A 54,873-nucleotide genomic window follows, 5' to 3' on the forward strand; every position below is an offset into this window, starting at 1 on the left:
AGGTCACCATCCGCATGGCCTACGGCTTCCACCACGTCACCAACCTCATCAGCCTCGTCATGCTCCGATGCGGCGGACTCAACATCCAACTACCAACACCAACAAACTAACCCACGAAAACAGCAGAAGCCTCACTAATGTTGGTTTTCGTATTCCTTGCACAAATCGGCGGCAAGCCGGCGTAGATTATCCGGGCTGATCCCGTAGTTGCGTCCGGCCTCTCCGGCCTCGTCGTAGTACGGCAGTATCTCAAGCAGCGCCTCATACATGCGCGACGTATCCGCCTTATTCATGGAATCGTTTCGCCCGGCGTCAGCCTTCTTTTGCCGTTCGGCTTCCCACTTCTCCACGTCCTCCAGTCGCCATCGGACACTGGAGCCGATCTTGATGGCGGGCGGTAGTCGGTCGGGGCGATAGCAGCGCAACCGGAACACGCTCGATTCGCTCATGTCATAACGGTTGGCGATGTCCCGCACCTTCAACATCTGTGGCTCACTCATCTGATTACCTCCTGATTCCATTCCAGATCGTCCACCACGTCCAGTTCGCCGTCCCTGACCTGCACGTACAGCCATCGGTCGAACGCGGCGACCTGACTCAAATCCGTCTTGTCTCGAACGGCCTGTTCCAAGTCGGTCAGCCACATGTCACGCGCTTGGAAATACGAAACACGCTCATACAATTGACGATTACGTTCCGCGTCGAACCTCACGTACCGACACAATCGGTCGACATTGATACCGGCGATCATCATTGCTATTGCTCCTTTGGCACATTGGCGGCGCGGAAACGCGGCGTTTCATCGCGCCTATTGGTTGGTTAATCGATTCATCAACCATTAGCGACGCCAGACGGCACCGCTTAATGATGATTCGTATAAGAATGGGCGCTGTAGGAACCTCCTACAGCGCCCATAATGATGGTTTGTATAAGAATCAGGCCGTCCGACGATGCGGCGGGACGTCCGGCGTGACCGCCAGCCCGTCGTTGACGTGCTCGGCGTCCCTCATAGAGAGACGGCCGAACCGTTTCAGCAGCTCGTCACGACTGAAGTAGAACCGTTGAGAGCACCTGACCAGCGACGGTTTCGCCAACCCCTCAGTCTCCCAGTCGAGCAGCGGCACGTCGCCGGCCTCATCCCACGACACATTGCCAGTGACCTTGGCAACGATGCCGGACATCAACTCGCCGTCGATCTCGGTGATGACCACCGGACGCGGCTTGCCCACACCGGGATGATCGGGGTATTCCACCCACATCAGCCACACGTCGTACAGTCGCGGCTCACTCGTCTGCATAACGGTCATAGATCGCATCCTCCGGATCATCCCAGTCGGCGGGCAGGATCACATGCCCCGTGGTCTTGGACCTGTCGAACATGTACGCGGAACGGACGGCCGGTATCGGATAGCCGTCCGCAGTGCGCCGCGTCGGCTTGAACGGCATGCCGTTCTCGGCCAACGACTGGCGTAGGAACATGTTTACGGCGGTGCTTAGGCTCATGCCCATCGACTCGTATAGTTCGGCGGCACGCGCCTTCACATCGTCATCGACGTTGGCGACCAGCTTACCCATCACAACCCCCTTATCATTGGTGAATAGATGGTACATATCATATACCAAAACGGTTAACAAAAGTAATATGCCGTCCGACGAAGCGAGGAAGGAAAAACCGGACGGCAAGACTCAGTCAGGCGGCATACGCCGGCTTGATATCACGATCGGCAAGACACACCACGACGTTAGCCAGCGTGCAATCAGCATCCACCGTCAGCGCTTCCAATGCGGTCAGCACGGCCTTGTCGTCGCACGCCATCCATTCCATGTACGCGCGCGCCGCCAGCAGGTTGGCCCCACCGTCCACGTTGATGGCGTCCAGCAGGTCGCACGCATGCCCCACGACGTCCTTATCGACCGGACGCGGCTTGCCGTGGAACAGCATGTTCGTGAGCCGGCAACCCCAGTCGGTGCCGGCCGAATCATGCGCGGCGACGCTCAGCATCAGCTCCACGCTCACGGCCGCGCCCATCATCAGCGCTTCAGTGGCGTAGATCAGCGCGTCGCGCACCGGCAGCACGCCATGATCGCACAATGCGCGCAGCACGCTCATATCATCCTCCGACATGGCCGTATCGGATCGCAGCGCGTCCAGCCATGCCATGAACGGGTACTCGCAGTGAGCACGAAGTGCTGCCGCGTTACCCAACGCCACGCGATCCTCACGGAACGCGGCATACAAATCAGCGGAACAATCAGTGACGGTAGACATATCAAAAACTCCCTTGTCGAATCGCTTCAAAGAATGGGGGTGCCGTCCGGCGAAGCGAGGAAAAGCCGGACGGCAAGACTTGTCAGAACATCGGCACCATGATCGCCGCGTCAGGCATCTTCGTGATGTCGACCACGGCAAGCACCATGTCGGTCAGATGATCGGGTATCGCGGCCTTCACGGCCTTGATGTTTGCGTCCGTGTACTGCACGCCGCGCGCCTCCAGCACGGCGCGTATCAGCTCCATCGATATCTTCACGGTCATGTCACGCCGCCGTTCCATAGCCGAGAGACGCCACATAGTCGCGCACCTCGCTATCAAGCGCCGCGTCATCATGCGTATACCAGTCACGCCACACAACGGCACACGACGTGTCGTCATGGCCGACATACACCAGCTTGCGGCCCGCCTTGTCACGGAAGTACCGAATATTCTTCCACTTGTAGGCGCTGAGCGCGGGTATGTCCTTCACCGGCACGCCGGCCGGCATCACCGATTCCACCGCGACAATCACCGTGGCATTCGTGTTGGTTTGCGGCGGGACCTCGGGGATCTCCTGCGTGACCGCCGCCGGCTCAGACTGCCAGCTGAACGGCCTACCCTGCCACGCATCAGCCGGCCCGATAGCGGCCGGCTCCGTCGCGGGTTCGGCAGACTCGGACACGGCCGGCTCAACCGTCGGCGCCGTATTCTCGGGAACCGGCTCAGCCTCAGCAGACGGCACGCTTGCCGACTCAACCTCGGCAACCGGATCAACGGCCGACTCCTCAGCCGGAACGCTCTCCTGCGGGGCAGCCGCCTTAGTGTGCTCGACCACGGCAGACGACGGCGGAACTTCCGGTTCATCAACGTTCCCGCCACCATCTGCATAAAACAGCGGCACGACGATCGAACGGTAATCGTCGTCACGCGCACCATCGACGCTATGCGCGAACTCGACCGGCTTAATGGGACCGTTCACGCTCACGAACACGTGCCCGTCGTCAGACGTCTCACCGACCTTCAGCCCGTCCAATAGGAACACCGGGTTAAACGAGACGCGCACGTCCTCGCCGTCATACTTCGCCGGCACTGACGCCATAGCCCCATTCATGTTCGCCACGACGATACGATCACTACGGAAGTACAGCAGCACCCTGCGTTCCGTGGTTTTGCCGTGAGGATCGCACTGCTTAACGGCCGCACTCAACGCCTTCGCGTCAACGTCCGCGATACCCGCATATTCCACGTCGAGGAATTTTCCGATCAACGGGAACTCACCATCGAACCCGTTCACCCAGACGGTAAGCACGTCGTCACGCAACGCCAGCACGCCGCCGTCTTCCACGCCGCTCACCGTCACGTCGCCCGGAAACGCCGCGACCGCATACGACAGCGGCCGGACCTCCAGCAGCATGTCAAGCTGCCGAGAGTCCACCGTGAGCCGAGTGGACACGGGACGCACCACGGCGCGCGATATGCGGAACCTATCCGTCGTCTCACCCATCAGCCTGGCGTTATCCAGAAGAACATGCACCTTGGTCAATACCGGACGATTCTTCTCACGCGACGCCGACATGCCGGCGACCTTCACGAACGCGGCCAGTTCGCCCGCCTTGAAAACGCTGCCGTCCACCGGCTTACGCCGGCTCACCTCGCTGAACATCTTACGCAGCGCGTCACCGTCCGCGGCTTCCACGGGCATGGATGTCATGCCGATCTTCACCATACCGTCGGCAAACTCGAGCGTCACATCATCCTTGCGGTCCGGGACGATCAACCCCGCCAGCTTCACCGCGTCGATCAAAACCGCCGGAAACAAATTGCCTTCCGCAGCAAGCCCGGCGTCTATCACCGCCACCGGCCGATACCATGTAGCCATCTTGGACCGGTCGACCAAATGAACACGCGCCTTGCCGTTCACGGCCGTCACCACGGCCCACACCGCATTTTTCGGATACCCGGTTGCGATCTTCCGGATAGACTTGGACACGCGACGCGCAACAGCGTTAGAGATATGAACGAACATGATAATAAACCTCGCTTACGTTGAAAAACCTTGATTGGAAGCCGGCGCGACCACGTCGCCGCGCCGGAATGAATGAACGACTAGCCGACCTGCACGCCGTCCCGATACGGATACCCGCCATACACGCATACGCCGGGATCATCCACACCGTACACGCTCTTACAGTCCGGGATAGGCCGCGCGATCGCGGCCACGGGAACCATGACCGCCACCACGAGCAGCCACGGCAACAGACGGGACATTAGGCGACGCATACGCGCCACCCTCTCCCCCAACGCATGACTACCGCGTGGAACCCTCGAGCCTCGAGCATGGCGCGCATGGCGACCGCCGCCGGAAAACAGTTGAACCGCCATGACATCATGCACCCACCTTCACGATCAGCACGCCGGCATCGTACACGTACACGCCAGCACCCTCACGATTGCCCATCGTGGCTGCATCCCACTTGCACAAGTCAGCCGTACCGGAACCGTCTTCAAACTCGCACGGCACGATATCAGCCAACGGCACGCCCTCGATCAGCATGTCGGAACCGCCCCACGCTTCCGCGGGAAACTCGACACCCTCGATACCAGACGACGCCGTGGAACCACACGCCGACACACTCGCCAGCAACCCGAGCGACATCAGAACAGACACGAATTTACGCATAATTACACACTCCCTAGTGCGATTGAATGAATGTTGGTTTGAATTTGCCCGAATGGGCTAGAAGCGCGGTACAAAGCGCCGCGCGACGCTACTCTGACAGAAGCCAGTCGAACAGCAGATGGTTTGCAAGCGTGTAGGAATAGACACGTTCGACGCGCACCTTATCCAAATGCCACACGTGCCGCATCCACCCACGCGCCACCCTCAACGAGGGAAACGCCTTGGAACCCAGCGTGACATCCCGTATTTGCGGCGTTTCCACGCCGGGAAAGATCACGCACGTACCGACCTGCCGCGTCTCGCTCACCTTGCATAGGTACGTGTCGGCCGGCAACTCGCAGTCAGCGGCCAACATCTCGTAAATGACGCCGGTCCTCATGCCAGCACCCCCGCAATGTAGGCGTTGACTTCGGCGGCGTCCCGGCAATATTTGCCGTTACCCGCGTAATAGAACGAATCGCCGACCTTGTGCAGCACCTGCACGTCGAAACGGTATTCACCGCCGTTCCACTCGCCTGAGAACACGTTGCACCTTGTGTCACCCTTGGTGACGCGCTGAACCAGATTCATCACGCCACCGCCTCTTGCATCTCGGAAGCGGTATTCACCTCGCGATAGTACATGCGGCACCGCTTCTCGATATCCCGGAACTCGCGGAGAGTGACACGAACCCGCGCGATGGTCGCCGGCGTATAGGAAGCGTCCAGGTTGAACCCGTAGCCGGTAACGAACACGCCTCGCACCGGCTCGAGCACGAGCATACGACGGTTAGTGTCGCCGCCCGAAGGCTGCGTATAGTAGATAAACATGATAATTCCTCACTTCCTTGTGAGGCGTGCTAGAATATAGCACGCCTCGATTGATTGATTACTTGCAAATGTTTGAAAACGATTAAGGCACGTCCCCTTAGTGCGCCAACACTTTGGGGACATTCTTTTAATCCGGGTACCCGTCCGTAAGGTCGGACGGATGACACCCCAGAGCGCGGGACAGCCTCAGAGCATTGTCAAGAGTCATGTTGTGCACGTCGTACTCCCCCCGCTCATAACGGCTGATTATCGTCTGAGCGATGCCGGTACGTTTTGCCAACTGCACTTGAGTCAGCCCCGCGGCCTTCCGCAGTTCCCTTAATCCCATAGCTCACCCACTTTCAAACGGTTGCGGGTGAGTCCGAATCTAGCACGAAATTGTGCTAATTGCATGTAGGGAAACACTCTGAAATTTTCAAACTTGCGATTGTCTTGCTCGATTGAGCTGATATCTAGAACTATATCGTGCTATTCTGCGGTAAGCAAATCGGCGTGTCGCAAACGAGCACGCCGATTCACTCAGTGTTTAATCCAATAGCAATAGCGCAGGCTCTTACGAATCTCCCGCATGTACATATCAAGATTCAGGTCAGCCCTTCCGAGCATGCGCAGACGACAGCTTCTGATTTTTGCGGCACGCCGCCGCTTCTTCAGCCGTCCCATTAGTGGCGCTTCTTCTTGTAGACTTCACTGCGATGCTCGACCTTGAACACCTCGACGGTAACCACGCCGTCATCGATGTTCGCAAGCACTCGCCAATCGCCCACACGATACCGCCACTTGCCTGACAGATTGGCAGTCAGCCCCTTACCATGCACGCGCGGATCATCGCAACCGTCGATATGCTTACGCATCCAGTCACGGACACGCTTGCTATCAGCCGGCCCCATCTTACGCAGCTGGCGCACAGCCTCTTTCGTATACTCAAGCCGCCACGCCATCAAGCATCCTATCCACTTCGTCCGCACTATACCGGGTACCGTCATCATGTGCCATAGCATCATTCAACGCGGCCAAATCGTCCGCGTCTTCACGAGCCTCAGCCCAACCGGCGATAACCATCTGCAACCGCTCAACAAGAGTCATACCCTCGTCGCGCGAATCACGCTCGGCATCATACAGCACGTCCATATCAACCGGAACGTTGATAATCGCACTACTCATAACACACCACCTTTCACTAGTAGCTCTTAGTGTATCCCGTCCACCTTGGGATATACTTATCGCGCCTACACCATGCCGTAAAGACACGGCCCAGGCTCACGCATATTTATAAACCGCCTACGATAAGGCGGGTAGTCTTAGGGTACAACGGCGATTACTCGCCGTTATCTTTTGGCCGACTCGCCGCCGAGTCGTCTAGCAACTTACGCAAGTCTCGCACCTTAAGCGCGTCACCGACTCGCACCGCGACATCTAGTGAAGCGCCGCCGATCGATCGACCGCCGTCACTCTCCCATTCCGCAATGCGCGGACGCGGCACGCTAGCCTTATCGGCTAACTGTTGCTGCGTTAACCCGCGTTTTAGCCTCAGTTCCTTAAGACTCATGACCCACCTCACAATCTCGCTATGGTGGGTCCAATTGTACGTTACGCAGTATGGAGTTTCGTAGCCGACTATGGACTACATGCCTAGCATTTTCACTCTACCGTCACCGCGACGCGTGAGCTTCCGCACTCTCCACCCCTACGTCTCGCGACGTGAGGGCTTATCGATATGACCACGGGACAACGCCCGGGCCTCGGCTCCATACCACTAGCGGGGACAATTCCATGCCGGATACCCGCTATCAACCCCGCTAGGCGCGTGCCACCTCTCCATTGCTGGACAGTCGCTGTAGGCTACACAGTCGCGGTCAATGCCGCCGTGTTGGGAAAAACCTAACGGGAAACGCTTTTCTGTTATCAAGATGAATCATGTACACGCACTTTGGGCGTTCGGATATCCCTACTAGCTACCAAGGTGGGCACTGTGTGCCGGTATTACTGTCACCTACCGGTTCATCGTGCGCCGCTGGGGATCGAACCCAGTTCCCGCCTATCGGCGGCGCTGTTCTCATGCCTTGCGGAGCATGTCCCATACATCATCGATATCGTCGCATGTCACGGTTTTGTCGATTCGTGTGACCGTGGCGAGTGCGTAACCGCAGATGAATAGTTTTGCTTCGGTGACGCCGTCGGCTCCCTCGGCTATGGCTATTGCCATTGCGTCGCGCATTGCGTTTTTGATCGTCTCGATTGTGTAGTGACTCATTTTGTTTACCTCGCTGTCTGTCTGTTCTCTGTCCCCGATCGGGAACATGGCTATACCGTACCACGTCCCCGATTGGATACACAAATCGAGCATAGCCCGACCACGCCGAACACATTGCAAACACTGGCATTGTTCGGCGTGTCGCAACCCACAAAACCACACCAAAAAACAGCACCACTCACATATCTACGCGACGCCCTACGCCATGCCTGGCACACACATACACAGCACACACGCCACACATACCGCCATACGCGACGTTATGACGTCACACACTGCCGATCACTGCCGCACCTATACAGACATAGCGCCACACGTCACACGTCATAGGCGTACGCTGTCACATCCCGCACGTCCCGCACGTCCCGCCTACGTCACGTCACGTCACGCGCCGCGCGAATACCACACGACAGACCTACACGCGCCACAACGTCCAAAATACGAACATGCGAACATCTGTACCATACCCCTCGAAACGAGGGACGAACAAACGTACGCAATACCACGAAACGACATACCCCAAAACGACACATCTCGAAACGAGGGGTAGGGGAGGGTGCCCCCGGCATCAAACACAAGGCCGTTCAGGGTCTGGTTCTGGCCGTGAATGTTGTTTTCAGGGCTTTTTTGAATTAGCGTGACATGCCGTGAACCGTTGGAATCATTGGGGTTTGCGGTGTTCGCAGCAGGTCGCCTATTGCGTTCGCGAGGCTGGGATCGTTGGAATCACTGGGTTTTCTTCGAGATTCTTTCTTGTAACGTAGCTTGTAACGTGTTGTCTGAGTAAGCTATCGCTTGGATATGTTGTTGGTGACGGAGCGTAGCTCGGTCGAGAACAATTCCCGCGAGGTAGCCCAGTGGCAGAGGCGTCCGGCTCAAACCCGGTTCAGCGTGAGTTCGAATCTCACCTTCGCGACGATGCGGCAAGGGTCGCTCCCCTGTCGTGTTATGAGGTTGGCTGAATAAACCGGGATTGCTTGTATGCCCGGTTAAGGCTGCGTCCCGGCTTAGCGGCACCGCTTAGCGGCGGAAGTGGGATGAGGAACGCTACAGCGGTACACGGTAATGTGCATCACAAGCTCGGCGTTGGTGGTAAAACGCAATCCACCACCTCGATTCGGATGATTGGCAGAGTGGTAATGCGGCGGCTTGCTAGGCCGTAGACGGTAACGCGTCCGGGGGTTCGATCCCCTCATCATCCGCGGAATGGTCAGTAAGGCTGGTCAAGGCCGTGACTGTCGAACGGGGTTTGACCGCCCGCGGTTCGGCGTCGTGCAGAATCTCCGCACGACACATCGTGCTGGCTCCTCGCTTTAGGCGAGTCGACGCCGGCTAAGGAGTGCCCTATCGGGTGTGAGCGCTGAAATGCGTTCCTTGGCGGTATGCACGTGGAGTGCGCGTCGGCTGTAACCCGACTGCCTTCGGATGCTGGGAGTTCGATTCTCTCTGCCGCCACAATCGCGATGTCGTTCAAAATCTGGGTGCAGAGGACACCGGGTCGCGCCCGGAGATCGTGGTAGTCGAACCACGCGTCGCGAGATGGAGAGGCCAGCCGATGGGTGGCGGCGACTGTTTCGAAAACAGTTTGCCCGATGAGGGCGTGTGGGTTCGACTCCCACTCTCTCCGCTTACATGCCCGTAGCTCAGATGGCTAGAGCGTAGGTCTCCAAAACCTAGGGTCGTCGGTTCGAGTCCGACCGGGTATGCGAAGCCGCGTACGTGGCTTGCTTTTGGCGGTGACGCGACCGCCGCCTGTCTCCACGAGGGCTTCATGCCTGGATGGGGACGATAACTGAATAGGGTGCGGCCGATCGGCGCACCCGCTTGCGGTCATAGCTCAGGTGGCAGAGCGGCACCCTCCCAAGGTGCAGGCGCGGGTTCGAGTCCCGCTGGCGGCTCTAGATGCCGGCTGACCGTGGAATGGTTGCTCACCTCTTTTCTCTTGCTGCCACGCACCGGCCGGCATCGTTCCCGTATATAAGGAGTCATTGTGGCTCGGTGGATGAACTCGAAGCGTAAGGCCCGGTTCAACCCGGATTGGCCTCGCACGCGCAAGCTGATATTGCAGCGGGACGATTATCGGTGCCAGTGGCCGGTCACGGACGATTTCGGTGTGACCGGCCTGTGTGGCCGCATGGCGAATGAGGTCGATCACAAGGTGCGTGCCCGTGATGGCGAACCGGATGATGACTCCCCGTCGAATCTGTGGGCGTTGTGCGACTGGCATCATGCGCAGAAGACCGCGCGCGAGTCCGCGGAGCAGCGGCGTGAGAACCGGGAGCGTCGGAAGGAAGACGAATGGTATTCGCATCCGGCGTATCGGCGTACGAGTGCCTGATCGACGGATGCGACGAACCGGCCATCAGCAAAGGGTTGTGCCGGTCGCATTACAACCGGCAGTACTATTCGGGCGATCCGGTCAGGCGACGACGTTCCCGCCTTTGTTTGTTCTGCGGCCGGCCGTTCCTGTTGGAGCGGTCGTCGCGCAAGTTCTGTTCCGCGAGATGCCGTAAACGGTTCGAACGCAAACGCAGGAAGTCCTCGCATCCGGTGGACACATCACCGTTGCCGGTGGTGTCTTCCATACCGGTACCGGAGAAGCCGAAACGGCGGATGGCGTACGTGTCGTTCACCGAGGCGGACGTGTGGGACTCTTGCGGTGGCCTGTGCCACGAGTGCGGGTTGCCCGCGTCCCGTGATTACGAGTCACCCGACTTGGGCACTCCCGCGTGGATAGTGCCGTTGGCCGACGGCGGCGAGCCTTCATTACGGAACAAGACGATCTTTCACTACCGGTGTCTGGGACGCCACGTCTCACGCGCCGTCGAGCGTGATGCCCGTCATGGGCGGAAGGCCGGAGGACATGGCAGGAAACGGAAGAAAGGCGGCGAAGCCTGACATCGGCGGCGGCTACGGGAATGCCGCGCCATTGGATAAGGTGCCGGAGGATTGGACGTTCGAGGAGTTGGAGCCTATCGGCCCGGAACTGCCCGACGCGGACGAGTTGAATCTGATCGATGGCGTGTGGAGTCATTTCGTGCGCCAATACTATGAGAATTTCCGTCGCACCCCGCAGGCGCGCCAGCTGCGCACGAAATGGGAGTGGATGAACTTCATCTACAAGATGGCCGTGATGGACAAGAGCATCAAGAAACGCTCCTACGACGGATTGGCCCCGGAGATGCGCCAGTCGATGAACCAGTACGGCGACACCCCGGACGCGAAACGCAAGCTGAAGATGGAGGCCCCGGAGGCGAACGACATGGCGGCCGGGATCGTCGGCTTCCAGATCCCGGATGATCCGCATGACGATTTCGAGGCGCGCGCTCAGGCGGTGATGTGACGTGCACGACGTGATCCCGAAACTCACCGCGAAGGACCGCCAGCGCTCCCTGGGGCGTCTGGCGGTGTGGTGGATCGAGAAGTTCACGTTGATCGGACGCGGCGACGCGAAGGGCCGTCGCATACGCCACTCCCCCGAATACTTCCAGTTCATCGTGGACTGCTACGCGCTCGACAAACATGGGCGGCGCAGGTTCGGCCACGTGTTCCTCAGCCGGCCGAAAGGCTGCAACAAGAGCGGCTTCGCGGCCGAGATCGCCATGTTCGAGGCATTCGGCCCATGCCGGTTCGCCGGTTGGGCCAAGGGCGGGGAAACGTACACGTTCCTCGGCAAAACCTACAAGTACAAGCCGGGCGAGCCGATGGGCCGGCCGATCAAGGCACCGCTCGTGGTCTGCCTCGCCACCGCCGAGGAACAGACCGGCGAAGTGTACGACACGATCTACTACAACTGCACCGAAGGATATCTGAGGTTCCTCGCCGGAGAGGGCATGGACGCGGGCAAGACCCGTATCCTGTGGCCGAAGACCGGCATGGAGATCCGCTACAGCACCGCCGCCGCGCGAAGCAAGGACGGCGGCTTGCAGACGTTCGTGTGCTTCGATGAGACGCACCAGTACAACAACAAGCGTCTGCGTGACCTGTACGACATCATGACGCAGAACCTGACCAAGCGCGGCGCGGAAGCGGACCCGTGGTTTTTGGAGACGACGACCATGTACAGGCCGGGTGAGGAAAGCGTCGCCGAAGCCACGTTCAAGACCGCGCACGACATCGAGTCGGGCAAGCTGCGCGGCTGGGAGGACCTGCTGTTCGACCACCGGTATTCCACGCTGTCGCGCGAGGATTTCGCCGATGACGGCAAGCTGGAGCACGCGGTGTACGAGGCGTACGGTTCCGCCATGAAATCACCCGACGGAAGGGATTACATCTTCCTGCCGGACGGGCGCATGGTGCCGGTCGGCCCCGACGGGCGTTCCTCGGAGGGATGGTCGTTGAAGGACGAGGGCGTGGAACCGGGACCGTCGAAATACGGGTGGTGTGACCTGCGGCGCACGGTCAAGAAGATCCTCGACCCCGGTTACGACCCGGACAATGCTACACGCTTCTATCTCAACAACCTCGCGTCCGCACGCGACGCGTGGTTGGAGGAGGACATGATCCAATCGCATATCGCGTACAGGGACATCGTGGACGAGGCGATCTCCACACGAAACCGGCGCAGGCTGGACGAAGCGTGGACGAAGGTCGTGGAACGTCGCGAGGAGATCACCCTCGGGTTCGACGGCTCCGTGTCGGACGATTCCACCGCGTTGGTGGGATGCCGAGTCAGGGACGGCCTGTTGTTCCTCATCAAGATCGAACAGGCTCCCGATGGCCCGGAGAAGGCCAAGTGGCGTGTGGACCGCGACGCGTTCGACGGGAAGGTGCGGCAGATCCTCGACAAGTACAACGTGGTCGGCATGTTCGCCGACACGGACGAGTGGGAGCCGTACATCGCCCAATGGGAACTGGATTATTCGCGCAAGCTGCGCGTGTTCCCACGGTCGAACGGGCATCATATCCGCTTCCCGATGAACGGGTACAAGACGGATGTGATGGCGGAGCTGCGCACCATGCGCGCCGCGTTCTCCTATCCGATGCAATCCGTGCCCAAGGGCAGGAAGCCGATACCGGAGAACATCATGCTGTTCGCCGACCCGAGGCTGATCGACCATTTCAGGAACGCGAGGCGCCGCGACAATCCGCGGGGCTATCTCGTGTTCAAGGAGACCCAGAACAGTCCGCACAAGATCGATGCGATGATGGCCGGTCTGCTCGCCTACCGTGCGCGAAGCATCTATTTGGGAGCGGTCGAGGACGCGCATGTGATCGCACCGTACAAGCTCAGATAAGGAGGAGCCGATGGCCGAGACGACCAGCATCGTGCAGGGCGACAATGAGCCGGACGGAGACGGCATGACCCTGACCCGGCTCGCCACCGAACTGGGCGCGGGACTGCCGTTGCGTTGTTTCGAGAAGACGTTCTACGACGGGACCGAGGCGATTCCCACGATGGCGATCCCGCGCGGCGTGGACACGCGGAGCCTGCCGATCTACCAGCGGTTCGCGAAGATCGGGCACGTGAACCTCGCCCGCATCATCGTGGACGCGGCCGTGAGCCGGCAGAGGATCAACGGGTTCCGTCTGGTCAACGACAAGACGATGCGTTCGACCGCCGCCGACGACATGTACGCGAAAAGCCATATGGACACGAAGGCGCCGAAATGCTTCCGCGACGTGGGAGTGCACGGGCGCAGCTATCTGTACGTGCCCGGCCCGGACGATCTGGATTATGTGGAGCATCTGTCGCCGTGGCAATGCTATGCGACCGACGAGGCCGCGTGCATCTACATGTATGACGAGGTGCAGCAGCTCGAACGTCTCATGCTCATCCGCATGACCCGCGACGAGGAAGGCAAGGCGAAGGACATCTACACGCGCATCGCGTCCCGCACCGCCGAACAGCGCACGCTGATCAGCGAGACGGACGATCCGAGCGTGCAGGAGTGCGCGAAGTCGTGGGACACCGACCGGCCGAAGGTCTGGTCTCCGGCCACCGACTTCCAGTGGGAGGGCGCGGCGGAAAGCCTCGACTATGCGAAACAGTACGCGGACGGGGCCGGCCACATCCCATTGTTCGTCATGGAGTCCACGGACGGGCGCAGCCAGCTGTACCCGCATTTCAGCAGCCTGCAGCGCATCGATCAGCATCTGTTCGACCGCATGTGCATCATGGCGGTCCAGTCGTTCCGCCAGCGCGCGTTGAAGGGCACGCTGCCGACCACGTATTCCGCCGACGATCCGGCGGTATTGAACGGCTGGGCGGAGGAGGGCGATCCGATCGACTACTCCAACCAGTTCGAGACCGGGTTCGCGACCATGTGGATGTTGCCGAAGGACGTGGAGATCTGGGAGTCGCAGAACGCGGACCTCACCCCGTACGAGACGGTCATCGGCGGCGATGTGAAACGTTTGGCCGCGGCCAGCGCCACGCCGTTGGACATCCTCAGCCCGGACGTGGCTGGCAGCGCGGAGGGCGCGAGCCTCAAACGCGAGGGTCTGGTGTTCAAGGTCGAGGCGTTGAACCGTCTCGCCAACGACGCGCTCACCGGTGCGTTGCAGATGGCTTTGATCGCCGCCGGCGAGACGAGTGCTGCCAGCGAACGGTTCGAGACGATGTGGCTGCCGGTGGAACTGCGTTCGTGGACGGACATCACGCTCGCCATGAACCAGGGCGAAGGCAAGCTGCCGGTGAAGACCATGTGGCGCAAGATCGCCGGGTTCACCGAACAGGAGATGGCCGAGGCCGAACAGGATCTGACCGACACCGCGTTCCAGCAGGCGTTGGCCGCGGAGACCGCGGCGATGAACACGAAGACGCAATCCCAGTCGGCCGGCTCGTTGGAGGGCACGCTCGACTCCACATCGACGCTGCCCGAAGCGGGCGCATCGGCGTCGGACAGTCTGACGTTCCCGTCGACCAGTGAAAGCGGGGTCTGATGGCCGGTGATCTCGCGGCGATGACACTGTCCGTCGAACAATTGCGCTCACGGCTGGTGGACCAGTACGTGTCCACCGCCCGCACCATGTGGGATTCGCTCACCCCGTCCGACTGGTGGAACGACGCGGTCACGTCCGGCGCGGCCGCACGCCTCGCCCTGATCGAACTCCAGATGATCGGGCAGGTGCGTCGTCTCGGCATCAGCTACGCGGACGCCACGTTGAGGCTCATGGGCGCCACCCCCTCCGGGCAGATACCCCTCGACGTGTACCCGCGCGCGAACACCGACCCGTGGCTGGTCGCCATGCGCCCCGCCGACGAATACCGCACCCAATCATCGAAGACCCCGTCGTTGCGTCCAACGTCATGGCCCGGCCAGAACGACGACGCGTACGAGACGGTGTCCCGGTGGATACGCTCCGCGTACGAACGGTTGGAGCTGACCGCGGAGACGGACGCGCACACCGCGCAGACCGCGGCGACCATCGACCGCTACCGGGGCAGCAAGGTTTTGGAATACCGCAGGGTGCTGCATCCCGAACTGTCCAGAACGGGATCATGCGGCCTGTGCATCGTCGCGGCCGACCGATGGTATTCGACCCGCAACCTCATGCCGTTGCACGCCCGCTGCAAATGCGGGGTCGCTCCGGCCGGCTCCGACTACGATCCCGGATTCGCGTTGAATCAGGAGGATCTGAAGAAGCTCTACGACGAGGCCGGAGGCAACAAGGCCGCGGATCTGACCAACATCCGCGTGCAGACGATCAGCCACGGCGAACTCGGCCCCATCCTGCAGAAAGCCGACGTGAAGCCCCGCTCCCCCGCGGACACCGCCAAGGAGGAGTGGCATACGCCGGACCGGGAACTCACCCGCGAGCAGATGCGGCAGATGATCGACCGGTCGATTGAGTTCGGACGCCGCTACAAGCAGGTAGCAGAAACGCTCAAACCGGTGACGTTCCGGTACGGGGGACGCTCCTACACGTTCAAACCGTCCCCGCACAACGATCAGGCCCGCCAGTACATGAGCCGGCTCGCCAAAGACATGCAGGCCCGTCTCGGCGAGCTTGCGTAACCCATATCCCGAAAGGCTGCAAGCGTCATGACGCTGAACGAACAAGAGACCGCCACGGTCGAAGACGAAACCCAGACCATCGAACCGGACGCCGCCACGGCATCCGACACCAAGGAGACTCCGGAATCCCCGGCACCCGTCGAGGACGTGAAGGACGAGCCGAAGCAGCCGCTTCGCGACATGCCGCTCGAGGAGCAGCTGTCCGTGTGGCAGAAGACCAGCCGCAAGCACGAGGATCAGGCCAAACGCAACAAGCAGCAGCTCGACAAGGCGACGGCCGACCTGACCGCCCGCGAGACGGAACTGCTGGAGGCTCGCATCGAGAACGCGAAGCTCCATTTGAAGCTCGACCATCCCGAACTGCCGGACAAGGTGATCGCGCTGTGCAACCTGACCGACCCGGACGAGATCAAGGCGTGGGGCGACCAGATGAGCGACGCGATCGGCGCGAAACCCGCCACGGGCACGCCGTCCCCCATCCACCCGCAGACCCGGGCGTTCAATCTCGCACGGCACCGCGAATCCACGATGCCATCCGGCAACACCGGCTCCCCCAGCTTCAACGACCTGATGAGGAAACAGCTCGAGGAAGCCCGCAGTCAGTACAAGAAAACCAAGGAGTAAACCATGCCCATCGGCGTATTCACCATCAACGAGAACGCCCCCAAGGAGGACCAGCGGTGGCTTGTCGGCGACTTCGGCCAGCAGGCCCGCGCCGTCACCCTAGACCTGACCACGTTCCAGGGCGACAAGCAGAACGACTATCTCGCCAGCGTCCCGAACGACACCGACACGTTCGGCTGGATTCAGGCGGGCATCCCGCTCGCCAAGATCACCGCGTCCGGCCTGTACGGCCCGTACGACCCGGACGCGACCGACGGCCGCAACGGCAAGGTCGAAGGCTTCCTCCGCTCGCAGATCCAAGTCCAGTTCGGAGCGAACGGGTGGATCGGCGTAAACGAGAACATCGGCATGATGTACACGGGCGTCATCGACACCCAGCACCTGCCGGTCAATATCGACGCGGCCACGGTCGGCGGATTCTTCCTCAAATACAACGAGGACGGTTCCGTCGCGCCGCTGACCACGCTCTCGGACGCGCCCGCCCAGACCGGGATCGCGGACGGCGCGGTGACCACGGCGAAGATCGCCGCGAAGGCCGTGACCGCCGCGCAGATCGCGGACAAGACGATCACCGCCGCGCAGATCGCCAACGGCGTGATCCCGGCCGTCCCGGCCGCGCCCACGTGGGCGAACATCAGCGGCAAGCCAGCCGCGGCGGCCGCGATCGCGGATCTGACCGCCGCGCCGGCGGCGGCCGACGTGAACAAGATCCTCGCCGTGCTGCGCACGTTCGGCCTCATCGCCAAGTAACCCCATCCAACCGTGCTGAAAGCCCCGTCCCACAGGCGGGGCTTTTCCGTATCCGAAAGGAAACCCAATGAACCTCACCTATGATGATTCGATCATCAGCGGAGCCGAGGCGACCAGCATCGTACGCGCCGAAATGCAGGCGCTCAACGAGCAGCTGCCGCTCGCCCCCGTGTTCCCGAACAAGTCCAACGGCAAGGCGAAGACCGTCAGCTGGACGCCGAACGTGCTGCAGGACCGTCCCGACGGCGCCCAGTTCAGCGCGTGGGACGCGGAACCGCTGCGTTCCGCCTCGACCTCGTTCGGCGTGGAGAAGCACATCGAACTCATCCCGATCCGCATGATGATGGACGTGACCGAACGCAACCTCATCGACAACGTGGACTCCACGGAGTGGAAGCGCCAGAAGATCGAGGACAACCTGCGCCTGCAGGCCAAGCAGATCGAATGGCGTTTCGAGAAGCTGCGCCTCGACGCGATCTACAAGGCCGCGATCACCCTGGACGAGAACAACGTCAAGGGCACGTACGATTTCGGCCGTGACCCGAGCCTGAACAAGACGCTCGCCGCGGCGAAGAAGTGGGATCAGGCCGACACCGACCCGTACAAGGACATCAAGGGCTGGATCAAGACCCTCACCGACCGTGAGGACGGAGCCGTGCCGACCGCCGTGATCACCTCGACCAGCGTGATCGACGTGCTGGCCGAGAACCCGAAGTTCATCCAGAACTGCTACGGGGTGGCCGCGACCACGCTGCCGACCACGATCAGCCGCGAGCAGGTCATCGGCACGCTCGCCAAGCTTGGCCTGTCCGACGTGCGTCTGATCGACGAGGAGTACAACAAGCTCGGATACAAGCGTGATTCCGGCATCAACGACTTCTATCCGAAGAACACGTTCACGCTCCTGCCCGCGTTGAACTCGCCGAGCCTCGGCTTCACCGCGATCGGCCCGACCGTCGAATCCGGCATCAGCGACTACGGCATCCCGTCCGGCGACGGCGCGGGCTTCATCGGCCTCGCCTACCGTGCGGAGATGCCGGTGCGTCTCGGCTCCTACGTGAACGGCTCCGGCATGCCTGCATTGGTCATGCCGAACAGCACGCTCAACGCGACCGTCCTGTAGGAAGGAGGGCCGGCATGGCCTCGACCATGAACGACGTCGATTACGTCAAATGGTTCTCGGTGTTCATGTCGGCCCACGCCGACCTGTTCCCCGAAAGCGTGGACGAGACATGGGTGAACAGCATGGCGCAGGTCGCCGTGCAGATCGTGAAGGCCGAATGCCCGGGCGCGCAGACCCGGTGGAGGCGCGGCAAGCTCACCGAGGAATCCCTCGCCTACGTGGTGTCGTGCATGATCGCCCGCGTCGCCATGTTCACCATGACGAAGACCGAGACGAACGGCGTCTACCAGTCCACCCGCTACGAGCCGTTGGACACTCCCCCGCAGTTCACCCCGTCGCCGGACCTGTTCATGAAGAAAAGCGAGAAATCGCTGATCAACGGGATCGGCAACGGCATGGGCGCGATCGGCAGCGTCCCCATCGGTTTGGGCCGTGTCACGGAGGTTCCCGCCAATGGCACGTAGCCCTCTCTTCGACACCGACGACCTGCAAACCCCGTTGTTCTCCAAGGAGCAGCGAACCAAAGCGTCACAGGCCCTGTACACGCGGGACCGGGTGACGGTCCAACGACGCAAACGCGTGGAAGGGCCGCACGGCGACCGGCTCGTGGACATCGGGGAACCGATAGAGGTCATCTGCTCGGTGGAGGGCCGCGCCCAACAGGCCGGCATGTTCTCGATCTCCGGCGCGGAGGACAAGACCGTCGGCTCGCAGGGCGGCCTGCAGGAGGTCATGCCGATCCAGATCATGGCGCTCGAATGGCCGGGCGACATCGATTCGGAGATCTGGTATCAGGGCGACAAGTACGACGCGGACGGCGCTCCCGTATGGCGTCAGCACGGCGAGGTCCCCCATTGGGAGGTTCGCGCCCGCCGCGTCTGGGCGAAGGAGTTCGCGCCCAGCATACGACCAGTGGAGGCGGACCGTGGCTTTCGTTCCCCGTGACATCGGCTCCCGGGTCGCGATCAGGCTCGGCCCGCAGATCACCAAACCGGTCGCCATGCGGGTCGCCGCGAAAGGCAAGGCATTGACCGAGGCGGTCATCAAGGAAGGCCGACTCGACGCGGACGTGGACATGCAGGTGCGCTACATGGGAGCCGACCACGTCGCGTCGCTGAGCGTGAAGACCCGCGACCGCGAGGACCCGTCGAACAACGGGACGGAGATCGCCTCGTTCCTCGAATACGGGTTCCACAGCAGCGTGTGGGGCAAGTACCCGCAGGGCGAAGGCCCGTGGGTGGACGGCAACCACATGATGCGCAAGGCCGCGACGGGAGGCTGACATGGACACCATCTTCCGCAGCCTCGACCTATCGGCCCGCCCCCAGTCGGACGCGGAATCACTGGTCTGGGACCTGCTGAACCGCGACTACCCGGCAAGCGACCCCGTGTTCCCGGACGTGCACGTCCAATCCGCGATCAACCTGTCCTCGAACGACTACGCGATGAACGGGCTGCTGATCGTCATGTCTGTCGGCTCGCCCGCGCAGACGGAGTCACGCGCGTGGATTTGGCGGATACCGCTCACGTTGAGCGTGATCGGCTCCGATCCGACGCGCACGTTCCGTCTCGCCGCGGACCTTCACGGGAAGGTCATGGCATGGCCGTACGGGGAGCCGTCCGAATCGGGCGCGGTCGGCCGGATCATCCAGTTCGCCGGCTTCCAACGCGTGTCGAAGTTCAAGGAGAACCAAGGCAAGCAGATCACCGAATACGCGTCCGATCTCGTGCTCGAAGCGCATGACGCTTCTCCCCGTCGCTCCATGTGAGCGGCTTTTTCATACCCGAAACACAACAGTTAAGGAGTCTGTTATGGCTATCAACAATGCGGGCCTCATGCAGGCCACGCGAGGCACGGTGTTCACCGCGCCGGCGAAGACCGCGCTTCCGGCGGATCTGAGCGCGTTCCTGCTGATGGCGGACAGCGTGCCGGCCGGTACGGGCGCGAATGCGCCGGTCTGGTCGAACACCGGCCATTCCGCGAACGGCAGTAAGCCCACGTTCAACAAGGACGGCGGCGAAACCACGAACCTGAGCACATGGCTGGTCGACGGCGTCAAGACCGTGACCGCGGCGACCACGTGGAGCGTGGCGATCACCAGCGTGCAGGCCGACAAGAAGAGCCTTCAGGACACGACCGGCGGCTGGGCCGGCGCGAACGGCAAGGGCGTGGTCGTCCCGTCCACGCCGACTACCCAGCACAAGGCGATGCTGATCCTCTGCTACGACTCGGCCGACAAGCTGTCGTTCGCCGTGTACGTGCCGGAAGCGGACCAGGTGTTCGACAACCTGAACGTGTCCGGCGACGAGTTCATCGAGTTCTCCTACAACGCGACGTTCAAGTCGTCCGACGTGTTCCCGAAGGGGCCGAACGGCGAGACCGGCATGTTCCAGCTGTTCAGCCCGGAGGATTTCAAGTAGGCTCCGCAGCCATTCGTTCCACGAATGGCGGAGAGCCGCCGGCCACAGTCGAGGCCGGCAAAGATCTGAAGCTCGCCGTCCAGCCCGTCACGGCCGGAGGGTCGAAGCTGCCCGTCACCACCGCGGCCACGTGGGCGTCGTCCAACACGCAGGTCCTGACCGTCACGGACGGTACCGCGCACGGCGTCAAGGCCGGCAAGGCCGACGTGACCGCCACGCTGTCGGGCGTGATCACTCCCCCGCTGACGATCACCGTCACCGCCCCGGCCGGGGCCTGACGTTCTCCATTCCCGCTCCCCTCGCAGGTTTTCCGATGCCTTTCCCGCGAGGGGAGCGTTCTTTTGCTCTTCTTCGAAAAAGGCTCTCCGATTCTTTGAAAGGCATTCATCATGGCAGAGGAAACCACCGTCCAGACCGACATCCTCGAGGACGCGCCCCAGTTCGTGCGCGCCGAGGACTTCACCGCATTGCAGTCCGCCGACTTCGGCGTGCTGTCCGCCACGGTCGGCGAACAGGCGCAGATCATGTCGGATCAGAAGAAGACGCCGACCGACAGGATGCTCGCGATCCGCGCCATCATCGCCAGCGCCGACTGGTTCTTCTCCTCGATCGCGTTGAACGGCAAGGACTACGACGCATGGTCGCAGGGCCGCACCGTCGAGGACCTGTTCGCCGCCTACACCGCCCTGTACGCGCGATACGCGGACAGCTTGGGAAAATCGAAGCGTTCCGCAGCCGGTTCGACCAGTGCCCGGTCGAACTGACCTGTGACTTCCAACGCTTCTACCACGTGAAGATCACCGACCCCGTGCTCGCGCTGCGCATCCACGGGGTCGACTGGCTGACCCGATTGTTGGCCGGATTGTCCGGCTACGACCAGAGCCTGTACCGCGAATGGCAGCTCGCACACGAGCCGGCACCCCAAACGGATGGGGATGATCAGCCGAGGCTTTCCTACCACGCGTATTCGCAGGACACGATGCTCCTCAACCATATGCTCACCCAGCTCACGCTGCTCGTGCAGACGTTCGTCCGCGACAGGAACGGCAAGCCGATCGTCAGCCCCGTTTTCTACCAGCCGCCCGGATTGCCCGTCGAACCGGAGGAAGCGACCTACGAGTCGATGAAGGCGTGGATGGGTTCATAACAGAAAAGAGATTCGCATGACTTCGATCGAAGGCTCCCGCGTAGAGGTCCGCGTCACACCGGACACGACCGGCTTCTACTCCGAACTGCGGCATTATCTCGACCGTATCGAACGGCTCACCGAACTCGAAGTCAAAGTCAAGGCCGACACGACCGCGTTGCGCGCCACGCAGGCGCGCGTCCAAGGCCAGTCGCTCACCCAGACCGTACGGTTCGAGGGCGACGCGAACGGCTTACGCCGGATCGGCCGCGAATACGAGCAGGCGCGCAAACAGTGGGAGTCGCGTCCGATCACCACCCGTTACGAGATCGATCCGTCGCAGGCCGAAAAGACGTTCGCCTCGCTGCGTTCCGAAACCGGCCGGCTCAACGCGTTGGCGAAGCAGTCGGACACGAGCGCAACCCAGTCGATGCTCGATAACCTCGACCGGTTGCGCCGGGAACGCAACAAGTACTACGCCCAATCCGAGGAACTGGCCGCGAAGAGCCGCAAGCTCAAGGCCGATGAACAGGCGCAGTACGAGGCGTTCACCGAAGAGCTCAAACAGCAGCGCGACCGGTTCGCGGACTATTCGCAGCGCGTCGACAATCTGGTCGAGAAGATCCGCCAGTACCGTAAGGCCCGAGACGAGGCCCGCAAGGCCAAGGACACCGAAACCTACGACTGGTACCGGCTCAAGGGACTGCCCGAGGCGCAGGCCGCGTTGAAGCACGTGCGCGCGCAGCTGCGGGACCTCACCAAGGACATCAACCGCAACCAGAAGGCGTTGGACTCGCTGTTCGACAAACGCTACGAGACGGCTCAGGCGAAACTCTCGGAACAGTTGGCGGAGACGAACCGCAAATGGCAGGAGTCCGTCGAGGCGATCGACACGTACAAGGCGACCATGCCCCGCTTGGAGGCGTTGAAGGACGATTTCATCCAGTCCAACAAGCGCATGGTCGCCGGATTGTCACGCCAGTACGAACTCATGGACCAGGCCACCCGTGTCGCGAAACGACAGACGGCTGCCCTTCCCAAGCTGAGCACGGCCGAACAGCAGTTGTCGAAGGCATTGCGGGGCACGTCGATCAACGCGGCCGCATTGCACGACAATCTGGTGCTCGGCCAGTCCGCGATGGCCCGCAACCAGCGCGAGGCCAAGGAACTGACCGGCCTGTTCGACGAGCAGGAGAAGGAGGTCCGCAAGCTTTCCAAGGCGTTGGGCGACATGAAGCCGCTCGGATTGGGTTCGAGCAACGAGTTCTACCAGATCGGCAGACAGCTCAATCAGACGTTGAGGCAGATCAAGGCGCTGCGTGATTTCGCCCGACGCAACCCGATCGAAGCAAAGCTTCGTATGGACAAGGGCGACTGGGATCGTTCCTACGAGCAGGTGCTCGTCAAGGCCGACCGTCTGCGTCGCAAGCTCGAAGAACAGCATGACATCGACGTTCGCGTCAAGGTGTGGGACGATCAGGCCGACCAGCTCGAGGAACGGCTGCGTCGCCTCCGCACTCAACGCTTGGACATTCCGGTCGACTGGCAGGTCGATCAGGAGAAGATCATCGCGCGCATGCGCGAGATCGCCCGACAGATCAAAGCCAACCCCGACCGCCAATGGGAATTGGAAGCGGACCTTGATCTCTCCGTCAAGCACGCCGAGGAGAAGTTCAAGAAGTATCAGGAGTCGCACGACAAGATCGAAGCCGACCTCGATCTGAAGACGGCGGGTGCTCGGGCGCACATGCTCGCGTTCACCCGTCCGCGTTCGGTGGAGATCTTCGCCCGCCTGAACACGACGCAGGCCGGCAAGATCCTGAACGGCATGCTGTACGGTTCCACCGGTTTGAAGGGAGTGGAGAACCAGTTCGAGAAACTGGTGAACCTGTTCGACGAGCTGGACACGGTCGTGCCGAAGCTCGCCGTGTTCGAGGGCGCGTTGGGCGCGGTCAGCGCGGGCGCGGTCAACCTGTCGCGCAGCGCTCTTGGCGTGGGCGCGAGCCTTGTCAGCATGTCGAAGGCGGCGATGGCCGCTCCGGGCGCGATCGTCGGCCTTGGTGCCGCGTTCACCGTGTTGAAGCATGCGTGGGGCGACAAGGGCGCGACGTTCAGCGACCAGATCGACATCGCCACGACCAAGCTCTCGGGTTTGGGCGACGCGATGGACAACGCGTTCTACGCGAAGGCGAAGCCCGCGATCCGCAGTCTGATGGACGACGTGAGCGGCAAACTCATCCCCGGGATCACCGGCATCGCGGACGCGGAAGGACAGGTGGTCGAAAAACTCGCGGACGTGGTGCGCCAATCGTATGCGGCGGACGAACTGCCCCGCATCTTCGACAAGTCGCAGGAGGCGATCAACAAGCTCACCCCCGGCTTGCAGGATCTCGTCAGATCGTTCCTCGGCTTGGGCGACGCTACCAGCGAGTATCTTCCCCGCGCCGCATCCTACTTGAGCGACGTGGCGAAGAACACCGCCAAGTGGGTGGATCAGGCGAAGAACACGGGCCAGATCAGTCTCGCGATGGCCGAGGCGGTCGAACAGGGCGGATACTTGAAGGACTCCGTCAAAAGCCTGATGGGCATCATGTCCGGTCTCTATAACGGGCTGGCGAAGAGCGAGAACGGCATCCAAGGGTTCTCCGAAGCGTTGGCCTCGGCGGACAGGGCGGTCAACTCGTACCGGTTCCAAGAGGTCCTGAAGGCGTGGGGCGAGGGAGCGCAGGACGCGCAGCACACGATGCGCGACGCGTTCAGCGACATCGGCAACGCCGCCTACGATCTCAAGGACACGATGGCGAACGTGCTGCGTGACGCCGGTTCGATCATGGCGTCCATGTCGTCCAATCTGAGCCGTCTGCTGCGCGGGTCGAAGACCGGCATCGCCGACCTGTCGTCCGGTGTCCGCGACGGCATGAAGACCGCGTTGGATGCGATCGGCGACGCGGCCCCCGCGTTCTCGAGCCTCGCTTCGATGGTGGGCCAGTTGTCGCGCACGTTCGGCGGCACGTTCGCCGCCACCCTGAAGGCGACGGCACCGTTGATCGAAGCGGTAGCCAAGGGAGCGGAAGCCACGGCGAAGGCGTTCTCCGCATTGCCCCAGCCGGTGCAGGCGGCGATCGGCTTGTACATGACGTTCGGCAAGGCCGGCATGGAACTGTTCGACACGTTCAAGGTCGGCATGCTGGAGAACACGCTGCGTACCGCGCAGTGGGCGAAGCAGATGAACGAGCTGGGCGTGACCATGAGCGGCGGGGTGAAACCCAGTCTGCTGGACGTCGCCGCCACGTGGGCCGCGGTCCAAACCGGAGCTACCGGCGCTGGCGGCGAGGCAGTCAAGGCCGGAGAGAAGATCACCGGTTCGGCCGGCAAGGCCGTCACCAAGATGGACAAGCTCAAACTCGCGGGCAGCGGCGTCACCTCGATGCTGGCCGGCATCAACCCGGTCACGGTCGGATTGGCCGCCGCCGTGGGTGTTGCCGCCGTGGCATGGTCCGACTACAGCACGAAGGCGCAGGCCACCGACGCCGCGAACCAGAAGGTCGCGGACAGTCTGGCGAACCTGAAGTACGAAGTGGACGACACCGGCAAGGCCGTATCCAACTTCTCCCAGTCCGTCCAAGAAGCATTATCCGACAAGAACTATGCGGAAAAGGGATGGAACTGGTGGAAGCAGTTCTTCGGGCAGGCGAACAAGTTCGATGACACGTCCTCCGCCGCCAAACAGCTCAACAAGTCCATGTCCGAGGTGTCGAAGACCGTCGGCATGACCGATGACCAGTATCAGAAATGGGTGAACAGCCTGTTCAAGGGCACCAGGTACATGGACGACAACTGGCAGGCCGCGAGCAAGCTGCGAGACACCACGACGGAGCTGCGCGAGTCGCAGCGCGAGCAGATCAAGACCACCGCGGAGCAGAACGGCTGGACGTCAGCCTACATCAAAACGCTGATGGAGGGTGGAGGCGCGACCGAGTTCATGGCGTTGAAGGCCAAGAGCGCGACCGAACAGACCACCGACTACAACAACGCGACCCAGTTGATGATCGACACGTTGGACCGTGAGAAGAACGCGCGCATCAGCGCGGCGAACGCGGCCAGCTCGTATGGGCGAACGATGAGCACGATCGGCGAAACGATCAAACAGGTGCAGCAGCTCGCCGCGAACGGCGATCGAGTGTGGGACGACAACGCTCGCACACTCGATCTGACGACCGAAGCGGGACGCACCGCGTCCGACACGTTGACCTCATTGGCGTCGAGCGCGAACAACGTGATCGACACGATGATCGCCAGCGGAGCCTCCTATGACGAGGTCAGCAAACGCCAGCAGCAGCTCCAACAGGACCTGTACTCGACCGGCGACCAGCTGACCAACAACGCCGACGGCGTCCACCAGTACACGGACTCCCTGCTGCGCACCCCTTCGGAGATCAAGACCAAGATCGAACTTCAGGCGGAACAGTCCAAGGCGACGCTCCTGTCGTACATCAGCCAGATCGAGAAACTGTTCCCGGAAGGCACGAAGGGCGAAGCCGTCTACCAGACGGTGCTGCGCATGGCCGATCAGGGCGCGATCACCGGATTCGACCAGGTGACCGCGAAGAAGGACGAACTGCTCAAGGGCTTGGACGACGGGACGATGGTGATCGCCGTGGACGCGAACGGCCAGCAGGCCGTCACCACGTTCGAGACGGTGTCCCGGTTGGGCGCGGAGAAACTGACGAACGGCACCTACCGGGTGAACGTGTCCGCGGACACGCTGGCCGCGACCGAAAGCATCGATGACCTGCTGTACAAGCTCGACCGTTCCGGTTTGGACCAGAAGCAGATCACGATGTTCGTGAACGCGGAAGGCGACGCGAACCTCACGTTGGATGAGGTGCAGTCGTCTCTCGCGAATCTCGGCATGAGTCAGAAGGACATCGAGTTCATCCTTCAATCCAAGGGCAACGCGCCCGATCAGATGGAGGCCGTCAAACAGAAGCTCAAGGATCTGGGAGCTTCCGACAAGCAGATCGACTGGTTCCTCAACGCCATCGACCAGACATTGTCAGGAGTCACAGCGGCACAGAGCCATATCGATAGTGTGAAGCAGACCGCGGCTGCGGCGATCAAGGCGGCAAATGAAACCCAGCCGGCAGTGAACTCGGCACAGCTCGACATCGACGGTGTGAAGCAGGGTTTGCCGGCAGCGTTGAAGGCGCTGAACCTGACCGACGGTCAGGTCACGGCGGCGCAGTCGTTGATCGATTCGGTCAAGCAGAAGAACCCGACCATGCTGTACGCGCTCGACCACACCGGCAGTCCGGTACGACAGGCGTTGAATGCTATCGCACAGATCCCGCCCGACAAGTGGACCGAATTGGAGGCGGAAGACCTTGCATCCGGCGTAGTACAGACGCTGATCGACATGATCATCCCGGATAAACGGTTCAACATCGTCGCGAACTACGTGGAGAACGGGTTCAAGGTCGGCAATCACGGTCCGATCGGCACCATGTATGCGACCGGTGGTCGTATCAGCGGTCCGGGTTCGGGCACGTCCGATTCGATTCCGGCGTGGCTGTCGAACGGGGAGCATGTGATCCGTGCGGCGGCGGTGAGGAAACTCGACGCCACGTACGGTGCCGGCTTCCTCGACTATCTGAACAAGATGGGCCGACTGCCGAAGACCACGCCCGTACCCATGTCCACGAGCGGGTTCCAGGACCAGCGCCGCGCGTTCGCCGCGGGCGGCCGCGTCATGGCCCGCACCGCGGAACGCGTGAACGTCGAAGTGAAACCGGTGGTCAACGTGCAACTGCCCGACGGCACCGGTAAGAGCGGTGACACGTATGTGACGCAGAACTTCGACACGAAGATCGTCCGTCCGGCGGATGACATGTATGTGGCCGCGTCGATCCTGCATCGGAATGCGGCGCAGTTGGCGGGGAGGTTGAACCGGTGAGCTGGCTTTCTGGTTTCGTGGAACTGTCCGCCGGCGGGCGGACGGTCCGGTTGAACGGCGAACCGCAATCCGGTTCGTCCCTGTACGTGACCGATTCCGGTGTTGAGGGCTGGTACGGGACCCCCGATCTGAAGGTGTCGTTCACGGAGCGCGGTCAGGGCGACGGGGCGCATGACGTCATGGAATCGGATGCGATCTACGCGGCCCGCACGTTGACCATCCACTACGGGTGCGAGGCGATGGACAGGCGCGAGGCGTTGGACCTGCTGATGCAGGTGCAATGGTTCGCGCACCGTCAGGTCCGCGTGCGCGTGGTGGACGGCGGATACGACACGTGGTGCGACGGGTATGCGAGCACGACCGTATCCCCCACATGGGAGTCGGATTACTCGTGGGACGACACGTTGACGATCATATGCCCGCGACCCGAACGCCTGTCGTGGGAGCCTCACCGGTTCCAGTTGCTGCCGACGCGTGACGGCAACGGCGGCTTGTCGTATGCGAGCAAGGCGGCGGGGTTGGCGTATCCCCTGTCGTATGGGGTGGCGGCGTCGGACGCGCGCAACGTGGGTGTTCTGGTGAACGAGGGGTCGTCGCGCGCGTATCCGGTGTTCACGGTGTACGGGTCGTTCCCGGATGGCGTGGAATTGCAGTTCACGGGCGGTTCCTCGTTGCGGTGGGATCGGATGGTCGGCAATGTGCCGGTCATATTGGATTGCCGTTTGGGGACGGCCACGTTGGGCGGTCAGGACGTGTCACGGTCCTTGTCGCGGCGTGGTTTTCCCGTGGTGGGGCCGGGCGGGAGCCTGACGGTGTCGTTGCAGAGCGCGGGCACCGGTTATGTGGATTGCCTGGTCCGTGACACGTTCATGTAAAGGAGATTAGATTATGGCTACCACGGCCTTGGGCATCGCGCCGGACGAGACGGGCGCTGGCGTGACCCCGTTGACGCATAGGAAGATCATCCAGTCGCGGTTCCGTAACACGGGCGTCGTGAGCGGTCTGGCGGTGTCGGGGCGTTCCGATCTCGCGTACAACGTGGGCGCTGGCGTCGCGGTGTGTTCTCGCGGCGACGCGGACGGGTACACGGAGGCGTACTGGCCGGGCGGGACCACGCCGCAGGTCGCGGCCGGTGGCGCGAATCCTCGTATCGACGTGGTCTGGGTCAAAGCGAACGATCCCACGCAGGGCGACGCGGACAATCATGTCGTGGTCGGGGTGGCGCAGGGCACGCCGGGCGTGACCCCGGTCGCGCCGGCGACGCCGGCGGGCTGCGTGAGGATCGCGGCGCGGCTGATGCCCGCGAACGCGTCCAATACGGGCGCTTCCACGGCGAACGGTTCGCCGTCGTACGCGTTGCCGTACGGCGCGTCGATGGGGCGTATCGGGTTCGCGAAGAGCACGGCGGACTTCACGTTGAACGAGGACAAGGACAAGAACGGGAAGATGGTGTACCACGAGATGGTGCGCTGTGATTTCTCGGTGCCGACGAAACGCTTGGTGCGCATCGAGTGGAAGGCGCGCAGCGCGGTCGGCGTGCCGTCCGAGTCGGACAAGAACGCGGCGATGGGCTCGTATTTCCTCCAGCTGCGGTTGGACGGGAAGGTCATCAACGACTTCCCGTCGCCGAACACGTCGCTGATCGACGGCCCGTTGGACGAGATCGAATCGACACGGTACAGCGAGTCCAAGTACATCACGTACGACGTGGAGGTGACGGCGGGCGCGCATCAGGTGAGCGCGTGGGCGTGCGGCAACCCGGCGTGGCTGACGTACCCGGTCCAGTTCAAGAAGCAGCGGCAGATCACGGTCACGGACATCGGGGTGGCCGACTGATGTCGTGGCGCGCCTTTATCTGCGACACGATGACCGGCCAGTTGGTGGCGCCGGTGGATATTCCCGCGTTCGGCTGGTCGGTGTCGGTGTCAGACAGCACGTTGGCGACGATGAGGGACAAGGGCACGGGCGAATACGACGCTTCCGGCCTGACATTGCCGTGGGCGAGCGTGCCGGGCGCGACCGCGGCGGACAAGGCGAGCCTGTTGACGCAGGACAAGCGTTCGATATGCCTGATGTGGAAGACGAGCACGGATCCGATGGACGTGGGCATGCCGATCCTGTTCGGTTCCATCTCGCCGCGTACGGACTCGTGGCTGGACACGAGCTTCACCCTGAACTCGATGCTCGACCTGCTCGACTCCCGGTACTGCGTGAGGGAGGGCAGGTACGGTGCGGGCAAGGGCGGCACCTCGACCGACGAGATCAAATACACGAAGCTGAGTCTGCGGGGCATCGCCAGCGAGGTCGGCTACCTGTGCACGGACATGAAGCCGGGCGGCATGCTGCCGATCGACTGGACGTACCGGGGCGAGGCCGGCTCCCATGAGCGCACGTACCGGGCGTTCGACGTGCAGAACCTTTCCTGCAAGGCCATATTTCAGAAACTGTCGAACGTGATCGGCGGGCCGGACATGCAGTTCCGCCCCTACATGGCCGACGCACAGCATGTGCGGCTCGCGTTCACCGCCGCGTCCGACGGCGACGTGTACCTGGGACAGAAGCAGGTGCACCGCCTGTACTGCCGCCGTCATGGCGGCGACCTGGAGAACGTGACCGTGGACCATGTCGGCCCCGTGCAACGCGTGTACTCGTCGGGCGCGGGCATGGACAAGGCGCAGCTCACCTATCTGGCGGAGGACCTGAGCCTGTGCGAGACGGACGATCCGTGGCCGCTCAGGGAGATGACGTATTCGGACGCGGACACGGACAAGCTGGCGTTGATCCAAAGCCACGCGAAGGGCGTGCTCGCCGCGAACCGCACCCCGCTGATGCAGTTGAAGGGCGAGATCGACGCGGACGACCGAGACTCGTCCGGCGCGTTCCTGCACCCGCTCGGCGGCTTCTGGCCGGGCGAGATCGTCGAGGTCGCGCTCGACGGGTTCCCGGGCCTGCCGGACGGCGTGTACCGGACCCGGCTCATGCAGATGAGCGGGGACGAGACGTCGAAGATAAGCCTGACGTTCGACGTGATGGAGGACCCCATCACCTGATTTCTATTCTTGGAGGCGTGGATGGCTTCGCATTACGAACTCGTGCCGGACCCGGACCTGCTGCCGTTGACGGTGGCGCAGGAGGCGTTGCGTACGGCCCGCACGTTGCAGACCGCGAACGCGGGCAGCCTGTGGATACCGAACGAGGACGGCACCGGCACGCTCATCGGCCAGCAGGCCGGCACGGATGATACCGGCAAGCCGAACGGCGTCATCCAGTTCGTCGGCGACCTGACTCCCCCGTCCAAACCCACCGGAGTCTCTGCGTCGTGCAGGAACGGCGTGCTGGTGGCCGCATGGGACGGCACGCTCATGGAGGGCGTGCCGGCCGATTTCGACCACATCGAATTCCGGTTGCAGCTCGGAACCGATCCCGTCAAGCATCTGGGCAGACTGAAGGCGGCGGGCACGCTCGCGTCCGGCATCCTCGAGACGGGCGACTGGCTCGTGTGGGCCGTCGCCGTGGACGTGCAGGGCAACATGAGCGTGGAATCGGACCGGATCAGCGTGCACGTGGACGATCCGATGGAGGACGCCCAGCAACGGTTGGACGACGTGTCGAAGAAGGCCGATCAGGCCATCGCCGACGCGGAACAGGTCCGCAAGGACGCCGAAGCGGGCGTGCAGTCCGCGAAGGACACGGCCGCCGAAGCCGCGAGGAAGGCGGACGAGGCCGCGAAGAAGGCCGACAACGTGTCGTCGGACGCGGCCAAGGGCGTGCAGGAGGCCAAGGACGAGGCGGCTCAGGCCGCGGCGAAGGCGGAACAGGTACGCAAGGACGCCGAGGCCGGCGTGGCCGACGCGAAGGCCGAAGCCCAGTCGGCGACGGCGAAGGCCGAGCAGGCACGCAAGGACGCCGAGGCGGGAGTCCAGTCGGCGAAGGACGCGGCCGGCAAGGCGCAGTCGTCCGCTAATGATGCGATCGCCAAGTCCGACAAGCTGTCCGAATCGTTGGACGTGACGAACACGGTGGTCGAGCAGCATGCGACCAAGCTGGGCGAACTCGTCACGAAGGTGTCGAACGCGCAGTCGACCGCCGATTCCGCGTTGGGCGTCGCCACGCAGACCGCGCAGGACGCCAAGCAGATCAAAACGACGGCGGACAAGGCGTATTCGGACGCGCGGTCCGCGCTCACGCAAAGCTCGACCGCGATCCAGAAGGCCGACCAGATCTCCACCACGTTGGAGACGAACTATTACAGCAAGACCGACGCGGACAAGGCGTTCGCGTCGAAGAGCGAACTCAAACAAACCAGCGATTCGATCACCAGCACAGTCGAGAAGACGTACGCGACCAAGAGCGCCCTGGCGGCGTTGCAGAACATCGCGGACAACGCGATCGAGACATGGACCGGCACGAAACCACCGACCATATCGAACGCGCCCGCAAGCACGTGGACGACCGACGCGTTGAAGAAGCAGCATGCGGGCGACGTCTACTACGACACCACGTCGGGCATGTCGTACCGTTGGGGTTCCACGGATGGCAAAACCTATGCGTGGACGCTGATCAAGGACAGCGATATCGCGAAGGCGATCGCGGACGCGGCCAAGGCGCAGTCGTCCGCGGACACGGCGCAGAAGAACGTGGACGGGTTGAAGACCAGCATCCCGGCCACGTACGCGACCAAGAGCGAATTGAAGCAGACCAGCGATTCGATCACGAGCAAGGTGAGCGAGACCGCGACGGTCGCCCAGAACGCGTTGAGCAAGGCGTCGACCGTGGAGCAGACCGCGAACGGGCTGAAGACCACGGTGAGCGAACAGGCCACGACGATCGCGGGACAGGCGAAGACCATCAGCCAGCTCTCACAGAAGGCCGACTCGCTGTCAAGCACGATCACGCAGGTGTCCGAGAAGACCGGTCTCGCGTTGGCGAACACCATGAACCTCGTGCAGAATCCCGGCTTCGAGACGGGCGATCTGACCGGGTGGACGGTGCGCGGCTCGTGGTCGGTCAACGATGCGGGCTTGGTGAGGTCCGGCTCGTATCGGGCGATTGCCACGCTGAAAGAAGGCACTACCTCGGTAATCGCGTCGTCCGCGGTCCCGGTCACGCCGGGCCGCACGTATGAGGCGGTCGCATGGGTGTATTGCGAAAGATCGTACTCGATCGGATTGTCCTCGCCGGACAAGCCACTCGACTATGTGAACGGGCAGACCGCCGCGTACGCGGCCAACACGGGGTACGTGCGCGGCGTGTTCCGCATGACCATCCCCGCCGGGGTGACGGGCGTGTGCGTGCGTATCGCGTCCAACGAGACCTCGGGCTGGCTGCGCGTGGACGACGTGTCGCTCACGGACGTGACCGACGCGGCGAACGCTCAAAAAACGGCCGACACGGCGGTCACGAAGACCAGTTCGCTCGAACAGAACCTGAACGGGTTCAAGACGACGGTCGGCCAGACCTATCTGAGCAAGACCGACGCGTCGAAGACCTACGCCACCCAATCGTCCCTGACACAGACCGCCAGCAGCCTGACATCGAAGATCACCGAGACGGCGACCACCGCCAACAACGCCATGTCGAAGGCTTCGACCGTGGAGCAATCCGTCAGCGGGCTGAAAAGCACCGTATCGGAACAGGCGAAGACGATCAGCGGCCACACGACCACGATCAGCCAGCTCTCGCAGAAGGCCGACAGTCTGTCCTCTTCGATCACGCAGACCAACCAGAACGTGTCGAAGGCCCAGTCGGCGGCCGACAAGGCGCAGGCGACCGCGGACGGCGCGGCGTCGAAGGCCAGCACGTTGGAGCAGAACCTGAACGGGTTCAGGACCACCGTCGGCCAGACGTACCTGTCGAAGACGGACGCGTCGAAAACGTATGCGACCCAGTCGAGTCTGACGCAGACGAAGAACGCGATCATCGCGCAGGTCACCGAAGTCGGCAATACCGCGGACAGCGCGTTGGCGAAGGCCACCACAGTCGAAGCCACCGCGAACGGATTGAAGACCACGGTGAGCGAGCAAGCGGCGACGATCAAGGGGCATGCCTCCTCGATCAGCCAGTTGGAGCAGACCTCGAAAAGCCTGACATCCACGATCACGCAGACCAACAAGCTGTTGGACTCCACGCTCATGAACATGGTCGTTAACCCCGGTCTCGAGACCGGGGACATGACCGGCTGGGCCGCAGGCCAATGGTCGAAGGTGGAGGTCAACACCGCCAACCCGCATTCCGGGTCGTACAGGCTGCTCCTGTCGGGACCGTCCACGGGTCAGGGGTGGGTCAATAGCCGGAACTTCACCGTGGTCTACGACCACACATACGAGGTGTCGTGCTGGGTGTGGGCCGACGACACCGCGGGGGTCGCGTTGGGCCTGCAATCCAACACGGCGAAATGGGCCGGGACGAAGACTCTCGCTCCCGCGAAGGCGGGCGCGTGGGCGTACCTCACCATGCAGGTGAAGGCGACCGGCTCGTACACGGATTGCCACGTGTACATCGGCAAGACGCTCGCGTCGGGCAAATACCTGCGCGTGGACGACGTGTCGATCACGGACGTGACCGCGGCCCAGACCGCCAAGGACACGGCCGACGAGGCGATCACACGCACATCGAAACTGGAACAGTCGCTCGACGGGTTCAAGACCACCGTGAGCCAGACCTATGAGACGAAGAAGGACGCGACCGCCAAGCAGACCACGTTGCAGCAGAACCTCGACGGGTTCAAAAGCACCGTGTCCTCCACGTACCTGTCGAAATCGGATGCCGGGAAAACTTATGCGACCCAGTCATCGCTCACGCAGACCGCCAACAGCCTGTCCTCGAAGATCACGGAGAACGCGACCGCCGCGAAGAACGCGATGAGCAAGGCCACCACGGTCGAGCAGACCGTCAACGGGCTGAAGACCACCGTGAGCGAACAAGCTTCGACGGTCAAAGGGCATACGGCCACGTTGAGCCAGTTGCAGCAGACCGCGGACCGGCTGTCAAGCACGATCAGCCAGTCGAACCAGCCGCTCGCCAATCCCGGTTTCGAGGCCGGCGACCTGACGGGCTGGCAGTCGCAGGGCAAGTGGGAGGTCAACGGCGGCGTACTGCACACGGGCAGGTACCGTGCGATCGGCTATCTCGCATCCTACGAGGGCGTGACCGTGCTCGCCTCGCAACCGTTCACGGTCACGCCCGGCCGCACCTACGAGGCGGTCGCGTGGGTGTGCTGCGAGAGCAGCTTCACGATCGGTTTCAGTCTCGCCGACTCGCCGCTCGCGTACAAGTGGACGACCACGTATCAGGGCAACACGACCGGCGGATACGTGTTCCAGAGGGTCGCGCACCGGCTGACCGTCCCGGACGGAACGGAGAGCCTGTGCGTGAGGATCGCCGCCGCCAAGGCGTCCGGCTCGTATCTGCGCGTGGACGACGTGGCCGTCACGGACGTGACCGACACGGCCAAAGCACAGTCCACTGCGGACGCGGCCGTCACCCGTGTCAGCAAGGCCGAACAATCCCTCGAAGGATTCAAGACCACCGTCGGCCAGACGTACGAGACGAAGACGGACGCGTTGGCGAAGAAGACCGCGTTGGAGCAATCCATCAACGGGTTCAAGACCACCGTGTCAAACACGTACCTGTCGAAGACGGACGCATCGAAGACGTACACGACCAAGACGGAACTGTCCCAGACGGAGCAGTCGGTCACATCGACCGTGACGAAACGACTGGACACGGTATCGGCCGGATTGTCGGAGCTGGTCATCGACGGCGGGTTCGAGTCCAAGACCCAGACATGGCCGGGCTTGTCGGGCTGGCGGTTCTCCGCAGGCACACATCGCACCGGTTCCACATGCCTCGTGCACGACGGAAGCGCGAACATGGCGATCATGTACGCGCTGCACGCCACCGGAGGCTCGGGCCGGCGTGTGATCCCGGTCAAGACAGGCGACCGTTACCGGTTCTCCGGGTGGATCATGCGCGACAGCTTGTCTGACGGAGCCACGGCCGGGACCACGAAACTGTGCATCAGGGATCAGGACGACAAGCTGCTCGCGAATACGACCGTTCTTCCTTCGACCGTGAACGAATGGCTCCAGATCAGCGTCGAGTACACGGTCGGCGCGAACGTGACTGGCTTGGTGTTCGCCGTGTACGCGTCGAACACGTCCGATTGGGTCGCGTTCGATGATCTGAGCGTCAAGGACGTGACCGATCTATCCGAGGTGCGCGACGAACTGTCCACGTCGATCAAACAGACCGCGCAGGATCTGACATTCAGCATCACCAGCGTGTCCGACCGTCAGGACGACGCGGACAGCAGGATCGACGGGGTGAGCGGGAACGTGGACAACCTGTCCGACAGCCTCGCCTCGGAGATCGCGACCCGCAAATCGTACATGCGCCTGTCGCAGGACGCGGATGGCGACCCGGTGCTCGAACTGGGCGCGTCCGCGAACACGAACAAGGTCCAGTTGACCAACGACCGGCTCTCGTTCATATCCGGCGATTCGGAGGTCGCGTACGTGGGCAACGACCGCATGTACATCAACAACGCGACGGTCAACAGCACGCTGCGCATCGGCAACTTCGCGTTCATCCCCCGCAGCAACGGGCACCTGTCGCTCGTCAGGGTATAGGAAAGGAGACGCCTGTGGCCGATTTCTACGGCGGCATCGTGGGCGGCGCGTGGCGCGTCCACGTGGCCGCGACCATCGTCCAACAGGACAACGGGCGCGCTTTGGTGCGTTCGATCACGTACTTCCAATGCGTGAACACGTGGCAATTGTCGGGCATCAACGCGAGCTTCGGCGCGAGCGTGGCCGGGCAGACCGCGAGCTCGAGCACGTCGGGCGGCATCAACGTCGGCACGAACGGGCAGCAGAACATCGCGACGAAGGACGTGTGGGTCAACAAGGGCCACACGGCGCAGAACGTGGGCGTGGGCGGCTACATCAAGGTCACCGGGTACATGGCCGGCTCGTCGAACGCGAACGGCACCCTGTCGATCGGCGCGAAACCCTCCCACCGCGTGTCGTACAACGCGAACGGCGGCACGGGCGCTCCGGGCGCGCAGACGAAATGGTACGGGGAACGACTCTACCTGTCGTCCACGCGTCCCACACGCGCCGGCTACTCGTTCCAAGGGTGGGCGACCAGCGCCTCGGGCGGGGTCGCCTACCAGCCGGGCGCGAACTACACGCCCGACGCGGACGTGACCCTGTACGCGGTATGGAAACAATCGTGGAAGAACCCCACGATCGGCAGCCTGACCGCGTTCCGGTGCGACAAGGACGGGACGGCGGCGAACGACGGCACGTACTGCAAGGTCACGGTCACATGGAGCGTGGACACCAAGACCGACACCGGCAACACGGGCCAGTCGATCAAACTCGCGGCCGTCAACGGGCGGTTCGGGCACGCCCGTCTCGACCGCGATCTCGGGCACGTCGGGCACGTTCACGAGACTCCTGTCCGGCATCGACGGATCATCCTCGTACACGATCACCGCGACCCTGACCGACAAGCACCTGAGCGTCGCCAAGACCGTGGGCGTCGGCCCCAGCTCGTTCATCCTCGACATCAACGCCACCGGCACCGGGGTCGGCATCGGACAGGCCGCACCCGAACAGGGCGTAGCGATCAACGGCAACCCGATCAGTCTCAACGGAGGCCCGATCAGCATGCCCGGCGAGGCCGTCATCCGCGCCATGCACGCCGGCAGCACCGTGCTCACACCCTCATCGGGAAGCATCAACCTCATCCCGAAAAGCATGCTCGACCAATGGGGAGGGTGGACCGACAACAGCTTCTTCCACGCGTACAACGGCGACTACAAGTCCAACGCGTTCCAAGTCACCGGGCTCGACTACACGCCCGACGGGCTCAACATCCGCACCAGCGGCATGACCGTGAACCGGAAGATCCGGATCAACTGGCTCGTGATCCTCATGAAATAACACACTCCGACGAAAGGGGAAAAACCATCATGGCAGACACCAACGAAGAGACGCCGCTCGACCTGCGCCCCGTCAAAGGCTCGATCCTCTACGAGATCCTGCGCCTGGGCCTCGTGTTCGACCATTCCGACGACGGCACCATGCAGACATGGTGCGACTACAACAAGAGCCTGCGCGCCGATTTCACCGGATTGGACGCGGACAAGGTCACGTTCACCGACCTCGACACGCGCCTCACCCGGGACGTCAACGTCGCGGATCTCGCCAAGGTGAGCGAGATCGTCACTTGGCGCAGCGGCCAGGACACGGAACCGCAGCAGTGACGAACCAGACCCGGAGGGGAAGACCACGCACGGCCTTCCCCTCTTCTGTTTTGAAAGGACAATGATGCCACCGTTTCAGCAATTGTTCAGCAGCACCGAGTTCTGGAGCGCGGTCATCCTCGCGCTCATCGGAGGCGGCGGTCTGGGCGGTCTCGTGGGCGCATGGTCGAACCGGCGCAAGGACGAGGCCGACGTGGATTCGATCACCGCGGACGCGGCCGACAAGGCCGTGCGCATCCTGACCGAACGGGTCATCGACCCGCTGCGCGAGGAGCTTGCCCGTCAGGAGGAGCAGATCCGGCATTTGGAGAAGGTGCAGGAGAAGTACTTCAAGGCTACCGCGTACACGCGTCGCTTGTTCCACTGGCTGCAGGACTTCTGCGAGATCGCCGAGCCGGATTGGCTCGCCTCCCATCCGAAACCGAGTCTGCCGGACGAGCTTCGTCCTGATATCGCACCCGAAACCGTCACCCGGCAGACAGTCGAATAACCCCGTATACACCCAGAAAAACCAAAGCCCGAAGACGCATCGTCTCCGGGCTTTTTTCATGCCCGGAAACGGGCGGAAGGACATTGATCATGAAGGATTGGAACACTTTGACCGCGGACGAGGACCTGATCCTCTCGAAGCATTTCACTAAGGGCCGTAACGGCAAGGCCATCAAATACGTGGTCGTGCACCACAATGCCGGCAACCTGAGCATTCCGGGCTGTTACAACGTGTGGCAGACGCGTGAAGCCAGCGCGCACTATCAGGTGGACGCGAACGGGCGTATCGGCCAGTTAGTGTGGGATGCGGACACCGCATGGCATGCCGGCAATTGGGATGCGAACTGCGAGTCGATTGGCATCGAGCATGCGGACGTCAGCACCAGCCCGTGGCTGATCAGCGAGGCCACGTTGGACAACGGCGCGCATTTGGTCGCCGCGGTCTGCAAGTACTACAAGCTGGGACGCCCGCAGTGGGGCGTGAACGTGTTCCCCCACTCGCATTTCTCGTCCACCGCGTGCCCGGCGAGCATTTACGGGTCGCAGAAGGACGCGTACATCCAGCGCGCCCAGCAGTGGTACGACAAGATGACCGGCACCACGTCCTCCAAGCCGGCCACACAGTCGAAGCCCGCCGCCAAGCCGAACACGAGCGTGGATTTGAACGCGTTGGCGGACGCGGTCATCCGCGGCGACTATGGCAACGGCGACCAGCGCAAGGCAAAGCTCGGCTCCAACTACGACAAGGTCATGGCGATCGTCAACAAGAAACTCGGCGTATCGTCCACCACCCAGTCGAAGCCGGCCGCGGTGAACATCGATGATCTGGCCCGCCGTGTCATCGCCGGCGAGTTCGGTACGGGCGACGCGCGCAAACGCGCGTTGGGCGCGAACTACCAGAAGGTGCAGGACCGCGTCAACCAGATGCTCGGTGCAGGCGGTTCCGCCAAGCCGAGCGTGAACATCGACGACCTCGCCCGTCGCGTCATCCGCGGCGAGTTCGGTACCGGCGAGGCCCGCAAGCGCGCGCTCGGCGCGAACTACGCGGCCGTGCAGGCGCGCGTCAACCAGATGCTCTCCTAGGAAAGGATTTCCCTATGATTCAGGTAGCAGCTACCATCGCGACCGTCCTCGTCGTACCGTTCCTCGTGCAGGCCATCAAGACCGAGGCCATGAGCGGGAGCATCGCCCGTTGGGTGGCGATCGGCGTGAGCCTCGTCGCCGGTATCCTCGTCGGCTTCGCCACAGGCATCCCCGCCAACCCACAGGCGTGGCTCACGTGCGTGTTCGCGGTCGTGGGCGGCGTGCAGACCGCGTACGCCGCGTTCCGTTCGGTGGGCGTGACCGATAAGTGGTTGGACGCTTTGCTGAACCTCGGCAACGTGGGCAAGCCGGTCGGACAGTAAACGAAGGGGAACCGTCATGACGTTGGTCAACATTCATTCACCCGTCCCGCGCCGGGCGGTTCCATGCCCGTGCAGGGACGGGTTCGGTTCCAGCAGACGGCTCGCAGGGTCACCGGTGACATGGTCGTGGTCGCCGGCTCGTTCGACGTGACGTTGGACGAACAGGGTATGGCGCAGGTCGAGCTTGATCCCACGGACGAGTCGTTCGTATACCGGGTGATCGAACTGCCGGGCACCAAATGCGAGCATGTGATGCTCGTGGAAGTGCCCGACAGTGACACTCCGGTGGATTACGCGACGCTCCCCCAACTGGCACGCGGGTTCGTCCCGGTGAACGCGGCGGACGGGGACATCCTGCGCGTACGCTACGCCGACACCAGTCAGGAGGCGCAGCAGCTCAGCATCCTGTGGCCGCATGATCTGATCGCCACCGTGGAGGGATCATGAGCGTGTATCTCAACGGCCGTAAGATCACCGGCCTGCGGCTTGATGGCAAACCCGTGAGCCTGTACAAGGCCGGGCAACCCGTGTTCCGCGCCGGGAGCGTGACGCCCGAACCGACTCCATCCGCGAACCTGCTCGCCTACGGCCCGTATCAGGGTGACGGGTACACGGTCACGGTAACCGATGACGGAGCGCTGCGAATACGGGGTGATATTCCCACCTCGCAGGGATTCGTGTACTGGGATCTTCCCGAACCGATCCCGACCGGAGTCACCGTCACCCTGTCCGCACGCAACGTCAACTTGGACGATACCAATCGACGTTACCGTGTCACCTGCGACGGGCTGAGTCTTCTGGCCGGCACCAACGTGGTAAGCGTCACCGGCAGCAATGGCGTGAACCGTCTCAGGCTCGTCAACCTCGGCAGCACGCTCAAGGACGTGGACACGATCCTCTACCTCCAACTGGAACTCGGCGACCAGCCAACCGAATGGACACCACCCGACACGCTCGACGCAATTGGGGGGGCTAACGGCTGACGATCCCGTGAACCTGTGGTGGAAGAAACCGGCCGTGACGGATCGTGACGGGCTGACACTCGACCCGGCCGACGGCTCGTGGCGAGTGCATGGCACCGTCGAACGTGCCATCATCGGGCTCGGCGCGTGGATTACATTGGATGAGGGCGATTACACGCTGACCGCCGACTCGACCGACCCACGCGTACGCGCAACGCTCGGCACGAACTCGACCATCCTGCTTGATTCCACCAGCCCGGGAACCATTCGCCTGACAGCCGGCACCTATCTCGCGTACATTCGCGTGGAAGCTGTCGTCAACAGCATGATCGACGCGACCATCAGCCCCATGCTCACCCGTCTGTGATGACGGGACATAATTAGTCTTACCCACTCGGGTAGGCCCGCCGTGGAAAGCGGGAGTAAACCGCCGTGCGACGGTCAATCATCACCGGCCGCCACACGGCAAAGTTTTAAGCCCTGGCCCCTCACCCTCCCTCACATGGGGAGAGTGAGGGGCCTTGAACTGTTTCTACAAGCCCAAACACTTCCTAGCCCACGCCTCAACCTCAGCATTCTCAGCAGCATCACCCAACAACAACAGGTAGCCGGCGTTCGTCCGCTTCTTCCCGGTGATGCTCGGCGGTTCGAGCTGTTTCACCAGCCCACGTTCCGTGAGGAACTTCCTCGCACGCTTGAGTCTCGTGACCGCGGAGTTATACCGTTTCGCCATCAGGGCTTCGGCCACTTCGGGATCGTCAAGACTATCCAATGACGCGATCAAGGCCATGCCCATATCCTCGATCATGCGCTTGTCCCCCAACGTGTAGTAGCGGCAGGGTATCTTCTTCCACTTCATGTCATCGGTCGGAGGCCAGTCATAGGTGTGCTGGCTCATGTAGGTGAGCATGTTGACGGCAAGATCGTCGGTCAGCAACCCGCCCTTGCTTTCACGGCCGAGCCGGCCATTGCGCGCCGCCTCCCACACGAGCTGCATGTTACGGTAGCCCATTTCTTCCATCCGTTTCCCTCCGCTCTGCTCGTGGTAGGATGACAGCGGAGATCTATTCGCGTAGGTTTTCCATCCGGCTCGAGAGTGTTCCCGCACTTTCGGGCCTTCTTTTTTTATATAACCTATGTTACCACGGCAACGGTAATACACATTACCTCGGCAGGGATAATGGAAGTTGGACAGTAGGGTAATCAGCATTACCCGTATACAAGAGATAACAAGTTTCTATATACATGCTCTCTATACAAGACGACTTCACCGCCGAGACTCCGACATGAGCAACCGGAGCAAATCTCAATTCGTAAGTTTGTTGCGGAATATTGCGGAATTGAACTTTTCAGCCTCTTTCGACTCATAAAAATGACCCGTCAGAAACGTTTGTTTCCAATGGGTCAATCGATCGACAAAATCATTCTCAAGAGAGAAAATCACGGACTACTGGTGGTAATACGACAGGAAGTCGGCGAGCTTGTCGACCGCGTCCTTGAGCACTTCGATGCGCGGCAGATAGACGATGCGGAAATGGTCCGGCTCCTGCCAGTTGAAGCCACCGCCGCGCGTGATGAGGATGCGCTTGTCGTGCAGCAGGTCGAGCGCGAACTGCTCGTCGTCGGTGATGTTGAACTTCTTCACGTCGAGTTTCGGAAAGATGTAGAACGCGGCCTTCGGCTTGATCGCGGTGACGCCGTCGATCGCGTTGAGCGCGTTGTAGATGTAGTCGCGCTGGTCGTGGATGCGGCCGCCGGGCACGATGTAGTCGTTGACGGACTGGTGGCCGCCGAGCGCGGTCTGCACGATCGACTGGGCGGGCACGTTCGAGCAGATGCGCATGTTGGCGAGCATGTTCAATCCTTCGATGTAGTCCTTGGCGATCCGCTTGTTGCCGCTCAGGACCATCCAGCCGACGCGGTAGCCGGCGATCATATGCGACTTCGACAGGCCGGAGAACGTGACGCAGAACAGGTCGGGCGCCATCGAGGCGATCGAGACGTGCTTGAGGCCGTCCATGACGAGACGGTCGTAGATCTCGTCGGAGAAGATCATGAGCTGGTGCTCGCGGGCGAGGTCGACGATCTTCTGGAGCACCTCGGGCGGGTAGAGCGCGCCGGTCGGGTTGTTCGGATTGATCAGGACGATCGCGACCGTGCGGTCGGTGATCTTGGAGCGCATGTCGTCGATGTCCGGATACCATTCGGATTCCTCGTCACACACATAGTGCACGGCGGTGCCGCCGGCGAGGTTCACGCACGCGGTCCACAGCGGGTAGTCGGGGCTGGGCACGAGCACCTCGTCGCCGTCGTCGAGCAGCGCGGACATGGACAGGTTGATCAGCTCGCTCACGCCGTTGCCGGTGTAGATGTCCTCGATGCCGACGTTGGGGATGTTCTTGAGCTGCGCGTACTGCATGATGGCCTTGCGCGCGGAGAACAGGCCCTTGGACGCAGAGTAGCCTTCGGTGTCGGTCAGCTGCCGGGACATGTCGTAGACGACCTCGTCGGGCGTACGGAAGCCGAACGGCGCGGGGTTGCCGATATTGAGCTTCAACACGTGCATGCCCGCCTCCTCCATGCGGGCGGCCTCGTCGACGACCGGACCGCGCACGTCGTACAACACGTTGTCGAGTTTGGTGGATTTGTGGAACTGACGCATGGGGATTCCTTCTTCCAACAGGATGGTTGATGATTCGTGGGTTGACGACGAGGGCTGTGATGGCGACGTCGCGACCGTCGGTGTCGCGGCGGACGGTGCGATGGCGTGGGACGACGATGCCGCCGACGTGTCATGGCCGAGCAGCCATTGTTCGTCGACGTCCAGCGTTTCGGCCAGGAAGTTCAGGATCTCGGCCCGCGGCATCGTCTTGCCTCCGACGTACTGGCTGATGTGGCTTTTGCCGAGCTTGACCCCGGCCCGCTGCGCCGCGTGGACGATGTCCACCTGTTTGAGATGGCGGGCGCTCATCGCCGTCTTCAATCGCGTCGAGAAACTTTCCATGTCACTCCCCCGATCCCGGAAAGTTCAAAGTTCAAAACCATTGGTTCAAACCATACCACCACACATCCCCCAGAAACACCGAAAGTTCAATTCATGTCACATGTCGGCAACATGAATTGAACTTTCCTGATGTCATGAAAAGCGCTGCGGCGTCAGTCCACCGATTTAAGCGCGGCGAGCATATCCACATCCCGCAGCTGCCGATAGACGACCACGCCAAGCGCGGCCAACACCGCGGCGACGAGCACGGCGGGTGCCACGAACGCGGGCCAGCCGAGCGCGGGATCGAACATGACCTCGTCCGGCGGCACCTCGCTGATGATGTACCGGTGCAGCCCCGCGCCGAACCCATAGCCGGCGAGGATACCGAGCGCGGACAAGACGATGGTTTCGCGGTAGATGTACATGGTCGTCTCGTTCGAATGGAAGCCGAGCACCTTGATGGTCGACAGTTCCCGGATGCGTTCGGACACGTTCAGGTTGGTGAGGTTGTACAGGATCACCACGGCGAGCATGCCGGCCACGAGCACGAGCACCTCCATGATCTGGTTGAGCGAGTCGACGATCGTGGCGACCTGGTTCTTCATGGTGGTGTTCTGCACGACGCCTCGCACGCCGTCGTTCTTCATGAACCTCGCACCCTGCTGTTCGGCGTTCTCGATCGAGTTGTCCTTGAGCCGCACCAGATACGCGTTCGACTGGTAGTCCTCGCCGAACACGCGTTCGTATCCGCCTGACGACATGACCATGAGATGCCCGATGTACATCTCGCTTACACCGTCCACGCGCACGGATTGCTCGGTGCCGTCCTCACCGGTGACGCGGATCGTGTCGCCGGCCTTCACGCCGAGCATCGAGGCCATGCGCTCGGAGATGACCGCGCCGCAGTCGGTGAGGATCTGCGGCCGGTGGCCGACACGCGAGCGCAGGGTCACGTAGTCGTTGAAGTTGTACGCGTCGTCGGTGACGAGCAGTGTGATCGACTGCTTGTCGTCCTGTTTGCCGGCGGTTTTGGTGAGTTCCTCGTAGCGGATCGGCATCGCCTCGTCCACGGCCTTGTGGGTCATCGTCTTGGCGACGGCGTCGCGTTGTTCGTCGTTGTTGTCGGATTTTTCGGCGACGATCATGTCGTAATGGATCACCTCGTCGAACTGGCGTTCGCTGATCTGGTTGATCGAGCCCTGTACGCCGAGTCCGGCGACGAGCAGCGACACGGCGCCCATCACGCCGAAGATCGTCATGAAGCCGCGCGTCTTGTAACGGAACAGGTTGCGCGCGGTGACTTTGCGCGTGAAGCTGAGCCGGTTCCAGATGAAGCCGAGCCGTTCGAGGAAGATCTTCGACCCGTTCGCCGGCGGCTTGGGCAGCAGGAGCGCGGCGGGCTTGTCGCGCAGCTCACGTGCGGCGGCGAGCATGGCCGGCACGACGGCGCTCACCCAGGCGAGCAGGAACGCGACTGCGGTGACGACGGGATGGAACTTCAGTTCGATGACCGGCATGGTGAACCCGTCGCTGTACGCATGGTAGACGATGAGCGGCAGGATCGTGTGGCCGGCGGCGACACCGAGGATCGTGCCGACGGTGGATGCGGCGAAGCCATAGACCGTGAACTTCTTGAGGATGTCCGCGTTGCCGTAGCCTAGCGCCTTCAAGGTGCCGGAGTTGACGCGTTCCTCGTCGACCATGCGGCCCATCGTGGAGAACGTGACGAGCGCGGCGACGAAGTAGAGGAACACAGGGAAGATCATGGCGAGCTTGCCGACGATGTTCGCGATGATCTCGTACACGCGGTAGCCGTTGGACGTGAGCCCCTCGCGCCGCCCGTCGATCGAGTAGGCGGGCACCTCGAGCGTGTCGATCTTCTCGCGGGCGAGCGCGATGTCGCGTTCGGCCGCGGCGATCTTCGCTTCGGCGGCCGGTTTCGCGTCGTTGAATTCCTGCAGTTTCTGCGCGTACTGGTCTTCGGCCTTCTCGATGTCGCGCTGGCCTTGGATGAGCTGCGTGGCACCGGACGAGACGCCGCTGCCGTCCGACGTGCCGGCCGGTGCGGTGGAGACGGCCTGGCCGAGTTCGGTCTGCTTGGCGGCGAGCTGCCTGGACGCGTCGGCGAGCGCAGCCGCGTTTTTGCGGTATTCCTCGCCGCCTTCCTTGAGTTGTTTTGCGCCGTCGTTCCACTGCTGGAGCGCGGCGTTGTAGGCGTTCAGCTGGGTGTTGTATTGCGCGACGGCCTCGTTGTAGACAGCGAGCGCCTTGTCGTACTGTGCCTTGACGGTGTCGTACACGTCACCAGTCAGGCCGCTGTTGGCCCAGTCGGCCAGTGTCGCGCCGGTTTTGTCGAGGACCGGTTTGACTGATTCGAGGACGGTACGCGCGGCGTCGAGCTGCGTTTTGGCCTGCGTGAGCTGCTGCCATGACGAGTCGAGCTGGGTCTGGCCTTGGCTGAGTTGCTGGGCGCCGGCGGCGAGCTGGGTCTGTCCGGCGGTGATCTGCGAGCCGGCTGCGGCGATCTGCGCGAGTGTGCCGGACAGTTCGGCGACAGCGGCGGAGCCTTGGTCGATGGCGGTGATCTCGCCTTGGGTCATCTGGTCCTTGGCGGATTCGATCTGCGTCTTCGCGTCCGTAAGCTGCTGTTCGGCGTCCGCAAGCTCCTGTTTCGCGTCGTCGACCTTGGCCTGCGCCTTGTCGATCTGCTGACGGCGGTCTTCGCGGATCGAGGCTGCCCGCGCCTTGGGCTGGCCGGCGAGGCGCTTGGTGAGCGTGTCCTTGTGTGATTGCACGCGGTCGCGGTATTCGCTGGTCCAGTAGTCGACGTGTTGCGTGTCGTCGAAGGTGACGCGGCCGATCATCGTCACGTCCGAGTCGAACGTGTCGCGTACGACCACGCCGTAGCCGTCGAGTTCGCCTGTGCCGGCCGTGGATTGGCCCATGTTGAGGTTGGAGACGATTTCGCTGGCGTCGACGAAGCCGACCACGGTGTATTTGGTCTGCTTGAGGATGGTGTCGCCGGCGATATCGGGCAGTTCGCTGACCTGCATGGTGCTGTCGATCGCGTATCGGTCGCGTTCGGCCGAGTCGAGCGCGATTTCGCCGGTTTTGTTCGGCATGCGGCCTTCGATGACGCGGTATCCGGAGACGGCGTCGGGTTTGGAGTAGACGCGCAGGCTATGGTTGCTGCCCTTGATGGTCACGTCCTTGAAGTAGCCGAATTCGGCCTGGCGTACGCCGTCGGTGTCGCGGATGATCGTTTCGTCCGCCTGGCTCAGGCCGTAGTCGCTGATGACGGTCACGTCGGCGAGGTTGTGTTCGCCGTAAAAGGAGGTGCCGGTGGCCTGCATGTCGGGGCCGGTGACGAACAGGCCGACGAGCGCGAACGAGCCGAGCATCATGAGGCTGACGATCGAGATGAACCGGCCTTTCGACTTGGCGAGGGTGACGCGGATGTCCTTCCACAGCATGCGTTTGCGGGGAGTGCCGTTGCTGCGGCGCGTGCTCGTGGCGGCACGATGCGCGCCGGTCCGCTGCCGGCTTGCCGCAGCCGGTTCGGCCGGTTCGATCGGTTCGATGAAGTCTGCGAATGCGGTCATGGCTACCACTCCAGATCCTTGATGTCCATCGGATGTTCGTTGATCTCGATTGATTTGACGCGCGCGTCGTGCATGTGGATGACGCGGTCGGCGATCGGCGCGATGGCCGAGTTGTGGGTGACGATAACGACGGTCGCGCCTTTCTTGCGGCTCTGGTCCTGCAGGATTTGGAGGACCTGTTTGCCGGTGTTGTAGTCGAGCGCACCGGTCGGCTCGTCGCACAGCAGGATCTTCGGGTTCTTGGCGACGGCGCGCGCGATGGCGACGCGCTGCTGTTCGCCGCCGGACAGCTGTGCGGGGAAGTTGTTGATGCGGTCCTTCAACCCGACGTCGATGAGCGTGCGCACCGGGTCCTGCGCGTCCTTGACGATTTCGGAGGCGAGTTCGACGTTTTCCTTGGCGGTGAGGTTGGCGACGAGATTGTAGAACTGGAACACGAAGCCGATGTCGTAACGGCGGTAGTCGGTGAGCTGGTGGGCGGTGTAGTTCGAGATGTCCTTGCCGTCGATGATAACCCGGCCTTCGCTGTTGGTGTCCATGCCGCCGAGGATGTTGAGCACGGTCGACTTGCCTGCGCCGGACGATCCGAGGATGATCGCGAGCTCGCCTTTCTCGATGTCGAAGCTCACGTCGTTGTTGGCGGTGATGGTCGCCTCTCCCATGTGGTAGCGCTTGAAGCTGTGCACCATTTCGATATATGCCATGTTCAGTATTCCTTTCATCCCTCCTCGGTTCCCCTTGTCAGGGGAGCTGTCGGCGGAGCCGACTGAGGGGTAGCCAAAGCCATCAACCGTATATGTCACGATTCGTTCAGTAATCAACACCTTGAATGAACAACATGTTGATTTAACTGCCACGATGGTAAGAACAGCCGCAAACCTAAGTCAACCAACGGTTTTCATTGATCTGTTCAGATTGAACACAACCGGAAATATTGGTGATTCAGTCACTAATCAGACAACGTGTTGATAGAATAGCGATCATCATCCGTCGTCCGGATCAGTCGAACACGTCATACCCAAGGAGTCCATCATGACAGTCGCAGCACCGGCATCCGCGCCGGTCAAACGCAATACGAAAACCGAGGCCAAGATTAAGGCCGCGTTCACCACGCTCGTCAAGTCGAAGGGCTTCGACGCGATGACCGTCAGCGACATCGCCCGCACGGCCGGCATCAACCGCGGCACGTTCTACATGCATTACGTCGACAAGTTCGACCTGCGCCGCCAGCTGATCGACGACACGATCGCCGATCTGACCGAAATCCTTCTGACCAACGCCGAAACGGATGCACCGGTCACGACGCGCACCGGCAATGCAGTCTGCGACGCGTTCCAGACCCGAGCCATCGCCGATGCGCTGCGCTACATCAAGGACGATTTCGCGTTCTTCGATGCGGTGTCGCAGTCCGGCAACGACTTCCAGATATACGACCGGGTCAAGGCCGTGCTCAAGAGGCTCATCGTCGCGCAGGCCAAACGGTTCGGCGCCCAGCCGCAGCCGTCATACAACGGCATCCCCGCCGATTATGCGATGGAGATCCTCGTCTCCGCCGTCGCCTCGATCATCTGGCTGTGGCTGCGCCGCGGCTGCAAGGAGTCTCCCGATGAGATCTGCCTGATCATTGAAAAGAACAAGACCACCGCGCCGATCGACATCCTCTGGTAGCACAGCGGCGTTGCCGGCTATCGACGATCGCTATCGTCGCCTTTCAGGAACGTGACGAACGCCGCTGCGGATGGATTGAGCACGCGGCCGCGTTTCCATACGACGGATGACGACACGTCGAGTCGCGGCGACAGCGGAACGAACCGCAAGCCGTCGCCGATCTGTCCAACATCGATGCACAGGGCGACGCCGAGGCCGTGACGCACCGCGATCGCCGCGTTCAACGGCAGGTTGTAAGTGCCCGCGATCTCGATCTCGTCACGCACGCCGCCGAGCCAGTTGTCCAGCATGCCGCGCACCTGCGGTCGGTACTGCATCAGCAGCGTCCGCCCCTTGAGATCGGCGGGCGCGATCTCGTTTCGGCCGGCCGGCGCGATCGTCGCCGGCAATCCGGCGCGCGTCATCGACCACGTCTGATCTCGGCATCTCGCGACAAGCGGAACAGACATCAGGACCGTTCCCGCTCAGATCGCGATCGACGTCAGTCAACTAATCCAACGTATGCAACAATGTTCACGACAAAGATCATCATGGCGGCGAGTTCGGCGTCACCGGCCCCGAACTGCTCAAGCCTCTGGAGACCACCGCCAAGCATATCGGCATGACCTTCGCCGAGCCGTTCGCCATCCACGGCATGCACTCCATCACCGACGAGGAACTCGACAAGGACGCCGCTGACTACGCGGCACTGCTCGGTGAGTAATCGTACTGTTTATTCCATTTCGGGAATAGTTGGACACTGGTTGAGGACCCCACAGTATGGACACATATTAAAAACTACTCATATAGTGGTAATTATGATGAATAACCATAAATAATGCTAATATATGAGTATGTTTGACCTGTTGGATGAACCAATGCCCGGCGATGTGATGGCCAGTGTCGCCGACCGTATGGCCAAGCGTCGCAAGGAGCATGGCATGACGCAGGCCGCGTTGGCCGAGAAGTCCGGCGTAAGCCTGGGATCGATCAGGCGATTCGAACAGCTGCATGAGATCTCCCTTGGCTCACTGGTCAGCATCGCCTTCGCGTTGCATTGCGAACAGGATTTCGACGCGTTGTTCTCGCAGCCGTATTATGCGACCATCGACGATGTCACCGCCGCCGCACGACGGAACGGGAGCCGCTCATGACCAGTCTACTGCCGGATCTTGATCAGATTCGTGTCACATGCGCCGGGGAAACAGTCGGCACGCTCACCATGTCGCCGAACCGCACCTTGGCGTTCGCATACGATCGAGCATGGCTGACACATGGGTTCTCCATCAGCCCGTTGAGCCTGCCCCTGCGGGAAGGGGTGTTCGTCGCCAAGCGAGATCCTTTGAACGGCATGTTCGGCGTGTTCGACGACAGTATGCCCGACGGCTGGGGTCGCCTGCTCACCGACCGGATGCTGCACCGACATGGCATCGACCCATATACGGTCGGATTGCTGCCGCGCTTGTCGATTGTAGGCACGAGCGGCATGGGCGCGCTGGAATACGAGCCAGCGACGCCGATCGATGACGAGCATGCCGATACGGTTGATCTTGACATACTGGCACAGGAAAGCCTACATCTGCTGAACACGGACTTCTCGGAGGATCTCGACCGTCTGTTCGCATTGGGCGGTTCGTCCGGCGGTGCCCGTCCGAAGATCCTCACCATGATCGACGGAGAGGATTGGATCATCAAATTCCCCTCATCCGTGGACCCGCCCAGCATCGGAGAGACCGAATACCGCATCTCGCGTCTTGCGCGGGAGTGCGGCCTCGCCATGCCGGAGACCCGATTGTTCCCGTCAAGACATTGCGCCGGATATTTCGGCGTCAAACGCTTCGACCGTGTGCAACAAGCCGACGGCAGCACCCGTAAGGTGCACATGGTATCCGCCGGCGGACTGCTGGAGACCTCGCATCGCATCGCCAACCTCGATTACAGGCTGCTCATGCGGCTGACCATGCGCATGACCGACAGCGCCGAGGAATGCGAGCGCATGTATCGGCTCATGTGTTTCAACGTGTTCATCGGCAACCGCGACGATCACGCGAAGAATTTCTCCTACCTCTATGACAGGGAGCGCGCCGTCTGGAGGCCCTCCCCCGCATACGATCTGACCGAGAACCCGGGCATCAACGGCGAGCATACCACGGCGGTCAACGGCAAGGGCCGCGGCATCACGCTCGCCGATCTAACCGGCATCGGCGCCAAGGCCGGCATTCCACGCGCCCGTTGCCTGTCCATCGCCAAGGACATGCAGTCACGCATTGCAGACGCCGGCTTCACCATGCGCGACTGATCCGATTACAAGTCCAGCCCTTCGGCCCATTTGGCGAGCTTGGCCTCGCTTTCGGAGGCGGCGATGCGACGGCCTGACACCCAATGGGCGGCGGGTGCGGAGTCGTGCAGCTGCGCGCCGTCGGCACCGCGCGTGCTGGAACCGGACGTGGCGAACGTCACGATGGTCTTGCCGGCCCAGTCCGCGCTTTCGAGGAAGGTGCGCACCACGCGCGGCGTGGTCTCCCACCACAGCGGGTAGCCGACGAACACCACATCGTACGGTTCCACGTCGATCGGCTCGGCGAGCGCCGGGCGCATGTCGCGATGCGCGTGCTCCACGCTGGAACGGCTGGCGGTGTCGCGCCAGTTGATGTCGGCGGCCGTGTACGGCTGGGCCGGCTTGATCTCTGTGATATCCGCGCCGATGGCGTGCGCGAGACGTTCGGCGACGCTGCGCGTGGCGCCGGTGGCGGACAAATAGGTGACGAGCATATGCTTGTCCATGATGGTTCCTTTCCCCTTAGGGGATGTCCTTCTTACGTCCAATGTTCTATCGACTTCGAGCGCTCGAGGTCAACGCATCTTCAGCCGACAGCGCAGTCGATAATCCACACGGTTGGAGTCCCATCGCACGACATGGTTCAGTGGTTGAAGGCCATGACGCCGACGAGCCTGTGCGGCACGTACGGTTCCTCCGAGTCAGAGATCTCTTCGTCGGCGAGTTTGAGACTTACGGCGTCGGTCGCATCGCCGACGCGATGCCGTGTTCGACGGATGATCTTGCGAGACCGGCCGGCGTCGAGTATCCATGAGTGGTGGCCCTTGGTCGCGTCGCCGAATCCCATGCACCCCATGCAGATACGGGACACGGTCACGTCGCTGTTGCCCAGTTTGGTGTATTCCATTGGAGATTCTCCTTTACGTGTGTCGTCGTCGCGGACGTCCGCTGTCCACTGTGATGTATTACACCGCACATCAATCGCCACGTCCAATAGACTCGTTCAATGGCCGGTCATACGGTTTGTGAATGGAATCGGACGCGGCTTATACGATGGGATCATGCAGTTGACGGTGAAACGGCTGGAAGAGCTGAGCGCGGCGGAATTGTACGAGATCTATCGCGTGCGCGTGGCGGTGTTCGTGGTGGAGCAGCGATGCGCCTATCAAGAGGTCGACGATGCGGACCGGCATTGCTGGCACGTGTTCCTGCATGACGAGGACGGCATCGCCGCCTATTGCCGCGTGGTCGACCCGGGTGTCACGTTCCCGGAGGTCTCGATCGGCCGTGTGCTGACGACCCGCCGCCGGCAGGGCCTCGGCACGCGGATCGTGCGCGAAGGACTGCGCGTGGCGCAGGAACGCGAGCACGCCAGCGTCGTGCGCATCGAGGCGCAGACCTACGCGCGTGGCCTGTACGAGCAGTTCGGCTTCACCCAAGTCTCCGACGAATTCCTTGAGGACGGCATTCCCCATATCATCATGGTCTGGCGCGCGCAATAATCCATGCGAATCATGCGATCATGACCGCAAACTGGCAGCCGGCCGCGGAACATTCTCCCTCTGTATCGGCACTCCATCTATAATGTACGATCGTACGCAAACATCAGGTGCGCAATACCAGCGAAGGAGCAACCGATCATGACCACGAACACCTACGACGTCACCGCCGATCTCACGCCCGAGGGGCGCGTCGAATGGGATCTCATGGTGGCCGGCGAGGTCTATCAGGACTCGCATCCGGAGATCGAACGCAAGCGAGTGGAGGCCAAGAAGCTGTTTCGCGCCTATAACGCGCTCGACTACGATCAGGAGGCCGAACGCCGCGCGATCATGGAGCAGCTGTTCGCCACGGTCGGCGACGACGTGTTCATCGAGCCGAACTTCCGCTGCGAGATGGGCCGCAACATCTCGATCGGCTCGCACGCGTACATCAACTTCGACTGCGTGATGCTCGACAATGCGCCGATCACGATCGGTGATTACGTGTGGATCGCGCCGATGGTCGGCCTGTTCGCCACGAACCATGCGCTCGACTTCGAGGAGCGCAAAAACGGCGCATGTCAGGCCAAGCCGATCGTGATCGAGGACGGCGTGTGGCTCGGCGGCCATGTGACCGTGCTTGGCGGCGTGACCATCGGCCGAGGTGCAGTGATCGGCGCGGGGTCGGTCGTCACGCACGACATTCCGGCCGGCGTGATCGCCGTGGGCAATCCGGCCCGCGTGCTGCGTCCGATCACCGAAGCGGACAAGACCGGTTTCTGCGAGCGTATCGCCGCCCGCGACGCGGGCCGCTGACGGCGCGGCGGATCTCGCATCTACGCGTCATCCGCCGCGCATGCCTTCCAAGCGTACCGGCAAGTCACACTTGGACAAAACGGCATGGAGTCGACGAAGTGTGACGCAACATGGCGTCACACCCGGAAGATTTCCGAGGATTTCTTTCAAGCATGACAGGAGGCCGCGCCGGCCGATTCCCGACCGGAACGCCGCTTGCTTGAAATTCCAAGGTTTTTGGATTACCGGATCTGTCACGCCATGTTCCCGCACGGCTTTCCTCGTGATGTATGACAGATCAGCCGTCACGCTTCGCCAAAAATGTCCGGTTCCTTCAATGTGTGACAATGCAGAGCCGCAGCGGGGCCGGCGTTTAGATCCCCTCAACGAGAAAGCCCGGAGTCCGCGTCACGGCACAGCGCAAAGAGCCGAGATTCCGCACCAGGTGCCGTGGGACGGTCGGGAGCCGCAACGACATCACTCCATCCGATCGGCGGCGCCTCGCGCGTCGAGCAGGTGCTGGCCCCATTTTTCGAATTCCTTGAGGGCGGGGATGATGACGTAGCCGTTGGCGGTGAGCGCGTATTCGACGCGCGGCGGCACCTCGTTGTATTGGGTGCGGCTGACGAGACCATATTCCTCGAGGTCGCGCAGCGTGTTGGTGAGCATCATGTTGGTGATGCCGAGTTCGCGTTTGATCTCGTTGTATCGCGCGGCGCCGTGCACGGACAGCACGTACATGACCGGCAGCTTCCACTTGCCCTCGATCGCCTTGAACGCATAGCCGATGGCGCAGGTCGGCGCGGTGAGGCTTACGTCGGCCCTTGCGGAAACAGCCGGCACGTTATGCGCCTGAATATGCGCCGCAGTCCCGTCGCCTTCGTCCATGGATGCGCATGCGACGTCACCATACGCGACGGCATTCACGTCGCGCGGTACCTCCGTTGCATTGGATTCAACTTGCTCACTCATGGTTCCCCATGCTAACATCGTTGCCATAT

Annotated in this window: 60 protein-coding genes, 6 tRNA genes and 1 pseudogene; 40 read left to right on the forward strand and 27 right to left on the reverse strand. The window is 62.1% G+C overall.

Features of this window, described 5'->3' with window-relative positions; genetic code table 11:
- Window positions 1-134: 134 nt before the first annotated feature.
- The 17 genes from AC1A0G_RS08505 to AC1A0G_RS08585 form a co-directional block, all read right to left on the reverse strand.
- Complete coding sequence (locus AC1A0G_RS08505; protein ID WP_476528913.1) at window positions 135-500, reverse strand: helix-turn-helix transcriptional regulator; 366 nt, start codon at window positions 498-500, stop codon at window positions 135-137.
- Window positions 497-754 (reverse strand): hypothetical protein, encoded by a 258-nt coding sequence (locus AC1A0G_RS08510; RefSeq protein ID WP_476528915.1) that lies wholly within the window; start codon window positions 752-754, stop codon window positions 497-499. Before AC1A0G_RS08510 ends, AC1A0G_RS08505 begins: the two co-directional genes overlap by 4 nt.
- A 181-nt stretch (window positions 755-935) precedes the next feature.
- Window positions 936-1,307, reverse strand: coding sequence for a type II toxin-antitoxin system PemK/MazF family toxin (locus AC1A0G_RS08515; protein WP_476528917.1), 372 nt, complete (start codon window positions 1,305-1,307; stop codon window positions 936-938).
- The gene (locus AC1A0G_RS08520; RefSeq protein WP_476528918.1) at window positions 1,285-1,575 is read right to left on the reverse strand and encodes a type II toxin-antitoxin system RelB/DinJ family antitoxin; all 291 of its coding nucleotides are present in this window, start codon (window positions 1,573-1,575) and stop codon (window positions 1,285-1,287) included. Before AC1A0G_RS08520 ends, AC1A0G_RS08515 begins: the two co-directional genes overlap by 23 nt.
- A gap of 115 nt (window positions 1,576-1,690) precedes the next feature.
- On the reverse strand, window positions 1,691-2,269 hold the full coding sequence (locus AC1A0G_RS08525; RefSeq protein ID WP_476528920.1) for a hypothetical protein: 579 nt from the start codon (window positions 2,267-2,269) through the stop codon (window positions 1,691-1,693).
- An 82-nt stretch (window positions 2,270-2,351) separates the two neighbouring features.
- Complete coding sequence (locus AC1A0G_RS08530) at window positions 2,352-2,534, reverse strand: hypothetical protein (RefSeq protein ID WP_476528921.1); 183 nt, start codon at window positions 2,532-2,534, stop codon at window positions 2,352-2,354.
- Between the two features lies 1 nt (window position 2,535).
- Complete coding sequence (locus AC1A0G_RS08535) at window positions 2,536-4,278, reverse strand: beta clamp domain-containing protein (RefSeq protein ID WP_476528923.1); 1,743 nt, start codon at window positions 4,276-4,278, stop codon at window positions 2,536-2,538.
- 80 nt (window positions 4,279-4,358) lie between these two features.
- The gene (locus tag AC1A0G_RS08540; protein WP_476528925.1) at window positions 4,359-4,532 is read right to left on the reverse strand and encodes a hypothetical protein; all 174 of its coding nucleotides are present in this window, start codon (window positions 4,530-4,532) and stop codon (window positions 4,359-4,361) included.
- Window positions 4,533-4,638: 106 nt separating this feature from the next.
- Window positions 4,639-4,932 (reverse strand): hypothetical protein, encoded by a 294-nt coding sequence (locus AC1A0G_RS08545; RefSeq protein WP_476528927.1) that lies wholly within the window; start codon window positions 4,930-4,932, stop codon window positions 4,639-4,641.
- Between the two features lie 88 nt (window positions 4,933-5,020).
- Window positions 5,021-5,311: a hypothetical protein gene (locus AC1A0G_RS08550; RefSeq protein WP_476528928.1), complete on the reverse strand. Its 291-nt coding sequence runs from the start codon at window positions 5,309-5,311 to the stop codon at window positions 5,021-5,023.
- Window positions 5,308-5,505 carry a hypothetical protein gene (locus AC1A0G_RS08555; RefSeq protein ID WP_476528930.1) on the reverse strand — a complete coding sequence of 66 codons (198 nt, stop codon included), beginning with the start codon at window positions 5,503-5,505 and terminating at the stop codon, window positions 5,308-5,310. Before AC1A0G_RS08555 ends, AC1A0G_RS08550 begins: the two co-directional genes overlap by 4 nt.
- On the reverse strand, window positions 5,502-5,741 hold the full coding sequence (locus tag AC1A0G_RS08560; protein WP_476528932.1) for a hypothetical protein: 240 nt from the start codon (window positions 5,739-5,741) through the stop codon (window positions 5,502-5,504). Before AC1A0G_RS08560 ends, AC1A0G_RS08555 begins: the two co-directional genes overlap by 4 nt.
- Window positions 5,742-5,868: 127 nt before the next feature.
- A complete protein-coding gene (locus AC1A0G_RS08565; protein WP_476528934.1) occupies window positions 5,869-6,069 on the reverse strand; it encodes a helix-turn-helix transcriptional regulator in 201 nt (66 codons plus the stop codon).
- Window positions 6,070-6,403: 334 nt separating this feature from the next.
- Window positions 6,404-6,649: a type II toxin-antitoxin system RelE family toxin gene (locus AC1A0G_RS08570; protein WP_476528935.1), complete on the reverse strand. Its 246-nt coding sequence runs from the start codon at window positions 6,647-6,649 to the stop codon at window positions 6,404-6,406.
- 16 nt (window positions 6,650-6,665) lie between these two features.
- Window positions 6,666-6,905 carry a hypothetical protein gene (locus tag AC1A0G_RS08575; protein ID WP_476528937.1) on the reverse strand — a complete coding sequence of 80 codons (240 nt, stop codon included), beginning with the start codon at window positions 6,903-6,905 and terminating at the stop codon, window positions 6,666-6,668.
- Between the two features lie 154 nt (window positions 6,906-7,059).
- On the reverse strand, window positions 7,060-7,290 hold the full coding sequence (locus AC1A0G_RS08580; RefSeq protein ID WP_476528939.1) for a helix-turn-helix transcriptional regulator: 231 nt from the start codon (window positions 7,288-7,290) through the stop codon (window positions 7,060-7,062).
- A gap of 507 nt (window positions 7,291-7,797) precedes the next feature.
- Window positions 7,798-7,995 carry a hypothetical protein gene (locus AC1A0G_RS08585; protein WP_476528940.1) on the reverse strand — a complete coding sequence of 66 codons (198 nt, stop codon included), beginning with the start codon at window positions 7,993-7,995 and terminating at the stop codon, window positions 7,798-7,800.
- Window positions 7,996-8,838: 843 nt separating this feature from the next.
- Between AC1A0G_RS08585 and AC1A0G_RS08590 the strand changes: the two genes are divergently transcribed.
- The 7 genes from AC1A0G_RS08590 (at window position 8,839) to AC1A0G_RS08620 (ending at window position 10,333) form a co-directional block, all read left to right on the forward strand.
- Window positions 8,839-8,911: transfer RNA gene (locus AC1A0G_RS08590), tRNA-Leu, on the forward strand.
- A 203-nt stretch (window positions 8,912-9,114) separates the two neighbouring features.
- Window positions 9,115-9,197, forward strand: a tRNA-Ser gene (locus AC1A0G_RS08595).
- A gap of 174 nt (window positions 9,198-9,371) precedes the next feature.
- Window positions 9,372-9,450: transfer RNA gene (locus tag AC1A0G_RS08600), tRNA-Tyr, on the forward strand.
- An 86-nt stretch (window positions 9,451-9,536) separates the two neighbouring features.
- Window positions 9,537-9,622 (forward strand) — tRNA-Ser (locus AC1A0G_RS08605).
- Window positions 9,623-9,627: 5 nt separating this feature from the next.
- Window positions 9,628-9,701 (forward strand) — tRNA-Trp (locus tag AC1A0G_RS08610).
- A gap of 120 nt (window positions 9,702-9,821) precedes the next feature.
- Window positions 9,822-9,893 (forward strand) — tRNA-Gly (locus tag AC1A0G_RS08615).
- Window positions 9,894-9,985: 92 nt separating this feature from the next.
- Window positions 9,986-10,333 (forward strand): HNH endonuclease, encoded by a 348-nt coding sequence (locus AC1A0G_RS08620; protein ID WP_476528942.1) that lies wholly within the window; start codon window positions 9,986-9,988, stop codon window positions 10,331-10,333.
- Between the two features lie 64 nt (window positions 10,334-10,397).
- Here the strand turns inward: AC1A0G_RS08620 and AC1A0G_RS08625 are convergent, their stop codons facing one another.
- A complete protein-coding gene (locus AC1A0G_RS08625) occupies window positions 10,398-10,628 on the reverse strand; it encodes a hypothetical protein (RefSeq protein ID WP_476528944.1) in 231 nt (76 codons plus the stop codon).
- A gap of 230 nt (window positions 10,629-10,858) precedes the next feature.
- On the opposite strand from AC1A0G_RS08625, the gene AC1A0G_RS08630 reads away from it, so the two are divergent.
- The 19 genes from AC1A0G_RS08630 to AC1A0G_RS08720 all read left to right on the forward strand — a co-directional run bounded on the left by AC1A0G_RS08630 (window position 10,859) and on the right by AC1A0G_RS08720 (window position 36,583).
- Complete coding sequence (locus tag AC1A0G_RS08630; protein ID WP_476528946.1) at window positions 10,859-11,338, forward strand: hypothetical protein; 480 nt, start codon at window positions 10,859-10,861, stop codon at window positions 11,336-11,338.
- A 1-nt stretch (window position 11,339) separates the two neighbouring features.
- On the forward strand, window positions 11,340-13,232 hold the full coding sequence (locus tag AC1A0G_RS08635) for a hypothetical protein (protein ID WP_476528947.1): 1,893 nt from the start codon (window positions 11,340-11,342) through the stop codon (window positions 13,230-13,232).
- Window positions 13,233-13,242: 10 nt separating this feature from the next.
- The gene (locus tag AC1A0G_RS08640; RefSeq protein WP_476528949.1) at window positions 13,243-14,880 is read left to right on the forward strand and encodes a hypothetical protein; all 1,638 of its coding nucleotides are present in this window, start codon (window positions 13,243-13,245) and stop codon (window positions 14,878-14,880) included.
- Window positions 14,880-15,956: a hypothetical protein gene (locus AC1A0G_RS08645; RefSeq protein ID WP_476528951.1), complete on the forward strand. Its 1,077-nt coding sequence runs from the start codon at window positions 14,880-14,882 to the stop codon at window positions 15,954-15,956. Before AC1A0G_RS08640 ends, AC1A0G_RS08645 begins: the two co-directional genes overlap by 1 nt.
- A gap of 27 nt (window positions 15,957-15,983) precedes the next feature.
- Window positions 15,984-16,580 (forward strand): hypothetical protein, encoded by a 597-nt coding sequence (locus AC1A0G_RS08650; protein ID WP_476528953.1) that lies wholly within the window; start codon window positions 15,984-15,986, stop codon window positions 16,578-16,580.
- A gap of 3 nt (window positions 16,581-16,583) precedes the next feature.
- On the forward strand, window positions 16,584-17,330 hold the full coding sequence (locus AC1A0G_RS08655) for a hypothetical protein (protein WP_476528954.1): 747 nt from the start codon (window positions 16,584-16,586) through the stop codon (window positions 17,328-17,330).
- A gap of 67 nt (window positions 17,331-17,397) precedes the next feature.
- Complete coding sequence (locus AC1A0G_RS08660; protein WP_476528956.1) at window positions 17,398-18,453, forward strand: major capsid protein; 1,056 nt, start codon at window positions 17,398-17,400, stop codon at window positions 18,451-18,453.
- A gap of 14 nt (window positions 18,454-18,467) precedes the next feature.
- Window positions 18,468-18,917 carry a hypothetical protein gene (locus AC1A0G_RS08665; RefSeq protein WP_476528958.1) on the forward strand — a complete coding sequence of 150 codons (450 nt, stop codon included), beginning with the start codon at window positions 18,468-18,470 and terminating at the stop codon, window positions 18,915-18,917.
- Window positions 18,907-19,398 carry a hypothetical protein gene (locus AC1A0G_RS08670; RefSeq protein ID WP_476528960.1) on the forward strand — a complete coding sequence of 164 codons (492 nt, stop codon included), beginning with the start codon at window positions 18,907-18,909 and terminating at the stop codon, window positions 19,396-19,398. Before AC1A0G_RS08665 ends, AC1A0G_RS08670 begins: the two co-directional genes overlap by 11 nt.
- Window positions 19,379-19,735: a hypothetical protein gene (locus tag AC1A0G_RS08675; RefSeq protein ID WP_476528961.1), complete on the forward strand. Its 357-nt coding sequence runs from the start codon at window positions 19,379-19,381 to the stop codon at window positions 19,733-19,735. The genes AC1A0G_RS08670 and AC1A0G_RS08675 overlap by 20 nt, the downstream gene beginning before the upstream one ends.
- A 1-nt stretch (window position 19,736) precedes the next feature.
- Window positions 19,737-20,222, forward strand: a complete 486-nt coding sequence (locus AC1A0G_RS08680; RefSeq protein WP_476528963.1) for a hypothetical protein — start codon at window positions 19,737-19,739, stop codon at window positions 20,220-20,222.
- A gap of 43 nt (window positions 20,223-20,265) precedes the next feature.
- The gene (locus tag AC1A0G_RS08685; RefSeq protein ID WP_476528965.1) at window positions 20,266-20,874 is read left to right on the forward strand and encodes a phage tail tube protein; all 609 of its coding nucleotides are present in this window, start codon (window positions 20,266-20,268) and stop codon (window positions 20,872-20,874) included.
- Between the two features lie 389 nt (window positions 20,875-21,263).
- Complete coding sequence (locus AC1A0G_RS08690; protein WP_476528967.1) at window positions 21,264-21,638, forward strand: hypothetical protein; 375 nt, start codon at window positions 21,264-21,266, stop codon at window positions 21,636-21,638.
- Between the two features lie 26 nt (window positions 21,639-21,664).
- Complete coding sequence (locus AC1A0G_RS08695) at window positions 21,665-22,021, forward strand: hypothetical protein (RefSeq protein WP_476528969.1); 357 nt, start codon at window positions 21,665-21,667, stop codon at window positions 22,019-22,021.
- A gap of 16 nt (window positions 22,022-22,037) precedes the next feature.
- The gene (locus AC1A0G_RS08700; protein ID WP_476528971.1) at window positions 22,038-27,953 is read left to right on the forward strand and encodes a hypothetical protein; all 5,916 of its coding nucleotides are present in this window, start codon (window positions 22,038-22,040) and stop codon (window positions 27,951-27,953) included.
- Complete coding sequence (locus AC1A0G_RS08705) at window positions 27,950-28,828, forward strand: hypothetical protein (protein ID WP_476528972.1); 879 nt, start codon at window positions 27,950-27,952, stop codon at window positions 28,826-28,828. Before AC1A0G_RS08700 ends, AC1A0G_RS08705 begins: the two co-directional genes overlap by 4 nt.
- Before the next feature lie 13 nt (window positions 28,829-28,841).
- Window positions 28,842-29,789 carry a hypothetical protein gene (locus AC1A0G_RS08710; RefSeq protein WP_476528974.1) on the forward strand — a complete coding sequence of 316 codons (948 nt, stop codon included), beginning with the start codon at window positions 28,842-28,844 and terminating at the stop codon, window positions 29,787-29,789.
- The gene (locus AC1A0G_RS08715; RefSeq protein WP_476528975.1) at window positions 29,789-31,003 is read left to right on the forward strand and encodes a hypothetical protein; all 1,215 of its coding nucleotides are present in this window, start codon (window positions 29,789-29,791) and stop codon (window positions 31,001-31,003) included. Before AC1A0G_RS08710 ends, AC1A0G_RS08715 begins: the two co-directional genes overlap by 1 nt.
- A gap of 21 nt (window positions 31,004-31,024) precedes the next feature.
- A complete protein-coding gene (locus AC1A0G_RS08720) occupies window positions 31,025-36,583 on the forward strand; it encodes a carbohydrate binding domain-containing protein (protein WP_476528976.1) in 5,559 nt (1,852 codons plus the stop codon).
- 25 nt (window positions 36,584-36,608) lie between these two features.
- On the opposite strand, the gene AC1A0G_RS08725 is transcribed toward AC1A0G_RS08720, so the two are convergent.
- Window positions 36,609-36,857 carry a hypothetical protein gene (locus AC1A0G_RS08725; protein WP_476529044.1) on the reverse strand — a complete coding sequence of 83 codons (249 nt, stop codon included), beginning with the start codon at window positions 36,855-36,857 and terminating at the stop codon, window positions 36,609-36,611.
- Between the two features lie 58 nt (window positions 36,858-36,915).
- Between AC1A0G_RS08725 and AC1A0G_RS08730 the strand changes: the two are divergent.
- The 9 genes and pseudogenes from AC1A0G_RS08730 to AC1A0G_RS08770 all read left to right on the forward strand — a co-directional run.
- A pseudogene (locus AC1A0G_RS08730) lies at window positions 36,916-37,173 on the forward strand (InlB B-repeat-containing protein); the annotation flags it as partial.
- Window positions 37,174-37,492: 319 nt separating this feature from the next.
- Window positions 37,493-37,903, forward strand: coding sequence for a hypothetical protein (locus AC1A0G_RS08735; RefSeq protein WP_476529046.1), 411 nt, complete (start codon window positions 37,493-37,495; stop codon window positions 37,901-37,903).
- Window positions 37,904-37,932: 29 nt separating this feature from the next.
- Window positions 37,933-38,226 carry a hypothetical protein gene (locus AC1A0G_RS08740; protein WP_476529048.1) on the forward strand — a complete coding sequence of 98 codons (294 nt, stop codon included), beginning with the start codon at window positions 37,933-37,935 and terminating at the stop codon, window positions 38,224-38,226.
- 64 nt (window positions 38,227-38,290) lie between these two features.
- On the forward strand, window positions 38,291-38,716 hold the full coding sequence (locus AC1A0G_RS08745; protein ID WP_476528978.1) for a PRTRC system protein E: 426 nt from the start codon (window positions 38,291-38,293) through the stop codon (window positions 38,714-38,716).
- Between the two features lie 89 nt (window positions 38,717-38,805).
- Window positions 38,806-39,798 (forward strand): N-acetylmuramoyl-L-alanine amidase, encoded by a 993-nt coding sequence (locus AC1A0G_RS08750; RefSeq protein WP_476528980.1) that lies wholly within the window; start codon window positions 38,806-38,808, stop codon window positions 39,796-39,798.
- A gap of 14 nt (window positions 39,799-39,812) precedes the next feature.
- The gene (locus AC1A0G_RS08755) at window positions 39,813-40,121 is read left to right on the forward strand and encodes a hypothetical protein (RefSeq protein WP_476528982.1); all 309 of its coding nucleotides are present in this window, start codon (window positions 39,813-39,815) and stop codon (window positions 40,119-40,121) included.
- A gap of 63 nt (window positions 40,122-40,184) precedes the next feature.
- A complete protein-coding gene (locus tag AC1A0G_RS08760; protein ID WP_476528984.1) occupies window positions 40,185-40,568 on the forward strand; it encodes a hypothetical protein in 384 nt (127 codons plus the stop codon).
- A complete protein-coding gene (locus AC1A0G_RS08765) occupies window positions 40,565-41,104 on the forward strand; it encodes a hypothetical protein (protein ID WP_476528986.1) in 540 nt (179 codons plus the stop codon). Before AC1A0G_RS08760 ends, AC1A0G_RS08765 begins: the two co-directional genes overlap by 4 nt.
- Window positions 41,105-41,138: 34 nt before the next feature.
- The gene (locus AC1A0G_RS08770) at window positions 41,139-41,450 is read left to right on the forward strand and encodes a hypothetical protein (protein ID WP_476528988.1); all 312 of its coding nucleotides are present in this window, start codon (window positions 41,139-41,141) and stop codon (window positions 41,448-41,450) included.
- Window positions 41,451-41,615: 165 nt separating this feature from the next.
- Here the strand turns inward: AC1A0G_RS08770 and AC1A0G_RS08775 are convergent, their stop codons facing one another.
- The 4 genes from AC1A0G_RS08775 to AC1A0G_RS08790 form a co-directional block, all read right to left on the reverse strand.
- The gene (locus AC1A0G_RS08775) at window positions 41,616-42,095 is read right to left on the reverse strand and encodes a hypothetical protein (protein WP_476528990.1); all 480 of its coding nucleotides are present in this window, start codon (window positions 42,093-42,095) and stop codon (window positions 41,616-41,618) included.
- 435 nt (window positions 42,096-42,530) lie between these two features.
- Window positions 42,531-44,087, reverse strand: a complete 1,557-nt coding sequence (locus tag AC1A0G_RS08780; RefSeq protein WP_476528991.1) for an aminotransferase class I/II-fold pyridoxal phosphate-dependent enzyme — start codon at window positions 44,085-44,087, stop codon at window positions 42,531-42,533.
- A gap of 152 nt (window positions 44,088-44,239) precedes the next feature.
- A complete protein-coding gene (locus tag AC1A0G_RS08785) occupies window positions 44,240-47,671 on the reverse strand; it encodes an ABC transporter permease (protein ID WP_476528992.1) in 3,432 nt (1,143 codons plus the stop codon).
- A gap of 2 nt (window positions 47,672-47,673) precedes the next feature.
- Window positions 47,674-48,375 (reverse strand): ABC transporter ATP-binding protein, encoded by a 702-nt coding sequence (locus AC1A0G_RS08790; protein ID WP_476528994.1) that lies wholly within the window; start codon window positions 48,373-48,375, stop codon window positions 47,674-47,676.
- A 328-nt stretch (window positions 48,376-48,703) separates the two neighbouring features.
- Here AC1A0G_RS08790 and AC1A0G_RS08795 point away from each other — a divergent pair, with 328 nt between their 5' ends.
- Window positions 48,704-49,339: a TetR/AcrR family transcriptional regulator gene (locus AC1A0G_RS08795; protein ID WP_476528996.1), complete on the forward strand. Its 636-nt coding sequence runs from the start codon at window positions 48,704-48,706 to the stop codon at window positions 49,337-49,339.
- 17 nt (window positions 49,340-49,356) lie between these two features.
- On the opposite strand, the gene AC1A0G_RS08800 is transcribed toward AC1A0G_RS08795, so the two are convergent.
- On the reverse strand, window positions 49,357-49,743 hold the full coding sequence (locus AC1A0G_RS08800; protein ID WP_476528998.1) for a LysR substrate-binding domain-containing protein: 387 nt from the start codon (window positions 49,741-49,743) through the stop codon (window positions 49,357-49,359).
- Between the two features lie 423 nt (window positions 49,744-50,166).
- Between AC1A0G_RS08800 and AC1A0G_RS08805 the strand changes: the two genes are divergently transcribed.
- Together AC1A0G_RS08805 and AC1A0G_RS08810 are read left to right on the forward strand one after the other, a co-directional pair.
- Window positions 50,167-50,472 (forward strand): helix-turn-helix domain-containing protein, encoded by a 306-nt coding sequence (locus AC1A0G_RS08805; protein WP_476528999.1) that lies wholly within the window; start codon window positions 50,167-50,169, stop codon window positions 50,470-50,472.
- On the forward strand, window positions 50,469-51,617 hold the full coding sequence (locus tag AC1A0G_RS08810; RefSeq protein ID WP_476529001.1) for a type II toxin-antitoxin system HipA family toxin: 1,149 nt from the start codon (window positions 50,469-50,471) through the stop codon (window positions 51,615-51,617). Before AC1A0G_RS08805 ends, AC1A0G_RS08810 begins: the two co-directional genes overlap by 4 nt.
- Window positions 51,618-51,622: 5 nt before the next feature.
- Here the strand turns inward: AC1A0G_RS08810 and AC1A0G_RS08815 are convergent, their stop codons facing one another.
- Both AC1A0G_RS08815 and AC1A0G_RS08820 read right to left on the reverse strand, forming a co-directional pair.
- The gene (locus AC1A0G_RS08815; RefSeq protein ID WP_476529003.1) at window positions 51,623-52,102 is read right to left on the reverse strand and encodes a flavodoxin; all 480 of its coding nucleotides are present in this window, start codon (window positions 52,100-52,102) and stop codon (window positions 51,623-51,625) included.
- A 137-nt stretch (window positions 52,103-52,239) separates the two neighbouring features.
- Window positions 52,240-52,503: a hypothetical protein gene (locus AC1A0G_RS08820; RefSeq protein WP_476529005.1), complete on the reverse strand. Its 264-nt coding sequence runs from the start codon at window positions 52,501-52,503 to the stop codon at window positions 52,240-52,242.
- A 154-nt stretch (window positions 52,504-52,657) separates the two neighbouring features.
- On the opposite strand from AC1A0G_RS08820, the gene AC1A0G_RS08825 reads away from it, so the two are divergent.
- Entirely contained in the window at window positions 52,658-53,098 is a 441-nt protein-coding gene (locus AC1A0G_RS08825; protein ID WP_476529007.1) for a GNAT family N-acetyltransferase, read from the forward strand.
- Window positions 53,099-53,236: 138 nt separating this feature from the next.
- Complete coding sequence (locus AC1A0G_RS08830; RefSeq protein WP_476529009.1) at window positions 53,237-53,893, forward strand: sugar O-acetyltransferase; 657 nt, start codon at window positions 53,237-53,239, stop codon at window positions 53,891-53,893.
- Window positions 53,894-54,349: 456 nt separating this feature from the next.
- Here AC1A0G_RS08830 and AC1A0G_RS08835 read toward each other — a convergent pair whose 3' ends face one another.
- Window positions 54,350-54,844 (reverse strand): winged helix-turn-helix transcriptional regulator, encoded by a 495-nt coding sequence (locus AC1A0G_RS08835; protein WP_476529011.1) that lies wholly within the window; start codon window positions 54,842-54,844, stop codon window positions 54,350-54,352.
- Window positions 54,845-54,873 lie beyond the last annotated feature (29 nt).

Source organism: Bifidobacterium sp. LH_230 (genome assembly GCF_056357555.1).

What these genes read in the sequence shown, in the direction of transcription:
- AC1A0G_RS08505 (WP_476528913.1), bottom strand. Translation starts at nt 500, where the DNA reads ATGAGTGAGCCACAGATGTTGAAGGTGCGGGACATCGCCAACCGTTAT.
- AC1A0G_RS08510 (WP_476528915.1), bottom strand. Translation starts at nt 754, where the DNA reads ATGATGATCGCCGGTATCAATGTCGACCGATTGTGTCGGTACGTGAGG.
- AC1A0G_RS08515 (WP_476528917.1), bottom strand. Translation starts at nt 1,307, where the DNA reads ATGACCGTTATGCAGACGAGTGAGCCGCGACTGTACGACGTGTGGCTG.
- AC1A0G_RS08520 (WP_476528918.1), bottom strand. Translation starts at nt 1,575, where the DNA reads ATGGGTAAGCTGGTCGCCAACGTCGATGACGATGTGAAGGCGCGTGCC.
- AC1A0G_RS08525 (WP_476528920.1), bottom strand. Translation starts at nt 2,269, where the DNA reads ATGTCTACCGTCACTGATTGTTCCGCTGATTTGTATGCCGCGTTCCGT.
- AC1A0G_RS08530 (WP_476528921.1), bottom strand. Translation starts at nt 2,534, where the DNA reads ATGACCGTGAAGATATCGATGGAGCTGATACGCGCCGTGCTGGAGGCG.
- AC1A0G_RS08535 (WP_476528923.1), bottom strand. Translation starts at nt 4,278, where the DNA reads ATGTTCGTTCATATCTCTAACGCTGTTGCGCGTCGCGTGTCCAAGTCT.
- AC1A0G_RS08540 (WP_476528925.1), bottom strand. Translation starts at nt 4,532, where the DNA reads ATGCGTCGCCTAATGTCCCGTCTGTTGCCGTGGCTGCTCGTGGTGGCG.
- AC1A0G_RS08545 (WP_476528927.1), bottom strand. Translation starts at nt 4,932, where the DNA reads ATGCGTAAATTCGTGTCTGTTCTGATGTCGCTCGGGTTGCTGGCGAGT.
- AC1A0G_RS08550 (WP_476528928.1), bottom strand. Translation starts at nt 5,311, where the DNA reads ATGAGGACCGGCGTCATTTACGAGATGTTGGCCGCTGACTGCGAGTTG.
- AC1A0G_RS08560 (WP_476528932.1), bottom strand. Translation starts at nt 5,741, where the DNA reads ATGTTTATCTACTATACGCAGCCTTCGGGCGGCGACACTAACCGTCGT.
- AC1A0G_RS08565 (WP_476528934.1), bottom strand. Translation starts at nt 6,069, where the DNA reads ATGGGATTAAGGGAACTGCGGAAGGCCGCGGGGCTGACTCAAGTGCAG.
- AC1A0G_RS08575 (WP_476528937.1), bottom strand. Translation starts at nt 6,905, where the DNA reads ATGAGTAGTGCGATTATCAACGTTCCGGTTGATATGGACGTGCTGTAT.
- AC1A0G_RS08580 (WP_476528939.1), bottom strand. Translation starts at nt 7,290, where the DNA reads ATGAGTCTTAAGGAACTGAGGCTAAAACGCGGGTTAACGCAGCAACAG.
- AC1A0G_RS08585 (WP_476528940.1), bottom strand. Translation starts at nt 7,995, where the DNA reads ATGAGTCACTACACAATCGAGACGATCAAAAACGCAATGCGCGACGCA.
- AC1A0G_RS08630 (WP_476528946.1), top strand. Translation starts at nt 10,859, where the DNA reads ATGGCAGGAAACGGAAGAAAGGCGGCGAAGCCTGACATCGGCGGCGGC.
- AC1A0G_RS08640 (WP_476528949.1), top strand. Translation starts at nt 13,243, where the DNA reads ATGGCCGAGACGACCAGCATCGTGCAGGGCGACAATGAGCCGGACGGA.
- AC1A0G_RS08645 (WP_476528951.1), top strand. Translation starts at nt 14,880, where the DNA reads ATGGCCGGTGATCTCGCGGCGATGACACTGTCCGTCGAACAATTGCGC.
- AC1A0G_RS08650 (WP_476528953.1), top strand. Translation starts at nt 15,984, where the DNA reads ATGACGCTGAACGAACAAGAGACCGCCACGGTCGAAGACGAAACCCAG.
- AC1A0G_RS08655 (WP_476528954.1), top strand. Translation starts at nt 16,584, where the DNA reads ATGCCCATCGGCGTATTCACCATCAACGAGAACGCCCCCAAGGAGGAC.
- AC1A0G_RS08660 (WP_476528956.1), top strand. Translation starts at nt 17,398, where the DNA reads ATGAACCTCACCTATGATGATTCGATCATCAGCGGAGCCGAGGCGACC.
- AC1A0G_RS08665 (WP_476528958.1), top strand. Translation starts at nt 18,468, where the DNA reads ATGGCCTCGACCATGAACGACGTCGATTACGTCAAATGGTTCTCGGTG.
- AC1A0G_RS08670 (WP_476528960.1), top strand. Translation starts at nt 18,907, where the DNA reads ATGGCACGTAGCCCTCTCTTCGACACCGACGACCTGCAAACCCCGTTG.
- AC1A0G_RS08680 (WP_476528963.1), top strand. Translation starts at nt 19,737, where the DNA reads ATGGACACCATCTTCCGCAGCCTCGACCTATCGGCCCGCCCCCAGTCG.
- AC1A0G_RS08685 (WP_476528965.1), top strand. Translation starts at nt 20,266, where the DNA reads ATGGCTATCAACAATGCGGGCCTCATGCAGGCCACGCGAGGCACGGTG.
- AC1A0G_RS08690 (WP_476528967.1), top strand. Translation starts at nt 21,264, where the DNA reads ATGGCAGAGGAAACCACCGTCCAGACCGACATCCTCGAGGACGCGCCC.
- AC1A0G_RS08700 (WP_476528971.1), top strand. Translation starts at nt 22,038, where the DNA reads ATGACTTCGATCGAAGGCTCCCGCGTAGAGGTCCGCGTCACACCGGAC.
- AC1A0G_RS08710 (WP_476528974.1), top strand. Translation starts at nt 28,842, where the DNA reads ATGGCTACCACGGCCTTGGGCATCGCGCCGGACGAGACGGGCGCTGGC.
- AC1A0G_RS08715 (WP_476528975.1), top strand. Translation starts at nt 29,789, where the DNA reads ATGTCGTGGCGCGCCTTTATCTGCGACACGATGACCGGCCAGTTGGTG.
- AC1A0G_RS08720 (WP_476528976.1), top strand. Translation starts at nt 31,025, where the DNA reads ATGGCTTCGCATTACGAACTCGTGCCGGACCCGGACCTGCTGCCGTTG.
- AC1A0G_RS08740 (WP_476529048.1), top strand. Translation starts at nt 37,933, where the DNA reads ATGGCAGACACCAACGAAGAGACGCCGCTCGACCTGCGCCCCGTCAAA.
- AC1A0G_RS08745 (WP_476528978.1), top strand. Translation starts at nt 38,291, where the DNA reads ATGCCACCGTTTCAGCAATTGTTCAGCAGCACCGAGTTCTGGAGCGCG.
- AC1A0G_RS08750 (WP_476528980.1), top strand. Translation starts at nt 38,806, where the DNA reads ATGAAGGATTGGAACACTTTGACCGCGGACGAGGACCTGATCCTCTCG.
- AC1A0G_RS08755 (WP_476528982.1), top strand. Translation starts at nt 39,813, where the DNA reads ATGATTCAGGTAGCAGCTACCATCGCGACCGTCCTCGTCGTACCGTTC.
- AC1A0G_RS08760 (WP_476528984.1), top strand. Translation starts at nt 40,185, where the DNA reads ATGCCCGTGCAGGGACGGGTTCGGTTCCAGCAGACGGCTCGCAGGGTC.
- AC1A0G_RS08765 (WP_476528986.1), top strand. Translation starts at nt 40,565, where the DNA reads ATGAGCGTGTATCTCAACGGCCGTAAGATCACCGGCCTGCGGCTTGAT.
- AC1A0G_RS08775 (WP_476528990.1), bottom strand. Translation starts at nt 42,095, where the DNA reads ATGGGCTACCGTAACATGCAGCTCGTGTGGGAGGCGGCGCGCAATGGC.
- AC1A0G_RS08780 (WP_476528991.1), bottom strand. Translation starts at nt 44,087, where the DNA reads ATGGAAAGTTTCTCGACGCGATTGAAGACGGCGATGAGCGCCCGCCAT.
- AC1A0G_RS08785 (WP_476528992.1), bottom strand. Translation starts at nt 47,671, where the DNA reads ATGACCGCATTCGCAGACTTCATCGAACCGATCGAACCGGCCGAACCG.
- AC1A0G_RS08790 (WP_476528994.1), bottom strand. Translation starts at nt 48,375, where the DNA reads ATGGCATATATCGAAATGGTGCACAGCTTCAAGCGCTACCACATGGGA.
- AC1A0G_RS08795 (WP_476528996.1), top strand. Translation starts at nt 48,704, where the DNA reads ATGACAGTCGCAGCACCGGCATCCGCGCCGGTCAAACGCAATACGAAA.
- AC1A0G_RS08800 (WP_476528998.1), bottom strand. Translation starts at nt 49,743, where the DNA reads ATGACGCGCGCCGGATTGCCGGCGACGATCGCGCCGGCCGGCCGAAAC.
- AC1A0G_RS08805 (WP_476528999.1), top strand. Translation starts at nt 50,167, where the DNA reads ATGAGTATGTTTGACCTGTTGGATGAACCAATGCCCGGCGATGTGATG.
- AC1A0G_RS08810 (WP_476529001.1), top strand. Translation starts at nt 50,469, where the DNA reads ATGACCAGTCTACTGCCGGATCTTGATCAGATTCGTGTCACATGCGCC.
- AC1A0G_RS08815 (WP_476529003.1), bottom strand. Translation starts at nt 52,102, where the DNA reads ATGGACAAGCATATGCTCGTCACCTATTTGTCCGCCACCGGCGCCACG.
- AC1A0G_RS08820 (WP_476529005.1), bottom strand. Translation starts at nt 52,503, where the DNA reads ATGGAATACACCAAACTGGGCAACAGCGACGTGACCGTGTCCCGTATC.
- AC1A0G_RS08825 (WP_476529007.1), top strand. Translation starts at nt 52,658, where the DNA reads ATGCAGTTGACGGTGAAACGGCTGGAAGAGCTGAGCGCGGCGGAATTG.
- AC1A0G_RS08830 (WP_476529009.1), top strand. Translation starts at nt 53,237, where the DNA reads ATGACCACGAACACCTACGACGTCACCGCCGATCTCACGCCCGAGGGG.
- AC1A0G_RS08835 (WP_476529011.1), bottom strand. Translation starts at nt 54,844, where the DNA reads ATGAGTGAGCAAGTTGAATCCAATGCAACGGAGGTACCGCGCGACGTG.